Origin of the sequence: Roseburia sp. AF02-12, from assembly GCF_003461765.1 — a bacterium.
In the GTDB taxonomy this organism is placed as follows: domain Bacteria; phylum Bacillota; class Clostridia; order Lachnospirales; family Lachnospiraceae; genus Roseburia_C; species Roseburia_C amylophila.
Genome location: NZ_QTXS01000001.1, coordinates 292,073 through 349,743, shown reverse-complemented (window position 1 = coordinate 349,743; position 57,671 = coordinate 292,073). Strand labels below are relative to the sequence as shown.

Genomic DNA, 57,671 nt, shown 5'->3' with positions numbered 1-57,671 from the left:
AGAAGAAAATGACCGAAGTTACCAACCTTTCCAATGAATCGGGTACCCTTGCCGATGCATTAAAGGGTGCTGATATCTTCGTTGGTGTTTCCGCACCGAATATCGTGACTCAGGAAATGGTTGCATCCATGAATAAAGATGCCATTCTTTTTGCCATGGCAAATCCTACTCCGGAAATCATGCCAGACCTTGCCAAAGCTGCAGGTGCTAAAGTGGTCGGAACCGGAAGAAGTGATTTCCCGAATCAGGTAAACAACGTCGTTGCTTTTCCGGGAATCTTCAAAGGTGCTTTAGAAGGACACGCTTCCCAGATTACAGAAGAAATGAAGCTTGCTGCTGCAAAAGCAATTGCAGGGTTAGTATCTGATGAAGAATTAAATGAAGACTTTATTATGCCGGAAGCATTTGACCCGCGTGTTGCCGAAGTGGTAAGCCAGGCAGTCAAATCACACATCCGCTAATGAAAAACGGCACGATTACACTGTGGGGGGAGAAGCGCTACCACTCTCTGGACTACTATTTAAAAAATACCTACCATGAAAAGGTATACCGGATTGCATTAAATGCCGGACTCAGTTGTCCCAACCGTGACGGACACTTAGATACCAGAGGCTGTATTTTCTGCTCTGCCGGTGGTTCCGGAGATTTTGCCGCCTCCCCCACGCTTTCTATCAAAGAACAGTTAGAATCCGAAAAAAGCATTCTGAAAGCCAAAAGAAATTGCAATAAATTCATTGCATATTTTCAGGCATTCACGAATACTTATGGTTCTGTGGAACACCTGCGGAATCTTTATATGCAGGCAGTAAACGACCCGGATGTGGTTATTATTTCCATTGCCACAAGACCTGACTGTCTGCAGCCTGAGATTCTTTCACTGCTTGCCGAAATCAATGAAAAGAAAACCGTCTGGGTGGAACTTGGTTTACAGACAATCCATGATGACACCAGAGAGTTTACACGAAGCGGCTTTACTTATGAGACTTTTCAAAAAAGTCTCTTCGCCCTTCACGCCCTTTCTATCAAGGTGATTGTTCATCTGATTTTAGGACTGCCCCACGAAACCAGAGAAATGATGTCTGCTTCCGTTCAGGCAATTGCAAATCTCCCGGTCTGGGGAATCAAGCTACAGCTGCTTCATGTATTATCCGGCACCGATTTAGCCGCTTATTATGAAAAGACACATTTTCCGGTATTTTCCATGGATGAATACTGTGAAATGATTATTGACTGTCTGGAGCTTCTGCCTCCGGAAATGGTGATTCACCGGATTACCGGCGATGGTCCGAAGGATTTACTGATTGCGCCGATGTGGAGCACCGGAAAACGGACTGTTTTAAATCAGATTCACCGCCGCTTAAAAGAGCGGAATACTTACCAGGGACGCTTAGCAACTAAGAGGTGATTTTATGGCTGAACCAGCTACTTTATATAAATTAATTATTCTGCACATGCTTGAACATATTGATTTTCCATTGTCCAATGCGCAGATTTCAGATTTCTTTTTAGACAGGGAATATACCGACTACTTTACGATTCAGCAGGTCATTCATGACCTGATGGATTCCGGGCTTGTCCGTACGGAAAACACCCACAACAGTACACGGTATATTATTACTCCTGCAGGAAAAGAAACACTGCATTTTTTCCATGACAAAATATCCCCTTCTATTGAAGAAGATATTGCAGCTTATTTTCAGGCAAATAAGCTTGCCATTAAAACAGAAAATGCATATCTATCCGATTATTACAAAACACCGGAACAGGAATACGGTGTGCGATGCCAGCTCCGGGAAAAAGGCCGTACCCGCCTTGATTTTACTTTAACTGTCCAGACAAAGGAACAGGCGGAAGCCATCTGCACCAACTGGCAGAATCAGGCAGATGATGTATTTGCCTGTCTGATGGATTTACTTTTAAAATAAACGTTATTCAAAAAGCGGAACAACGAGAAGATTTTTCTCTCTGTTCCGCTTTCTATAATTTCTTATATTTTCAGTTATTTTGTCCTTTTTATTTTATTCTTTTTTATTTTGCTCTTTTACTTCGCTTTCTTCTTTCTGCCATTCTTTGAAGGCTTCTGCTTCTTTACGCTGTAACCAAAGCTTCCAAGCTTCTTACCCAGCAGAAAATATTCTCCATGGGAATAAGTCACCAGCCCGCTCTGATTCAGTTCGAATTTACCTTTTTCATTCATATAGGAATCATCAACGGTAACGCCTACTACATCTGCCAGAAACATATCATGGCTTCCAAGATGTAATATCTGGCTTACCTTGCAGGCAATGTTTACCGGACTTTCTGCAATTCCCGGTGCCGATACCTGCGGAAGGTTCAGTGGTGTCAGATGCATGGCATCAAACTTGTCAACGTCACGGCCGGATTTTACGCCACAATAATCCGTGGCACAGACCAGATCCTTCGTCACAAGATTTACAACAAATTCGCCGGTTTCCGCAATTATTCCATGGGAATATCGTTCCGGACGGACAGATATGGAAAGCATTGGCGGATTCGTACATACCGTTCCTGCCCACGCTACCGTAATAATATTCGGTTTTTCTGTCGGTCTCTGGCAGCTTACCATCACTGCTGGAACCGGATATAACATATTACCCGGCTTCCATGTTTCTTTCGCCATTTCAATTCTCCTGTATAAGTTGTTATCTTTTTTCTGTCTCTGATATGGGCATTTAAACCTGCTGTCATCCTGCCGTAAGCATTTACGCTTGCTGCAATCCTGCCATTAATGTCGGAATCATCTGTTTCTTACGGGATACTACTCCCTTTAAGTAAAAGCTGCCTGATTCATCCGGCTCTCCAAAGCACTCCTTTAAAAGGCTGCCTGCCTGTGCTCCGGCATAGATTACTTCCGAATTCTCATCCAGAATGTCCGTCAGCATCACAAATACGGCATCCAGTTTCTGCTCTCCCAATGCAATTTCCAGATATGGCTGCAGCTTCTTCTTCGCCATGCCAAGCTGCACGTCACTCATGGCACTAAGCTGTGCTACACCAAAATCAAATTCATCGGTATGGAAGGTTTTAAAATCCTGATAAAACAGTTCTTCTGTTGTCTTTTTCTTAAAATCACTGCCGGCTTCAAACATCTTCTTGGCCAGCTCTTCAATATCTACTTCTGCAATCTTCGCCAGTGCTTCTGCTGCTGCCCGGTCCATCTGTGTACAGGTCGGTGAACGGAACATCAAGGTATCTGAAATAATTGCTGCCAAAAGAATTCCGGCTGTCTTTTTATCAATGATTGCTCCCTTTTCCTGATACATCTGATAAATAATCGTTGAAGTACAGCCCAATGGCTGGTTCCGGAAAAATACCGGAGCAATCGTCTCAAGGCTGCCCAGTCGGTGATGGTCAATAATTTCTAAGATTTCTGCATCTTCGATTCCATCTACTGCCTGGGATTTTTCATTATGGTCAACAAGGATCACCTGTTTTTTCTGTAAATTTAAAAGATTTCGTCTGGAAAACATACCGACATATTTTCCATTCTCATCCAGTACCGGAAAATCACGATGACGCACTTTAGACATAGTCTCTTTCACATCATCCACATAATCCTCTAATTCGAATGTAATCAGATGCTCCTTTTTCATAATATATTTAATCGGCATACTCTGATTAATCAAACGCGCCACGGTAAATGTGTCATATGGTGTGCTGATAAGCATACAGTCTTTCTCTTCTGCAAGCTGCACAATGGTCTTTGTAATCTTCGCTCCGGAACAGACAATCACACAGCTTGCATTCATTTCCAATGCACAGAACTGTGATTCATAACGGTCTCCTAAGATAACCATATCGTCATCTTCAATATACTGCTCCATCATATCCGGTGTGGTAGCTGCAACAACAACCTTACCTTTTATGAAGTAACCATGCTCATTTCCTGTTACAAGAGTTCCATTTAAAGTTTCAACAATATTCTTATACTGCGTCCGGGCAGTTGCAAGAATCCGGTTGTCCAATACATCCATATAGGATTTTGCAATATCACTGGTAACAATCATTCCCTGCAGATTGTTCTCATTGTCAGTAATCGGCAATGACACGACATCTAAATTCTTCATCAGCTCCCATGCCCGTTTAATGGAAATGTGACTGCTGACACCCTCCGTTCTACGATATTCAATATCCTTAATCTGTGCACCGACATCTGTTACCAGTTCCGGTTCCGGTACATCAAAAAATTTTAGGACATACTTCGTCTCTTCGTTCATATGTCCTGCTCTTTTCGGTATAAAAATACCGTCCTCTGTTTGATTTTTTAAATCTGCATAGGCAATCGCCGCACAAATAGAATCTGTGTCCGGATTCTTATGTCCAATTACCCATGTCTTTCTCTTTCCCTGTGTCATATAATTCCTCGTTTTAACTACTGCTTAAAAATTAAATACTCCAAGAGAATATAGAATAAATGCCACCAATACTACAAAATTGATAACAGAAAACCAGGTTAAGCATTTTGCATAACCTTTTACGGTATTCAAGCTCTTCTCTAAAGTATCATTTTCCTCTAACTTAACGGTAAACTCTTTAATTAAGTCCTGCATATTGCGGTAGCACTTTACATCTTCGGTATGTATTTTCTCAGCCAGTTCCAGTTTCATGCTGTCTAACTGCTGGGAAATTTCCTGTAAAGATGCCTGCATCTGTGCAGTTTGTTCTGCGGTTCTTCCGGTGGAATCACTTACGTCTGCTGCAATCTTTTCAGACAGTGCATTCAATTTTTCTTCTACACGGTTAATCATTTCTTCCATCTGACCGTGTACTCCGGTAAGAAGAACATCTGCTTCTGATTTACGTGCATTTAAAACATGCTGCAGTTCTTTTGCTTTTTCTTCTCTTTCATCTACGATATTCTGTAATTCCTGCACTTTGTCTTCTTTTGTAACAAGCAAAGCCTGAAGCTGTTTTGCTTTCTCACGGAATTCATCAATCTGCTTTAATAAGAAATCTTCCTTATCCATTCCTTTATCCACCTTACTGTTTGTCCTCTCTGACCTGTTATGCTGTTCGTTTTCTTTTAACGAAGGGGCTGCCTTTCTGGTCTCTGTATTTCTTATCTGTACCTTCTGTTGTGTCACCGGCTCTTTTCTGCTCCGGTCCGGCGTCCCATAACTCTTCGCATTTTTACGGTAAAACATCGTTTTCAGCACATCAAAAAAGCTTTTCACTACCGTCTTCCTCCTGCGGAATCTCTTCCATTCCTATTACTGCTAGACACATTCTAGCATTTACCCTGTGATTTGTCCAGCAAATGCTCAACCATTGCTTTCTCCTTTGCTGTCAAATCTGCATCTGCCAGCAAATCCGGTCTTCGTTCCATGGTTCTTTTAATGGATTGTTCTCTCCTCCATGCTTCTACCTTTGCATGGTCTCCGGAAAGTAAAATAGCTGGAACTTTCTTTCCCATCCAGTCTTCCGGTCTGCTATACTGCGGATATTCCAATAAATTTCCTTCAAAGGATTCTGTGGTTCCGGATTCATCATTTGCCAGTACGCCAGGCACCATACGGGATATCGCATCCACCATGACCATTGCCGGAAGTTCTCCTCCTGTCAGCACATAATCTCCAATCGACACATAATCCGTCACAATTTCTTCTAACACACGTTCATCGATGCCCTCATAATGCCCACAAAGCAATACCAGGTCTTCTTCCTTCGCATAATCCTTTGCCATTTCCTGCTGAAACGTATTGCCCTGAGGTGTAAGATATACTGTTCTTGGCTTTCTTCCAATCTTCTGTGCCACTGCCTGCCACGCATCATAAATCGGCTGTGCCTGCATTACCATCCCGGCTCCGCCACCATACGGATAATCATCTACTTTTTTATGACGGTCTAACGTATAATCCCGGATGTTAATTGTTTCTATATTTAAAAGTCCTTTGCCAACTGCTCTTCCGATGATACTGGTATTCAGTCCCCGTTCTACCATATCCGGAAATAATGTTAATATATGAAAATTCATTTTGCTACCTACTTCTTATTAATATCACGAAGCCCATTTAAAAGGTGTACCATAATGGTGCCTTCCTCTATATTGACATTTTTTACACAATCCTTAATTGCCGGAAGTAAAATATCATCTTCCCCATCTTTATGTAATACATAAATGTCATTTGCACCGGTCTGAAGTACATCCTTTACTTCACCTAAATCTTCTCCGTCATCTCCGACTGCCTTTAAGCCAATCAAATCAGCCACGAAATATTCATTCGGAGCCAGCTTTACAGCATTTTCCCTTGTTACATAAAGCCCTCTGCTCTTATACTTCTCTACATCATTTATATTATCAAATTCTTTGAATTTTAATATTACCAGATTTTTAAAGAAGCGCGCCTGTGTAACCTGAAGCTCCATCGGTTCTTTTCCAGTATCCAAAAATACCTGCTTCAGCTTTTTAAAACGCATGACATCATCTGTTGTCGGATATACCTTCACTTCGCCACGCACACCATGTGTATTGGTAAGTACTCCTACCTGCAGCATTTCTTCCTTCCAGTCTTCCTGCACTTTCTTCATATCCTATCCTCTTTCTCTCATACTTCCCATTCTTCAGGCAAGCCTGAATTTAATTATACAAAAGAAGCATAACTGCCGCAAGTAAAAAAGGTAAGATTCTTAAGAATTCTTAGGAATCTTACCTTCTAACGGTCTCTTACTTTTTTATAATCAAAATTGCTCTTATAAATTAAAGTTTTCTACATTTCGCACTTTTGCAGTATCCGTTGCAGTAATCTGCCGGATTCCGCTCTGTTCAATGTTCTCTCCCACAAAGAACTGATACTGCTGCAGTACCTGATCTTTGTGCATATCGGATAATGCCTTCTCAACATCCAGACTATGTATATCACTTTCAGAACCTTTCATCTCGTAGGTACGATCCGGCTGGTACTGTGCTGCATAATCTGCTGCCCCAAAATCCTGTTCTCTTCGTACCGGAGTCTCTAAGGTATCCTTCTGCTGCTGTTCAGATGCACCGGCATCTGCTACCGTCTTAACAACCGGTGTATCTTCTACTGCATTCCGGATATTCTGTATGCTGTTGTAATCGTAAAATCCCGCATTGGGACGAATTCCTGAAATATTCATAACGATCACGTTCCTCACATCATAATTATCTGCTACTAATTTTATCGGATAAATTCAACCAAAATTAACCCTTTTCTCCAAAAAGATTTTCTTTTATTTATCCAGCATTTTCTTTAACTCATTCATAAAGGTATTTACATCCTTAAATTCACGATATACAGATGCAAAACGAACATACGCCACTGCATCTAAATCTTTAATCTTATCCATCAGAATCTCACCAATTACAGTACTTGGGATTTCCTTTTCTTCCCGATTAAAAATCTCTGTCTCCACTTCATCAACCAGTCTGGTTATCTGCTCCACGGATACCGGTCTCTTATGGCAGGCACGAAGTACACCTGCTTCAATCTTGGAACGGTCATACTGCTCTCTGCAGTTATCCTTTTTTATTACAATCAATGGAATTGTCTCAACTTTTTCATAAGTTGTGAAACGTTTTCCACAATCGTCACATAATCTTCTCCGGCGAATGGAGTTATTGTCATCTGCCGGTCTCGAATCAATTACTCTGGTATTTTCACTGCTGCAAAATGGGCACTTCATCTTTTTTCTCCTATTCTAAAAGCTACGCAAAACACGCTTTGTGAATTTTGCATAAATAATACCGTTTTTCCATCACCAAACGTTCATAAAGAACTGCTGATATCAGCTTTTACAAATATTGGTCGTACTATTTTTAGTATAACTTTCTCTTATTCTTATGTCAACTAACTTTTCACATCTTCTACACAGACATCTACCAGAATAATATCCGGTCCAATCCGCACAACACGTTTCCATGGAATAATATATTCGCATGCCGGACAAAAAATACAGAAAAATTTTCCCGGCGCAGCTACAACCAGTGCACAGATTCTTCCATTGCACTCATCCAGTTCCAAATCCACCACATTTCCCAGGCAGCAACAGTCTGCAATATTAATCACCTGCTTTTCACACAATTCACAATAGCGTATCATGTGCCTGCCCCACTGTGCCTTTTCTTCTATTTATACTATGCCGGATTTTTCAAAAGGTTCCTTATACGTTGAAACGGAATAAAATAATATCGCCATCCTGAACAACGTAATCTTTTCCTTCCAGTCTTACCAGTCCCTTTTCTTTTGCTGCTGTCATGCTTCCACACTCAATCAGATGGTCATAGGACACCACCTCTGCACGGATAAACCCACGTTCGAAGTCTGTATGAATCTTTCCTGCTGCCTGCGGTGCCTTGGTTCCTTTGGTAATAGTCCATGCTCTTGTCTCATCTTCTCCTGATGTAAGGTAGCTGATAAGTCCTAACAATTTATAACTTGCTGCAATCAGTTTCTCAAGACCGGATTCTTTTAATCCAAGATCCTCTAAGAACATCGCTTTTTCATCATCATCTAATTCTGCAATTTCCTGTTCAATCTGTGCGCAGATAACAAATACTTCACTGTTTTCTGCGGCTGCCTGTTCTCTTACTCTTGCAACATGTGGATTGTCTGCGCCATCATCTGCAAGGTCATCCTCACTTACATTCGCTGCATAGATAACCGGTTTTGCAGTTAATAAATTATAAGATGCAAACCATGCCTGTTCGTCCTCATCATCACTCAACGGATAAGTCTTTGCCATCTTTCCTTCTTCCAGATGTGCCTTTAAGGATTTCAAAAGTGCCTCTTCTTTTGCAAGTGTCTTGTCCATTCTTGCCTGTTTGGTAACTTTAGCAATTCTTCTTTCCAAGATTTCAATATCAGAAAAGATAAGCTCTAAATTAATGGTCTCAATATCACGAACCGGGTCAATGCTTCCGTCTACATGGACTACGTTGGTATCTTCAAAACAACGTACAACATGAACGATGGCATCTACTTCACGAATGTTTGCAAGGAACTGGTTTCCAAGTCCCTCTCCTTTGCTGGCTCCTTTTACAAGTCCTGCAATATCTACAAATTCAATGACTGCCGGTGTTACTTTCTTGGAATGATACATCTCGCCTAACACCTTCAGACGGTTATCCGGTACGGTTACGATTCCCACATTCGGGTCAATGGTACAAAACGGATAATTGGCTGATTCTGCGCCTGCTTTGGTCAGCGAATTAAATAATGTACTTTTTCCTACGTTTGGTAAACCTACGATTCCTAATTTCATGATTTATATTTCTCCTTTGAAAAGTATTGTTTTTGCTGTATTAAAAACTTTCATACAATAACATATAGTGTACCACACGAAAGAAAAAATGTACATTTCTAATTTCTTATACCAGTTTGCCACCAGGCAGCATGATTAAAAACAGCACCTGTCATATTTCAATGGATGTTTCCATAACTAGAGCAATCATAACAGCATCCTTACACCGACAATAATTAAAATTATAACTGACACTATAATCAGGATTTTTCTCTCTGTCCAAAAATTGTCTGTTTTTCTAGTACTTTCAAATGTCACATTTTCTCTTCTATTTACGGGCATATTAGAATTTATCTGTTGTTGCAATAATTGATGTTTCACGGATAGCGAATCTTTTGCATCCATAATCTGTTGGTAAAACCATCTAAGCCACACTATATCTGCATCATCATATTCCACATTTCCTTCATGAACCAACTGATTTCTTTTCCATCTAAGTTCCTTGAGTTTTTTATATGTACTTGTCCATAGATGAATTTTCGCCTGAATCACCCTGTTTGTTTGTTCCATATCCTCGATATACCTTGATATACCATGATTTGTTGCATAAATCTCATTGCATAATTTTTCCAAATGAATATACTCATCTAAAAATTGATTATCCACTTCGTCTCTCTCCTATTCCCTGATTGCCTGCACCACTTTCTGCCATTCTTCCATGGTCTTTGAATAAAATACTTCTATCTTCTGCATATCTCTTTCTTTTCCTGCACATTCCAACTGATAGAAATAATCCCCCAGCTGTTTTGCACCGATTCCCCAGGCCTCTCCCTTTAATCCATGGGATATGGTAACAAAGGATTTCCATAATTCCGCAGTTTCTGTGATATCTTCTGTTCCAGGATCAGATGCAGTTTCCGTTTTCTGAAGGGATTCTGCTGTTTCATTGAGAAGCTGCAGCTTCTTTTCTTTTTCGTCTGCAAAGATGCCTAACAATGTCCTATAGAACTGTTCGTCTCCATCTGCATAAGACAGTCCTTCCTCTACTGAAATGCCGCATTTTTCCAGCTGGTGAAATATAATATCCGTCTGAAGAGAAGCTGTCTTTTCTTCTCCGCTTAAGTAAAGATTCTGTTCCGGGATACTGTCTTTTAAATATTTTTGTAAGATGCTTTCTAAAGTTTTGGATTTTACCGGTTTGGTAATATACTCTGCAAATCCTTCGTTTTTGTACAGTTCTTTTGCACCAGCTGTTGCATTAGCGGTAAATGCCACTGCCTGCGTATAATGATTTCGTCCTTTCTCATCTGCACGGATGAGGTGCAGCGTCTCTATGCCATCCGGCTTTGGCATCATATGGTCTAAAAGAAGTAAATCATATGTTTTCTCTTCACATTTTTGAACGGCAATATTTCCATCCATCACGGTTTCCATTTTAACCTTTGTCTTATGTAAAAGATGTTCTAATACCATCAAATTCTGCTCATTATCATCTACCGCAAGAATGGTAAAGCTGCTGTAATCCGCATTCATACTTTTCTCACTCTGCTTTATAAAATGATGTTTTTCCGATACTTCTACCCACGGAATCCGAACCGTAAAGGTACTTCCCTTTGTCACTTCACTACTCAGGCTGAGACTTCCACCCATAGCCTCTGCCAGTTGTCTTGCAATATCCAGTCCGAGCCCGATTCCGTCTTTCCTGCTGTTTCTGGCATTATTGCCCCGTTCAAAGCTTTCAAAGATTTTATCCTGATCTTCTTTTCCTATTCCAATTCCACTGTCAGTTACAGTTATCTTTAAAAAGGTATCTCCATTTTCCGCCGCCTTTTCTACACCCAGCTCCACAAAGCCTTCATCTGTGTATTTCACCGCATTTTCCAGAAGATTTATGATAATCTGACGGATATGTGCCTTGTCTCCATAGAAATGTTTTCCCGGTTTTAATAATGGTTCCTCCATCCGCTGCCGGAAGTTTAAAGATTTCTTCTCTGCCTGTGGTCTCATCTGGGCTGCTGCGTCATTGATAACCTCTTCTAAAGCAAATGCATCCTTCTTTATCTGAAGCGTACCACTTTCTAACCGTGAAGCATCTAACACTTCTTCTATCAGTGCAACCATACTGTCACCGGCAGATGCAATTTCTCTGGTATAACTACGGATTTTCTCTTCTGATGTTTCTTCGGAAATCACTTCATTCATACCAAGTATCGTATGCATCGGAGTCCGCAGCTCATGGCTCACTTTCATTAAAAATCTGGTCTTCGCTTCATCCGCACTACGGAGTCTCTGCATCATTTCCAAGTTTTCTGTCTGGTCGATAAACCAGAGCATGCAGCCATCCTTCTCACCATTTTCCACAATATCTTCCATACGAAGTTCATAGATGCGGTCATTTTTATGCAACAGCCTTTCCCGGTTTGTCAGTGCCTGCAGGATTTCTTTTTGCCTGCTTGCGGCACTTCCTACCTTTATTTCCGGGAAAAGTTCCTTCATACGCTGATTGACGGAAATAATTTTATTTTCTGCATCCAGGATAATCAAGCCTTCTTTTCCATGATTAAATGCATTATCCACCGCAGCCTGCAGAGAGCCAAAATATCCATAACGAATCATTGCCATCATCATGCAGAACATCATAATTGTCATGGCAATGACTACCGGATTATAACTGCCAAATACACCCAGACCCTTTAAGATTAATTCCAGTGCAAAAGTTCCCACACCTGCTATCATATAAATAATCCGCTTTTTATGAATCGGTGAACTCTCCCCGTAACGCATGATACACAAAATAAATACCGCAAGTATTACCGTTCCCAGATGTATATAATGCAGTTTCCAGATGATTCCGGGTATAACTTCAATCCGGTGATATATGCCATCTTTCAATATCCGCATTGTTTTATAAAAATATGGATGATATTCTGCCGTAAATACTCCTGTCAAAACAATTATATTAATTACTGCCTGAATAAAATAAATAAACTTTGGAATTTTTAATCTGCCAAATTCGGATGCAAACCATAAAAATGCCATCAGAAAGCCTGCCTGTCCCACATACTGGATGCACAGCCCGGCAAGTGCCTCACCAACGGTATCCGAATGCACCAGTTCCAGATGAACTCCCACCACAAACAGCATGGTAAAAATATCATAAATAATAAATGCAAGCTGTGCTTTGGAGAGCTTTTTATGAAGGCAGACTGCCAACATAAAAAGCATCAGGATAAGCGCTATAATATTTACCGACACAAGAAAATAGAACATACTTCTTTTCCTTTCGTAAAAGTCTTTTTGACTCTTTTACCATATTATAGCGGAATGCCTGATGCTTTTCCACTGATTTTATTTTGCAAACAAAGGAGTAGATAAATAACGGTCTCCGGAATCCGGAAGCAATACCACAATGTTCTTTCCTTTATTTTCTTTTCTTTTTGCCAGCTCAACAGCTGCCTTTAATGCAGCTCCTGCACTGATTCCCACAAGAATTCCCTCGCTGCGGGCAAATGCCCTTCCTTCTTCAAAGGCATCATCATTTTTGATTGGAATAATCTCGTCGTAAACAGAAGTATCCAGTGTGTCCGGAATAAATCCGGCACCGATTCCCTGAATTTTATGTGGTCCGACTTTTCCCTGGGAAAGTACCGGGCTGGTTGCAGGTTCTACTGCAACAATGTGTACGGACTTCTTCTGTTTTTTCAGATATTTTCCAACTCCGGTTATGGTTCCACCGGTTCCGACTCCTGCCACAAAAATATCAACGCTGCCTTCTGTCTGTTCCCAGATCTCCGGTCCTGTGGTTTCTTCATGGGCTTTTGGATTTGCCGGATTTTCAAACTGTCCTAAAATAATTGAACCTGGAATCTCTTTATGAAGTTCTTCTGCTTTTTCGATTGCACCCTTCATTCCCTTATACCCGGAGGTCAGTACAATCTGTGCTCCATACGCCTGCAGAAGATTCCGACGCTCTACCGTCATGGTTTCCGGCAATGTTAAAATTGCATGATACCCTTTTGCAGCCGCCACAGAAGCAAGTCCGATTCCGGTATTACCGGAAGTTGGCTCGATAATCGTAGCTCCCGGCTTTAATTTTCCCTTTCTCTCTGCATCTTCAATCATGGCAAGTGCCACGCGGTCTTTTACCGAACCTGCCGGATTAAAATACTCCAGCTTGGCAATGATTGCCGCATCCTCTACACCTGCCTCTTTCATATAATTATGAAGATAGAGCATCGGCGTCTTTCCAATCAGTTCCGAAGCACTGTCCACTATTCCTTTCACACACGTTTCCTTCTTTCTATTCCATTCCTTTGATATATCCGGTTGCAGACTGAATTGCCACTGCACCATCTGCAACTGCTGTGACTACCTGACGCAGGCTTTTCGTCCGCACATCTCCTGCCACGAACAGTCCCGCAAGACTGCTGCTGCAGTCTTCTCCTGCAATCACATAGCCTTTCTCATCGAGAACGTCAAGGTTCTTTAATAATTCCGTATTTGGAATCATTCCAACCGCTTCAAAAACACCATCTACAGCTATTGTCCCACCGTTATCTAAAATAATACCATCTACTTTATCTTCCCCGGTGATTTCCTGTACTCTCGTATTGGTAAGTATCGTTACATTGGAAAGCTCTTCTAATTTCTTTTTTGTCTTCTCTGCTCCACGGAATTCTGCTCTCCGGTGAATGAGATATACCTGTTCGCAGATATCGGATAAATACAATGCATCATCCAATGCGGTATCTCCACCACCGATGACTGCGGCTTTCTTTCCCTTATAAAAGGCACCGTCACAGACTGCACAAAAAGAAACTCCTTTTGCCAGCAGCTTTTCTTCTCCCGGCACCCCTAATCTGCGGTTCTGACAGCCTGCCGCATAGACTACGGTTTTCGCTTCTATGTTCTTTCCATCTTCACAGGAAATGACAAAACTTTGCTCTTTTTTTGTAATGGCTGTAACCTCTGCCTCTTCAATGGTTACTCCAAGTCCTTCGGCATGCTCTAAGAATGCCTCTCCTAAAGAATAACCATCTTTGCCCGGCAGTCCCGGATAATTATCTACCCGGCTGCTGTATGCAATCTGTCCGGTTCCAAGATATTCTTTTTCCAGTACAACCGCATCGAGGTTTGCCCGCTTAGCATAGATTGCCGCACTTAAACCTGCCGGCCCACTTCCAATGATAACTACATCTAACATATTACCAGATCTTCCTTTGTTGATTCGTCGCCTTCAATATGAAATGAATTGAGTACCGGCTGTTCCGGTTCCATCAGAGAAAGAATCATATAGCTTGCTTTACTGTCATATGCAAGACGCTTATCTTCTTCGGATGGTCTTGAAGGAGATTCCGGATGGGAGTGCCAGTTGCCTAAAGGCATGAGACCATTGGCACGCATATCCTTTACGGCTGCTAACTGCTCTTTCGGATCCAGTGTAAAATGCTCATTGGAATGGTCGATATTGGTCAACAGATATACCTTTTCTACCACCTTATCCTCTCCGTCTTTGGTTCCTGCAATCAGTCCGCAAGCCTCTTCTGGTACACAGCTTTTGGCATGTGCCAGTATTTTTTCATAATCTGCTTTTTTTAATGAAATCATGCTATCCTCTTTCTATGTTTCATGGGTTATGTATCTGATAACATTTATTTACTGATACATTTATTTATCTGTACATTCTGCCTGTTCATAATCAATCAGCTCTGTTATGGTCGGATGTTCTCCACAAACGGCACATCCCTTGCCATTCCAAGGAAGCTTAATCTTGTGGAATTCCTGCTTAATTGCATCATAGGTCAATAACTGACCGGTCAGCAGATCTCCTACTCCAAGGATGTATTTGATTGCTTCCATTGCCTGAAGGCTTCCGATGACACCACCCATTGCGCCGATAACACCAGCCTGCTTACAGGTCGGTACGGCATCCTTTGGTGGTGGATTCTTAAATACACAACGGTAACATGGTCCCTCTCCCGGAACATAGGTCATTAACTGACCTTTGAAACGGATGATTCCTGCATGGGAAAATGGTTTCTTTGCCATAACACAGGCATCGTTAATTAAGAATTTTGCCGGGAAGTTATCGGTTCCGTCAATGATAAAATCATAATCTGCAATGATGTCCATGATATTTTCACTGGTAATGAATTCACGATATGTACGGACTTCTACATCCGGGTTCATTGCATTAATGGTCTCTTTTGCAGACTGCACTTTTGCTTTGCCAACATCTGCTGTCTGATGAATAATCTGTCTCTGAAGGTTACTTAAATCTACTTCATCTGCATCTGCAATTCCGATGGTACCTACACCTGCTGCTCCAAGATACATTGCTGCCGGTGCTCCAAGTCCGCCTGCTCCGATGATTAAAACTTTTGCATTTAAAAGTTTTTTCTGACCCTTAGCGCCAACTTCTTTTAAAATGATATGTCTGGAATAACGTTCAATCTGCTCATCCGTTAATGCCATAGCTTCCACCTCCCATGAAGTAAAGGAATTCTACATTATCACCATCCTTAAGAACGGTTGTTGCCTTTGCTTCTGTTTCTATAAATTCATCGTTAATGGATACGGTTACATATTCCGGTGTCTCTACATTTTCCTGCTCAATTAATTCCGGAAGTGTTAATCCGTCTTTTACTTCTTTCTTTTCGCCTGCTACTGTAATCTGCATAATTTCCTTCCTCTCACTTTTCTTTATTTTTATTTGTCAAGGGACTGGGTAATCCACTCCTCAAGTACCGCTTTTTTCTCTGCACCACTCTTACGGGCAATTTCTTCGCCATCCTTGAAGAGTACAATGGTTGGTACAGACATTACACTGTATTTTTCTGCCAGTTCTGAATCAAAGTTGGTATTTACTTTATAGACATTTAATTTTTCTGTCTGTTCGTCTGCGATAGCACCAATGACCGGTGACATTTTCTTGCACGGAACACAACTGTCTGAGTAAAAATCAATCAGCACCGGGAGGCTGCTCTTCAATACTTTTTCTTCAAAAGTGTCTTTTGTTACGCGTTCTGCCATTTCTTTCTCCCTTCCAGATGTTTAGTCCTCAACCTTCTTTACAATGAGGTTATAGGTTCCATCTTCGTTATTAACCAGTTTTAAAATCTGATGTCCTTCTTCTTTAATACTGCGTGGTACATTCTGTACCGGCTCGCCGTCATTCATACGGATTGCAATGACTTCGCCATCCTCTAACTCATCAATTGCAACCTTTGCCTTTACAAAAGTAAGCGGGCACACTTTATCGGTAATATCTACTGTATCATCAATCTTGATTCCTTCGATTTCCATCTTATTTCTCCTCATATAATAATTTTTATTTTGAATTTCCATTCCGATTTTTTCTTTTTCTGCTGCTTCCGGCAACTCTATTTTTCTTCAAATGCATTGCGGATTACTTTGCGGAATTCATCTTCTCCTACGCGCTGTAAAAGTAAACGGAAACGCTCACCCGGATTTGCATGCTCTTCAAAGAATCCAATGGCTGCATCAGTCACACGGAATAATGTCTCTTCATCGGTAATCAGCGGAAGTAACTGTTCTCCTTTGTAAATATGATTTCCAAATAATCCACCAAAGGATACAATATATCCGCTCTTTCCTTCCCATGCATCTGTCGGGCAGGATTTTACACAACGGCCGCAGTTGGTACATTTATCATAATCAATGGTAACTTCTGTTCCGGTACATTTGATAGCATCTTCACGGCACGCCTTTTCACAGACACCACAATTGATACATTTATCTGCTACCCAGCTTACTTCCATACCACCTTTTACACCGATATCATTTTCTTCTGCCTTAAGACAGTTGTTCTGACATCCGGTAACACCAAATTTGAATTTGTGTGGAAGCTCTCTTCCGAAGTAATGCTCATCTAATTTCTTTGCCAGGCTATAGGTATCGATACATCCGCTCGGGCAGATTTCAGAGCCCTGACATGCGGTAACGGTACGGACTCTCGGTCCACATACACCAGGTTTTACACCACCGTCTGCTAACTTTGCACGAACCTCTTCTATATCTTCAAAGTTAATAAATGGAATCTCAATGCCCTGTCTGGAAGTCATATGAACATAGCCTTTTCCATATTTTTCTGCCACATCTGCTACTGCTTTAATATTTTCTGCTGTCAGGTTTCCTCCAACTACCTGAATTCTTAAAGAAAAGAATCCTTTCTGTTTCTGGCGCATAAATCCGCCTTTTTTCAATGCCGCATAATCAATTTTTGCCATTGTCTGCTTCCTCCATTTACTCTTTGCTTTTCTCTGGTCTGCTCTGATCCATTGCCTGTCTGAAGTCTTCGATTAAATCTTCGATATCTTCAATTCCGACACTGATGCGGATCAAATCATCAAATACTCCGGCGTCTCTTTTTTCTTCCGGGGTACTGTGTACATTTAATGTAGATTCCGGATGAATCACTAATGTTTTCGTATCTCCGATATTGGAAATAATCAGCGGAAGCTTTAATGCATTGATTATTTCAAATGCCCGTTTCTTGCTTCCGGTCCGTATGGTTAAGATTCCACCAAAACGGTCCTTAAACTGTTTCTTTGCGATTTCATGCCATGGACTGCTCTCCAATCCCGGATAATTGACTGTTACATCCGGATATTCTCTTACAAAAAACCTTGCCAGTTCTGCTGCATTGTCACAGATACGCTCCATCCGGATTCCCAGTGTCTCTAACCCGATGCAGTTATAAAATGCATTCTGCGGAGACAGACAGGCTCCTGTGTTGCGGAACAGTCCATTCCGAAGCTTGGCAGTATAGGCAAATGGTCCAAACTTCTTAAAGTCTGCCATGCCCGGATATTTTTCCACATCCCACTTAAATCTGCCGCTGTCCGTAATAATTCCGCTGATGGAATTGCTGTGACCATTGATGTATTTAGAGGAAGAATTCATTACAATATCCGCTCCTAGGGAAAGCGGCTTCACTAAGAATGCAGTAGCAACCGTATTATCTATAATGAGCGGTACCTGATGCTCATGTGCCAGATTTGCAAGTGCCGTAATATCTGTCACATCAAGTCTTGGATTACCAATGGTCTCTGCAAAGTAAAGACGGGTATGTTCATTGGTCTTTGCTTCAAATGCAGCCAGGTCATTGTTTTCCACATAATGTGTTGTGATACCAAATGCCTCTAAGTCACGGAATAAATCAATGCTGCCGCCATAGAGACTGGCACTGGATACGATTTCATCGCCGGAACGAAGGATATTACAAAATGCATTGTAGAGTGCTGCCATTCCTGATGCACAGGCAACGCTTGCTACGCCACCCTCTAACGCCGTTACTCTTTTTTCAAATGCATCTACCGTAGGATTACTGATTCTCGTATAGGAATATCCCGGTGCCTGGTTATGAAAAATCTTTTCTAGCTTCTCTGCCGACTCATGTGCAAATGCACTGGATTGATAAATCGGAGTTGTTGTTGCACCTGTATTCGGTTCTCCTTGAAAATCTCCATGTAATAATGCGGTATTAAACTTCATCTTACGCTCCAATTCCTGCACGTCTTATCGTGCACTAAATACTTTGAACTGCCTTAGGAAATCTATTTACGATTATTCCTATTGGTTTTGTATGAATTATATTTTACTATATTTTTCTAATTTGTCAATACTAATTTATCAGAGCATTGTTATTTCTCTCCGAATATGTTATTTTATTCACGCAAGCGACCGCCGCAGGCGCGAGAATGTGCCAAGACTCATTCTTTGTTCCAACAATACTTTTCAGGAAACACAATACATATTTCTGGAATAACGGAAAGGATTTCCTATGTACACGAGAAAAAAAATCATTTTATCTTTTGCCGGAATGTTTTTCCTGCTGCTTCTTATGATGTTGGCAAGTCTTTTTTTCGGCAGTGTTTTATTAAATCCGAAGGAGATTTTATCCTGCCTGATTCAAAATGACCGGACTTCTGTCACAGGTCTGTTACTTTTTCATATCAGAATTCCACGGATGTTTGGTGCCATTGCTGCCGGCATGGGTTTATCCTGCGCCGGAGTTATCTTACAGACTGTTATGAATAATTCCCTTGCCAGTCCGAATACCATCGGTGTCAATTCCGGAGCCGGATTTGCCGTTATGATTGGGCTTGCCCTCTTCCAGGGCCGTGCAGCCCATAATGCCATCTTTGCATTTGCAGGTGCCTTTCTGACAACACTTCTTATTTTTGCACTGGCGTATATGGCAGACAGCAAACGTACTACTATTATTCTTGCCGGAATTACCGTTTCTTCTTTTTTAAGTGCCGGAATCAATACGGTAAAATTATTAAGTGATGATATCACCTTAAACCTCACTACCTTTATGATTGGTTCTCTTTCTGATGTCACCACCAAAACGCTGTTGGCTCCCGGCATTGCCATTGTCATTGCGGTTATTCTCTCCTGCTTTTTTGGAAGCCACATGAATGTTCTGAGTCTTGGAGAAGATGTTGCCCGCTCCCTTGGCATTCCGGTATCGCTGCTCCGTTTCCTGTTATTGATGCTTTCCAGTATACTGGCAGGCTGTGTGGTAAGCTATGCAGGACTTTTAAGCTTCGTCGGGCTGATTGTTCCTCATATTGCAAGACGGCTCTTTGGCAATGATCTGCGGCTTTTAGTTCCCCTTTGTGCTCTCTTAGGTGCAAGTTTCGTCCTCTTCTGTGACACCCTTGGACGTGTTATTGCCGCACCATATGAACTTCCTGCCGGCATTATTCTTTCTTTTGTTGGCGGACCGTTTTTCTTATATCTTTTATTAGGAAAGAAAGGAGGCCGCAGAGTCCATGCTTAAATTTGATTCCGTTTCCATTGGCTACCACAAGGTGCCTCTGATTAAAAATCTGTCCGTTGAAATTCCTACCGGCAGCATCACAACCATCGTAGGGCCAAATGGCTGTGGCAAAACAACACTGATTTCCGTATTAAATAAATCCAGCCAGCTTTTTAACGGCTCTATCACATTAGATGGCGAAGATATTTATCATATGAATGGACACCTTCGTGCCCAGAAAATTGCATTTTTACCGCAGATTCGTGAAGTGATTCCTGCTCTTCCGGTTCATACCTTAGTGGAGCATGGACGTTTTCCATATCTTGGCTTCTCCAGACGCCTCACCAAAGAAGACCGCAAACTGGTGGAAGATGCCATGGAATTTACCCATATTACGGATTACCGCAACGTTGCAACTGACACTCTTTCCGGTGGGATAAGACAGCGTGTCTTCTTTGCCATGACTTTAGCCCAGAACTGCGATACGATTATTTTGGATGAACCGACTACCTTCTTAGACTTGGAAAGCCAGAATAATTTCTACCGGATGCTTCCAATCTTAAAAGCACAGGGAAAAACAATTCTTTTGGTGCTGCACGACCTTGCCAAGGCACTTACTATTTCAGACAAACTTATCGTCATGGAATCCGGTGCCATCTGCTTTCAGGGCACTCCGGATGAATGCGTACAAAAAAACGTCTTAAATAAAGTATTTCATACTTCACTTAAGACGTTCTCTGATGCGGAAGGAACTTACTACTTCTTTGAGTAAGTTCCTTACTTTTCCAATGTTTCATTCATACTTCCCATCCGGTAACCGCAAAGGTCTAAGGTTACATAGGTAAATCCATATTCCCGGAAAGCTTTTGCAATTCTCTCCCGATTCTCCTTTTCCATCAGCTTCGAAAATTCTTCCGGCTCAATCTCAATTCTTGCCATCATTCCATGAATTCTTACCCTCACCTGATGAAAACCTAAATCCAATAATAATTGTTCCGCTTTATCCACCATTGTAAGTTTCTCTTCGGATATGGTCTCTCCATAGACAAACCGGGATGACAGACAGGCAAAGGACTGCTTTTCCCAGGTTGGAAGATTCAATGCCTTCGAAAGAACACGAATATCCTGCTTGGTAAAACCACAGTCTCTGAGCGGACTTTTTATTCCAAGCTCTGCCACTGCTTTTAATCCCGGACGATAATCTCCGTTATCATCAAGGTTAGAGCCTTCCGCCACATAAGCTATTTTCTTTTCTTCTGCAATCTTTAATATCTTTTCAAATAATTCATGCTTGCAAAGATAACAGCGGTTCTTAGGATTCTGTGCAAATCCTTCGATTTCAAGTTCTTCCGATTCTGTAATAAAATGTCTTATATTTTCTTTCCGGCAAAATGCTTCTGCTTCCCCTAACTCTCTCTTTGGAAATGAACAGGAGGACGCAGTTACTGCAATTGCCCGCTCTCCCAATACATCATGCGCCACTTTCAAAAGATAGGTGGAATCCACACCACTTGAGAATGCAACTGCCACGCTGCCTAATTTTTCAAAATATTGTTTTAACGCTTCCTGCTTTTTTAACTGTTCCGGAGTTGGCGCTGCTATTTTATCCATTTCTTATGCCTCTACTTCACTTCTTCTCTGAGTTCTTTTACCGTAGCAAGCTCCAGTCCGACCTTTTCTGCAATTACTTCATCTGTCAGAAGGTCTAAAAGGTTTCTTGCAACACTGATTTTTTCTCTGGCTTCGCCTATTTTAATGCCCTGCGCTTCGCCAATTTCTATTCCTTTATTGGTCATCTCTTCTGCAAATGTACACATTGTAATCACCTCTCCTGCTTTCGCACGTTCTGCTACTGTTTTCTCTATTTTGACATAGGTTTCATCATTTGTAAACACCTGAAGCAGATTCAAAACCGCTTCCACATGGCAGATTGCCTCCGGATGTTCCTTGGGATTGTATCTTCCAAGACGTTTCTCCGCAAAAAAATCTGCTACAATTTTAAAATCACTTTTAAACGCTTTTCGTATTTTCTCCGGCAAAAATGCAATATTAAAAACAAATATTTTATAATCATTTACATAAGGTCTTAGTTCCGGAGAAACATCTAAAATGTCAAATAGCGCATTCGGACTTTTCCATTCTGTATCACTGAAATTTAAAACAATCGTAATTGCCGGATATTTTCGTTCTTCCCCACGGTCAATCTGCGCCCGATACACAGCATAATCATACCCCATAATCCGGATGGGCATATTTTTGTCTATCAGACTCTCATTTTCAATCCCAAAAGATGCCACTTTGTATAACCCATTCTTATATAATTTCACAGTATCCCGAAACTGATTCCGAAGATTGTTTTCTTCCACCTTATAGATGCTTTCTGTTGGTCCCTCTTCCAATCCTTCTTCCAAAAGAATCTCCTTTCGAAAAAGTAATACATTATATATGTCAGCAAAAACATCCGAAAATGATTCCAGATATTTTTCTGCCAAATCCTTATCTGCCAAGTATTTTCCCCCTGTTAAATAAATATTTTGGATAAAAAAGATTCTGAAAATATGAATATAAGATTATCACGAATGCAGACAGTTCAACACGCCTGCATAATAGATGAATAACGAATATTATTATGAACTGATTTTACTTAAGATATAATATCAAAAATATTCCGAAGAGTGCAAGTACTCTACGGAATATTTTAATCTAATTTAATAGAATTTATATAATCTTTACAAAGATAAAACATTTTTCTGTTTTTGTAACTATTTTCTTCTCATTTTTATCATTTTCCATGTAAACGTTTGCGCACATGTACTTTAACTGCATCACTTTAGATGTAGTACTCCAGACGATTGGTATTTTCCACCGAAGTACAGCTTTCTTATTTTTATAACCAGATTTCGTCTTTGAAAATAATCTTACGATAAGTCTCAAAATGTAACCACTTATTGAAGAAGTCGCTGGATGGTTTTTCACCTGCTACAGCCAAATCGTCTAAGAATGCCTGTGCATCCTGTGCAGATGTAATGGCAACAGCAAATCCTCTTCCGTTGATAACCGGAACATTGTTGTACTGGTATTCTGCCAGCGGTGCAATCTTTTCTACCTTGCGTCCACGAACCTGTACAAAGATTCTTTCTCTTAAGATGACAATATCGAAGTCATCCGGATACTGATAGCTTTCTCCGCTTACCGGGATTTCATCTCCAATGGTATAGGTCTTCTGAACCGGACGTACCTTGGCAATCGTCATGCTCTCAAGGTTATAATAGAACTCTTCGAAAATGTCTCCATTTCCCTTAAGACTTCCATATACGAAAGCTGCTTTTAAATCCTTGCTCTCATCTACGGTAGCATCTTCTACTACACCGCAGGCAGAAGTCATATTGGAAATACGGTCAATCAGAATCAGCTCTCCTAAAGTCTTATGCTTTTTGAATTCATCGATGACAACCGGCTCCTGCAAATCAAGGTCACAGACTGCAATCTCATTTTTCTTAAGCTGTCCTGCCGGAATAAATTCACCGGTATTTACATCAATCTTATACTGAATGTTCTTTAAGATACCAGGAATCTGCTTGGTTCCAAGTTTTACCAGATAATCGGTTCCCGGTGTCAGCTCCTCATCATCCATCCAGAGAATGGTTGCTGTAAAGGATTTGCTGATTGGCAGGTTATTGCCGGATGCAATGACACAGCCTCTGGATACGTCTACTTCTTTATCAAGCTGCAGTGTAACCGGCTGTCCCATAAAGGCACTATGGCTGTCTTTATCTCCTACTAAAATGCTCTTGATATGCGCACGCTCATTGCTTGGCAGGGTAACGATTTCGTCTCCGACTTTTACTTCACCGGATTCAATCTGCCCCTGGAATCCACGGAAAGTATGGTCCGGACGGCACACTCTCTGTACCGGCATATAGAAGCCCTCTTCCTGCTTCTTCTCTGTTACATCTACTTTTTCAAGGTATGGAAGCAATGCCTCTCCCTTGTACCAGCTAATCTTATCAGACTTGGTTGTTACATTATCACCTTCTGTTGCAGAAACCGGAATAATGTAAATGCTCTCTAACTTCAGTTCGTCTGCTAATTCTTTAATCTGTGCTTCGATTTCTTTGAAACGCTCTTCGCTGTAGTCTACCAGATCCATTTTGTTTACTGCAAATACAAAGAACTTGATTCCCATTAATGCACAGATTCTGGCATGTCTTCTGGTCTGTACCAGTACCCCTTGTTTTGCATCAATTAAGATAACTGCAAGGTCTGCAAAGGATGCACCAACCGCCATGTTTCTGGTGTACTCTTCATGACCCGGTGTATCTGCTACGATAAAGCTTCTGTTGTCTGTTGTAAAATAACGGTATGCTACGTCAATGGTAATACCCTGTTCACGTTCTGCCATCAGTCCGTCTAATAACAGAGAATAATCAATGGCTCCGCCACGGCTTCCTACTTTTGAATCTAATTCCAGTGCTTTTTCCTGGTCTGTATACAAAAGCTTTGCATCATAAAGAATGTGTCCAATCAAAGTGGACTTTCCGTCATCCACACTACCGCATGTAATAAATTTTAATAATCCACTCATCTTAGAAATACCCCTCTCTCTTTCTTCTTTCCATACTGCCTGCTGCTTCGTTATCAATGACACGGGTGGTTCTCTCGGAAGATACTGCACTTAAAGTCTCATCGATAATTTCATCCAATGTAGTTGCTGTTGACTCTGTTCCTCCGGTCAGAGGATAGCATCCTAAGGTACGGAAACGTACACTCTTGTACTGGATTTCCTCTCCCGGAAGCAGACGCATACGGTCATCATCCACCATGATAATATTTCCATCACGATATACGACCGGACGTACTGCTGCAAAATATAATGGTACAATGTCAATTTTCTCACGTTTGATATACTGCCAGATATCAGTCTCTGTCCAGTTGGAAATCGGGAATACCCGAATGCTTTCGCCTTTATTGATTTTAGCGTTGTAAAGCTTCCACATTTCCGGTCTCTGGTTCTTCGGGTCCCAGGCATGATTTTCATTACGGAATGAGAAAATTCTTTCCTTTGCACGGGATTTTTCCTCGTCTCGTCTGCCGCCACCAAATGCTGCAGTAAATCCATATTTATTTAGTGCCTGTTTCAGTGCCTGTGTTTTCATGATGTCGGTATATGCAGAGCCATGGTCGAATGGGTTAATGCCCTTCTTTACACCATCTTCATTGATATACTCTAACATTTCAATGCCAAGCTTCTTTGCTGTCTCATCACGGAATTGAATCATTTCCTTGAATTTCCATGTGGTATTTACATGCAGGAATGGAAATGGCGGCTTCTCCGGATAAAATGCTTTCATGGCAAGATGCAGCATTACGGAGCTGTCTTTTCCAATGGAGTAAAGCATAACCGGCTTCTCGCACTCTGCGGCTACCTCTCTTATGATGTAAATTGCTTCTGCTTCCAGTTCATCCAAATGTGATAATTCACCCATACTTACCTCTTTCTGCCACCATGTGGCGATTTATTAATATTGATTCGATTGCTTTCTGTCAATAACGATGGTTTCTACGCTGCCATCCCGTTTCTCTATCTTCCAGTCCAGATATTGTTCCCGGCTTGCTACACTCATCTTACTTCCCATGCCGCCCATATCTGCACCCAAGTAAAGTGCTATGGCATCTACCTTACATTCCTTAATACAGGAGCAACAGCCCCAGCAGTCCTTCGGATACAGCATACATGCCTTTCCGTCAGAATCCATTCCAATCAGTGTTCCCGGACAGACCTGACTGCATCTGCCACATCCCACACATCTGCTTTGATTAATAGCTATGCTCATAGGTCTCACCTCGCTTTACTAATTCCCGGAAGAGCACATGGATTTTACCATTTTCTTTTCTGGTATTCACATATTTTAACCACTCATCACTCTTATCCGGATAATCTAAGTTTTCTGCAAAACTGTGCCATCGGGTTTCCTTTCTGGCTCTCAGATGATAAATCAGTGTCTCACAGACCGTCAGCCTGTTCTTAAGCTCATAGACAAACATCAGTTCATGCATATTGGAGGCTCCAAGCTCCTTCGAAAGTTCCTTTAACTTTTCGATTTTCTCTTCTGCCAGATTCAGCTGGTTTTCATTAAACTGATAATGATTGCTGATTCCGCCTGCATAGGTATCCATTACCTTCTGCATGGCTTCTTCTAACTGTTCCGTATCATATAAACCGGACTGATTTGTTAAAATCTTATCATACTCTTTTATCTTTTCTTCAAATCTGCTATCACAGAATGCTTTCTCTTCTCCGGTCATTTCATAGCTTGCAGCATTTTCTTTTGCAAGGTCTTCTACCATTGCCTTTGCTGCAATCTCGCCCTCGACCATGGCTCCTGTTACATATTTCTGTGGACAGCCTCCTGCCACATCTCCGGCTGCATACAGTCCGTGAATCGTAGATTCTCTTCTGGTGTCAACCCAATAACCACTGGCGGTATGTCCACCTACCACATACGGCTCGGTTCCTTCGATTTCCACATTCTGCTCACTTGGGTTCTTTCCCTGCTCAATCCATTTTAAGGTCTGGCTCGGTGCCATGTTAAGATAAGCCTTCTTTAAGGAATCATCCTGCTCTGCACTGATTCCTTCTGTCCGAAGATAGCATGGACCATGTCCTAATAAATTCTCTTTTACGGTTCCATACACACGCTGTGAAGTGGTAAGTCCGTATTTTGTCTCATATACTTCGCCAAGGGCATTTATCTGCTTTGCTCCCACACCCTGTGCAATGGTTCCGGTCGGTGCGATGGTATCTTTGCAACGCAGTGCAATAAAACGCATTTCAAAGGTGGTCATCTCTGCTCCCGACTCAATTCCCATGGCATAACCGGCTCCGGTATTAAATGGTGGATACCACATCTTATGTCTGGAGAATCCCGGATTGTTCGGCCGGTAAAGACCGGATGCTCCACCGGTTGCACAAAGCACTTTCTTCGCCCGGATTTCTACTGCTGTCTCATTTTCAATGGAAAATCCCACTGCACCATAAATCCTGTTCTCCTTTACCAGATAATCGGTAATTGCCACCCGGTTTAAAATCGTAACATTTGGCAGTACCTCTACTGCAGAAGCAAGTAACGGCTTGATATTCTCACCGTTGATTTTGATATTCCGGTTTCCTCTTGCCACATATCTGCCATTTTCATCTTTTAAAATGACAAGACCAAGCTTCTCCATTTTCTCTGTTACACGGTTTAAGCCCTCCGACATGGTAAGAAGTAAATCTTCTCTTACGATGCCGTCTGCATCCTTTTTGGCATAATCCACATAATCTTCCGGCTTTCTGCCCTCTACGATATATGCATTAATGGCATTTACTCCGGCTGCAAGACAGCCGCTTCTTTTGATGTTGGCTTTCTCTGCAATGATAACTTTCGCATCGGACTGTTCTGCAATGGTCAGTGCTGCATAACAGCCTGCGGTTCCACCGCCAATAATTAAAATGTCTGTATCCAATATTTTCCTGTTCTTAATTTTCATAGCACCTTAGATGTAGAATACATCATCCTCCTGCATTTCTTTATTTTCACAGAGATACGTCCGCTCTTTATCCAGCACATATAACCGGTAAATCAAAAGGCTTACCTTCTCTCCGATTTCAAGACTTTCTTTTTCCAATGGCCATTCACAGATTATCTCTATGCCGCCTACGTCTACCGTAACATCCAGACGGTTTCCACGGAATACGATATCCTTTACAATGCCATCCTGGGATGCACTCATATAGCGGTCAATTTTGCCAAATTTATGTATCTTTACAAATTCCGGTCGGATGACTGCTTTCGCTGCGCCCTCGATTTTATCAAATCCATGCAGCTCTTCGTAATGTTCCACCAGGGAAGAACGTCCGATGAACTGTGCTACAAACGGAGTATCCGGTGTATTATAAATCTCTGCCGGTGTTCCAATCTGTTCGATGGTTCCGTGATTGGTAATGATAATCTCATCTGCCACCTCAACGGCTTCATCCTGGTCATGGGTTACGAAAATGCTGGTGATTCCAAGCTTTGTAACCACACTGCGAAGCCAGAGTCTTAATTCCGAACGAACCTTGGCATCAATTGCTGCAAACGGTTCATCCAAAAGCAGTACCTGTGGTCTTGGTGCCAGTGCCCTTGCAAAAGCAACTCTCTGCCGCTGTCCGCCGGACAACTGGTTCGGATACCTCTTCTCCATACCGGAAAGTCCGGTAATCTCCAAAAGCTCCATTACCCGCTTCTTAATCTCTTTCTTTGGCACCTTCTGAAGCTCCAGTCCAAATGCCACATTGTCATATACGGTCATATAGCGGAACAATGCGTAATTCTGAAAAACAAATCCAATACCTCGTTTGGAAGCCGGTACATCATTGACCCGCTTTCCATCGATGTAAATATCTCCGGAATTTGGCTTTTCCAGTCCTGCAATCATACGAAGCAGTGTTGTCTTTCCACTGCCGGATGGTCCAAGCAGTGCCACCAGTTTTCCTTTTTCAATGCCAAAGCTGACATGATCAGAAGCTTTAAAACTGCCATATTGTTTGCATATATCTTTCATTTCAACATACATATCAGCGGCTCTCCCTTCTTGTTTTTGCCCGATATTCCAGAATATTTCGAAGGAATAATATAATAACTGCCAGAATAACCAAAAGCGAGGATACTGCAAATGCTGCAGTAACGGACTGCTCTGTACCCGACATATATAATGCATCGATTTCCAGTGGAAGTGTAAAGGTCTCTCCTCTTGTCTTTGACAGAGCATTGACCGCACCGAACTCTCCCAACGCTCTCGAGGTACAAAGGATGACTCCATAGAGCAATGCCCATTTCATCTGTGGAAATGTAATCTTAAAAAAGATTTTCAGTCCGCCGGCTCCCATCAGGGCTGCTGCTTCCTCTTCGTCCTTGCCCTGGGCATTTAAAACCGGAATCACTTCCCTTGATACATAAGGGAATGTTACAAATACCGTTGCTAAAATAACGCCCGGAATTGCAAAAGCGATTCTGATATTCGTTCCAAAGAACTGGTTGATTGCCCGGATAAATGGATATGTCCAGCCCAGTCTTCCAAATGTCATCAAAAATGCCAGTCCCACGATAACCGGTGAAATGGAAAACGGAATATCAATCAAGGTTGCCAGAACCTGTTTTCCTCGGAAGGAAAACTTGGTTAGAAGCCAGGAAACACATAATCCAAAGAATGTGTTAATCACCACCGCTGCCACTGTCGCAATCAGAGTTACCTTTAAAGCACTCTTTACATAATCTGTCCGGATGGACTGTATGTAAAAGGCAAATCCTTCTTTTAAGGAACTTGCAATGATGCAGAGCAGTGGAAGAACCAGCATCAGGAACAGGAACAGTACACTGACTGTAATCAGAATATGACGCGTACGTTTTTTTCTTTTTTCCAGTTTTTCAAGCTCATTCATACTTTTCTCCTTCTATAACTGATTCGTGCGTTGCGCCTGCTTCATCTGAATGATATTTACTGCAAATAAAATAAGGAATGATATGATTAACATAACCAGTGCAATTGCTGTTGCAGAGGCATAATCGATATAATTTAATTTCTGCATAATAACATAGGAAATTACCTGTGTATGCTCCTTGGCACTGTTGCCGGATATATAGATAACGCTTCCATACTCTCCTACTCCTCTGGCAAATGCCAGACCAAATCCAGTTAAAATTGCCGGTTTCATCTCTGATAAGATTACCTTGAAAAATGTTTTCGACGGTGTCGCTCCAAGGATATAAGCTGCTTCTTCATACTGTCCATCCAATTTTTCCAATACAGGCTGAACGGAACGCACAACAAATGGAATTCCCACAAATACCAGTGCAATGACCAGTCCCACATGGGTATAGGCTGCTTTTATTCCAAGGACTGCTAACGGCTTTCCGATGACTCCGGTGTCAGAATACATCTTTGATAAGGTAATACCTGCAACTGCAGTAGGCAGTGCAAATGGAAGTTCAATAAATCCATCTAAAATCCGTTTTCCCGGAAAATCATACCGGGTCAGCGTCCAGGCTAATATCACACCAAATACCACATTGATACATGCTGCTAAGAAAGAACATCCGATGCTGGTGGCAAATGCATATAATACATTTGACTTGGTCAGAAGTCCGAAAAATTCTGACGGAGATAACTTTAAGGAATATACCATTACGGATGCCAGTGGAATCAGTACAATCAGTGAAAGCATTGTAACTGTAATTCCAAGCGTTAAATGAAATCCCGGTATGACTCTGATTTTTTTATTTTTACGGAATCGTCTTTTCATACTTGCCTCTTCTTCTAGTAGTTATATATCTCATCGAACCAGGCATCATCATCAAAATAATCTTTGTATGCCTGATCCCAGCCACCAAAATCATCAATGCTCCAAAGTGTCATCGTCAGATCAAAGGTATCTTCATATTCCTTTAAAATTTCCTGATTGGATGGACGGTAACCATTCTCTGCGGCGAGCCGCTGCGCATCATCTTCATATAAATAAGATAAATATGCTTCTGCCACATCTCTTGCTCCATTGAAATCTACATTATCATCTACCACTGCCACACTGGGCTGTGCTAAGATACTGACCGTTGGAGAAATCAGTTCATATTCTCCCGGATAATTCTTAAGTACTGTCATGGCTTCATTTTCCCATGCAATCAGAACATCGCCTTTTCTATTTTCCACAAAGGTGGTTGTGGAACCTCTTGCTCCGGAATCCATCACGGAAACGTTGGCATAAAGTTCTTTTAAAAATTTCTTTTGTTCTGCTTCACTGTAACCCTTTTCCTTTGCATAGCTTAATGCTGCCAGAAAGTTCCAGCATGCACCGCCGCTGCTCTTCGGGTCCGGCGTGATTACTTCAACACCCGGTTGAATCAAATCATCCCAGTCTTTGATATTTCTCTCATTTCCCTTTCGTACCAGAAAGACAATGGTTGAAGTATATGGTGCGGATTCATCCGGGAACTGATCCATCCAGCCCTCATTAATCAATCCGGTATCCTCTATCAACGAAATGTCATGTGCCAGTGCCAGTGTCACCACATCCGCATTACAACCTTCCACTACGGAACGTGCCTGCATGCCGGAGCCTCCATGAGACTGGATGACTTCCACTTTTTTTCCGGTTTCTGCTTCATAATGCTGTACGAACATTTTATTATATGCTTCATAAAACTCTCTGGTAGGGTCATAGGAAACATTGGTTATGGTAATGACATCACTCTTTTGTCTGCCACATCCACTGAACAGCAACATCATGACTGCAAGTAAAAGTGCAGTCATGCGGTAACGATATGTAATTTTCTTTCCCTGCTGTTTTCTGCTCTTCTGCATGTCACCCAACATTTCCTTTCTATCTCTTTTCATTGATTTTATAATTCGAATAAAGAGGTGGATAAATACCGCTCTCCGCTGTCCGGCATTAAGATAACAATATTTTTATCTTTATTCTCCGGTCTGCCTGCCAGTTCTTCTGCTGCATGTAAGACTGCACCGGACGAGATTCCAATCAGGAGTCCATCCGTCTTTGCCACTTCTCTTGTGGTATCAAATGCCACATCATTATCTACCGGAATAATCTCATCAACCAGTGACAAATCCATAACCTTTGGAATAAATCCTGCGCCAATTCCCTGTATCTTATGTGGTCCCGGTTCTTTTCCGGAAAGAACGGCGGAAGTTGCAGGTTCTACTGCCGCAATCTTAATGTCTGCTTTCTTTGCCTTTAAGCCTCTTGCTGTTCCGGTCAGTGTTCCACCGGTTCCTACAGAAGCTACAAAGATGTCTATCCTGCCATCCGTATCCCGCCAGATTTCCTCTGCGGTAGTAAGCTCATGGATTTTTGGATTGACCGGATTTTCAAACTGTTGCGGAATAAATGCATTTCCATATTCTTCTTTTAACTGGGCTGCCTTCTCAATTGCGCCCCACATGCCAAGCCGTCCCTGGGTCAGTACCACTTCTGCTCCCAGTGCTGTTACAATCTTTCTTCGCTCAACACTCATGGTATCCGGCATGGTTAAAATCAGATGCAGCTTCTTTGCCGCACATACAAATGCCAGCCCGATTCCGGTATTGCCACTGGTCGGCTCTATAATAACGGTCTTGTCATTAATCAGCCCATCTTTTATTCCCTGTTCTATCATTGCTTCTGCCACACGGTCTTTTACGCTGCCCAATGGATTAAAATACTCAAGCTTTGCTAAAAGGTGTGCCGGAAGATGCTTTGCTTCTTCGTAATTTTTCAGTTCCAGTATTGGTGTATTACCAACTAATTCTGTCAGAGATTGTGCTATTTTCGCCATTTCCTTTTTTCTCCTTTCCTGTAACTATTTACCATAATACCCTATAATTCATATATGGTCAATAGGAAATGTAAGAAATTTTTTTTCAGGACCTCGTTTTTCCGAAAAGTCCTGAATTTTTTTCTTTTTCTTACTCCGGTAAACGGACGGTATCTCCTACCACAATCACTGCCGGCATTGGAATCTGTTTCTCCTGCACTTCTTTTTCGATGGTAAGAAGTGTTCCATAGGCTGCCCGGCTGCTTCCATCAGAAGTTCCATAAATTACTGCTACCGGTGTCTCTGCCTCTGCACCGCCGTTTTGTAATTCTCTTACAATCTCCGCAAGTCTTGTGTATCCCATCAGAAAGACACAGGTTCCATCCATGGCAGCCATTTTGTGAATCTCATCTTTTAATGATTCCTCATCTCCGGCAAAATGCCCGGTCATTACATGAAAGCTCCGGCTGACCTTCCGCTCCGTCACCGGAATTCCGGCAAGCTCCGGCACTGCAATGCAGGAGGAAATGCCGGGAATTACTTCTGTTTCAATGCCTTCCTCCGTCAGTGCGTCTACTTCTTCATTTCCTCTGCCAAAGACAAATGGGTCACCGCCTTTTAACCTTACAACATGCACACCTTCTTTTGCCTTCTCTATCAGCAGCATATTAATCTCTTCCTGCTTCATGCTGTGTCTGCCACTGCGTTTTCCTACACAGATTTTTTCACAGTTTTCAATGGTAAAATCAAGAAGCCTTGTATCAATTAACGCATCATAAATCAGCACCTGTGCTTTTCTGATTTCCTGCATGCCGCGCAGTGTTATGTATTCATAGGACAGACAACCGGCTCCCACCAGAACCACCTTTCCTGGGGATACTTTCCTGACCGGACAAGCTTCTTTTCCGGATTGTGCCTCCTTACCCGAAAGTGCTTCTTTATCTGCAAATGCTTCTTTTAGGGTTTTGCTTTGATAATTTTCCAGTAAAATTTCACATTCAGTTTCTGTCAGGGGACGTCCTTTTTCCATACACACATCCGCTAAATCCATCAGAAAAGCAGCTCTCTTTTTGTCATCTTCGATTGCCATTTTTGCAAAAGGACGAATCTTTTCAAGATAATCCAGGATTTCTTCCATCCGCTCCGGGATGTCTGCGCTTAACCGGGCACGGAACGTGGTTGCTACTCTTGGACTTGCTCCTTCGGTAGAAATGCCGATACTGAGTTTTCCTTCCCGAATCAGCGACGGGAACAGGAATCCACATTTTTCCTTATCATCTACAACATTTACCAGAATATTCCTCTCTTCACAAAGCTTTGCTATCCTTGCATTCAATGCTTCATCCGAGGTTGCCGCAATAACAAAATCCATTTTTTCCAGATCTGTAGTTTCAAAATCCCGCTCGGATAAAATAAGTTCCGACGTATCTTCGTTCTTTTTTCTTTTCTCTTTTATTTCTTCGGAAAGTTTCCAGATTTCATCATCAATCTTTGGTGCAACAACCAGAAGTTCCGGTTCATAAGGCAGCAGCTTTCTTACCTTGCGTTCTGCTACAATACCGCCACCGACAATCAGTCCTCTTTTTCCTTTTAGTTCCACAAAAAATGGAAAATATCCCATCCCGCTTCTCCTTTATTGCCTATACTCTGTCACTTAAGTTTCTGCGTCTTAGTTTTCCTGATATAAAATGTCTGCCAGTTCTTTATACGCTTCTCCCCAGCGGGCATTTGGTTTCAGGTTGTAAAGCCGTTTATCCAGTACATAATAGTGATTCTCTTTCACTGCAGTAAGACTGCTCCATACCGGACTGTTAATTAATGTTTCCTGCACATTTTCCAGTGCCGCATCTGTATCGGTTCCCTGTGTAGTCACGAAAATATAATCCGGATCTGCGGTTACGATTGCTTCAAGGCTCAGATTATCCAATAATCCGCTGTCGCTGTCTGCAATATTCACACATCCCAAATCCTTTAACAGCTCACCACCTACGCTGCCTTCACTTCCTTTGGCTTTTACACCACTTGCTGCTGCACGTAAAAATAATACGCTTGGATGGGAATCATCTACCCTTGCCTTGATTTCTTCAATCTGTTTCTGAACCTCAAGTCCGTTTTTCTCATATAAATCTTTTCTTCCGGTAATATCTGTGCAAATGTCTAACATCTGAAGATATGCGTCAAAATCAGATACATCAAAATATGCTACTGTAACGCCTGCTTCTGTCAGCATATTTTCCATCTCCACATTAGAAGTAGTATTGGTGCTTGCAATTACAAGATCCGGCTGTGTGGCAAGTAATGCTTCTGTATTTGGCTCCTGAATACTTCCAAGATTTACCACATCATCTCCTAAGTCAAGGTCTAATGACTCCCAGGAATCATTGGCTGTTGCCACCAGTTCACCACCGGATAATAACCAGACATCTGCAAAGCTTCCAATCATGGCTGCCACACGGTCATGGGAAGTTACGGTTACATCTCTTCCCAGTGCATCCGTAAAAGTAACCGGATTCTCTTCACTGGCTCCCTCTGTCACATCATTTCCTGCTTCTGTCACATTTTCTGTACTCTCAATTACCTCTGTCACAGACTGCTGCTCCGTGCTTAAGGTCTCCTTTGTATCCTTATTTCCACATCCTGTCAGTGCTGTAAACATTAATGTTACGCAAAGACCAAGTGCTGTTATTTTTGTTCTTACACTTCTGTTCATTTTTTCTTTTCATCCTTTTCCTATTTATTTACTATGAATTGTATTGTACTATATTTTTTTGATTTGTCAAGCAAAAAGATATAGAAAATACCTTTCTTTGCATTTAATAAAATAGCAGCACAATCTGTCCACCACCAATACAGGTATAAAGCCTGCCGGAGCACTAAGAATTTCTATAGCATCTTTCATCAGTTCCGGCAACCGGCGTATATTCACATCCATGTTCAAATGCGCCTCGCTGGCACTTCCCTGTGCCAGCGTTGCCTGTTGTCGGACGAAATTCCAAGTGCTCCTAGCAGACTTTATAATGTATTGGTGGCGGACAGACTGTGCCACTATTCTACTAAACAAAAAAAGTTATTTACTCCTTCGTTCTCATGCCTGAAGAAGCTTAATAACAAAAAAGAGACCTCCTTCCGTCTTACAGAATTCAGTCTCTTAAGAATCAGTCTCTTGATTCAATCATAATCAATATTCCGTTTTTTAAATCTATCACCGCTTCATCCGCTGCAATTTCATTACTGACACCCAGTGTATTATCGCTGGTAAATGCTGCATCCTGCAGAGGATATTTCATTCCGGTCAATGTTACTCCGGTTACTTCTGTTGTAAGAGGAAGTAAGGATACATACTTTCCGAACTGCTGACTCTTTTGAAGAACCGCGCGCTCTTTCAACAGACGAATCCGGTTATGGGAATCTATGAGAAAACACGGAATATCTTTTGCCAGCGGCTGCATCAGAAGCTGTATATTGCCTAACACATGGTCAAGCCTTGTACCGGTGCCACCTAATATATGGATTTCGCTGCTGTTTCGCTCCATAGCTTTTCCGATGGCAATTTCAGAATCGGTATAATCCTTCTCCGGCTGATACTGGTGCCACTCAATGCCGCTTTGCCGTCGAAATGCTTCCAATATGGTTTTGTCTGCCGAATCATAATCTCCTAATATGACATCCGGTTTTATCTGATTGCGGTAACAGAATTCCATGCCACGGTCTGCTGCTAAGATACAATCCGGTTTTACCCGCTCTATATAACTTAATGCAAATGCATCCTCTATGGTTCCGCCATTGATAATCAATGTTTTCATCTTATTTACCACCATTAATGAGATTTAAGAAACATCTGGTGTTCTCTTCCGCATCTCCGCCAAAAACTGCGCTTCCGGCAACAATAATATTTGCTCCTGCATCCATCAATGTTTCAACATTGGAAAGGTTTACGCCGCCATCTACTTCAATATCAATCTTTAACTGACGCTCCTGCACCATTTTCTTTAACTGACGCACTTTATCGATAGTATAAGGAATCAGCTTCTGTCCGCCAAAGCCCGGATTTACTGTCATGATTAATACCATATCCACTTTTTCTAAAATATGTTCAATGGCAGTTAATGGTGTAGCAGGATTTAATGCTACTCCTGCAATGATGCCACGTTCCTTAATAGCTTCAATGGTCCGGTCTAAATGCTTACAGCTTTCTGCATGCACCGTAATCAAATCGGCTCCACAGTCTACCAGCTCATCAATATAACGGATTGGCTCATCAATCATCAGATGAACATCAAATATTTTATCGGTGCATTTTCGAATGGAGCGGATTACCGGCATTCCAAAAGAAATGCTTGGCACAAAGCTTCCATCCATTACATCGATATGAATGTACTGCGCCCCGGCTTCATCTACCGTCTTAATCTCTTCTCCTAATTTACTAAAATCTGCTGATAAAATAGATGGGGATAAACAATTCATCGTCTGATTCCTTTCTGTATCTGATATTTCTTTCGTATCTTATTTGGCTGTACTTTATTTTCGATATCCTATTTTCTATCTCTTTCGATACTCTAATTATTTAATACTTCTTTCTGTCCTTTAATTCTCCATAAAGCTGGCAGTAATTCTCATAACGCACCGGATGAATCTTTCCTTCTGATAAAGCTTCTTTGACTCCGCAGTCCGGCTCACTGATATGGGAACAGCCCTGAAATCTGCAATACGGTTCAAAGGCTGCAAACTCCGGATAACAATCCTGCAATTCTTCCTTCTCCATTTCCGGAAGATAAAGAGAACTAAATCCCGGTGTATCCATGATATAACCATCGCCCTTAAGCTGAATCAGTTCTGCATGTCTTGTGGTATGCCGGCCGCGCTCTATCTTCTTACTGATTTCACCGGTTTCCATACAGGCTTCCGGTGCTAAAAGATTAATAAGTGAAGATTTTCCCACTCCGGAAGGTCCTGCTACCGTTGTAGTCTTTCCTTCTAATATTTTCTGAAGTTCTTTCAGTCCCAGTTCCTTTTTTGCACTGACAAAGAGTATCTTGCAGCCGCTTGCTTCATAAATAGATGCAATCTCCTGTTTTTGTTCTTCAGTAATCAAATCACACTTATTAAAACAAAGGATTACCGGAACATCCTGCCGTCCCATCATCACCAGAAAGCGGTCTAAAAGATTAAAATTCGGATTGGGACTTGCCGCCGCAAAAATCAAAAGAGCCTGGTCTACATTGGCAACTGCCGGACGAATCAGTGCATTTTTTCTAGGAAGAATTGCTGCGACATTTCCGGTCTTCTTTTCTTCTGAAATAATATCAATCTCTACATCATCTCCCACCAGCGGTTTCATCTTCTGCTGGCGGAATATTCCTTTTGCCTTACATTCATAAATTCCGGATTCCACTACATGAACGTAGTAGAATCCGGAAATTCCTTTGACTATTTTTCCCTGCATGTGCATCCTTATTTTTCAGTAAAGTTTACAGAGGTCGATACCACATTGGTTCCTGTTGTACCATCTTCGTTGGTATATGTCCAGTCAACCTCAAGGGTACCGCTGCTCATATTTTTAATATTATCTACATTCACAGAACCAGGTGTTGTTCCCTCGAAGGTTGTTGTCCAGAGGGTACTTCCATCAGAACCTTTCAGTGTAACGGTTCCGCCGGTATAATTCTTGCCATCCTGCGGTACTGCTAATGTATCACTCTTATAAGAATAGTATGTGGTCTTCTTGCCTAAACTGATGGTCAGGGTAACGGTTGTTCCACGGTCAACAAATTTGCCATTTACCGGATCCTGACTGATAACAAGGCCTTCTGCCACATCATCACTGTAATCGGTCTTGGTTGTAACATTTAAGCCTGCACCGGTTAATTCATTTTTCGCATCAGTTTCTGAGTGTCCTCTGACATCCGGTACCTGTACGCTTTCAATACCACGGCTCAAAATCAGGGTAATGGTATCACCCTTCTTCGCATTGGTTCCGATATCCGGTGTAGTCTTGATAACATAATCCTGCTGTACGGTATCGCTGTAATCATAATCCGTGCTTACCTTAAAGCCCATATCCTCTAATTTTTTCTGTGCTTCCGAAGACTTATAACCGGCTACGTCAGGAATCGGAACATCTCCTGCTCCGCTGCTGATACGGACAGTAACGGTATCGCCAGCCTTTACAGATTCACCCTTCTTCACACTCTGCTCGGCAATCTGTCCTTCCTCATAATCATCAGAGGAAATCTCCTCGCCTTCTTCTAACTTGATATCAAGCTTCTTATCTTTGATTTCATTCTGTGCTTCTTCAAAAGTAAGACCACGCAAATCAATCATTTCGATTTTATCTTCGGTGTCTGTTTCGGTTTCTGTTGCAATCTCTGTCTCGGTATCATTTTTCTTGTTGCCGCCAAATCGGAAAATTCCAAGGATATTACCAACCAGGCAAATGACGATTCCTACGATGATAACTGCAGCGACAATTCCCATAATAGTAACTGCTTTTTCCATCTTCGGATTGAGAATTCCATTCTCCTTCTCCTCATCCTCTGTTAATTCATCCTCATCCGGTTCTTCTTCCTCTCCTGCTTCTTCCTCTTCATCATAGGAAACTTTTCCGGAGCCTTCCCGGATCTGCTCTAATTCATCCTGTCCGATGACTCTTGTCTTATCATTGCTGCCAAGTGGAACCATGGTAACAAAATCTTCATTCGGACTAATCAGACATTTCTTTAAATCAATCAACAGTTCGCCCATATTCTCATAACGGCGGTCCGGGTTCTTCTGTGTACATTTTAAAATAATCTTCTCCAAGCTGATTGGAAGGTCCGGTGTATACGCGGTTGGTGGAACCATTTCTTCCTGTAAATGCTGGATTGCTACTGCAACGGTAGTATCTCCATCAAAAGGAACTCTTCCGGTTACCATTTCATACATGACAATTCCAAGAGAATAAATATCACTCTTGCCATCTACGAAACCGTTTCTTGCCTGCTCCGGAGAAGAATAATGTACGGAACCCATAACATCAGAATTAATGGTGTTGGAAGTTGCTGCACGGGCAATTCCAAAATCGGTTACCTTTACTTTTCCTTCTGTGGAAATAATAATATTCTGCGGCTTGATATCACGGTGCACGATATTCTTATTGTGTGCAGCCTCAATACCTCTGCCTACCTGAATGGCAATGCTGACTGCTTCTTTGTAAGTCAGTTTGCCTTTCTTCTCAATATATGTCTTTAATGTGATTCCATCCACATACTCCATGACAATATAATGCATGCCGTTTTCGCTTCCGACATCATAGATATTTACGATGTTTGGATGCTCTAATCCTGCTGCTGACTGTGCCTCTGTACGGAACTTTGTCACAAAATTAACATCTTCACTGAATTCCTGCTTTAAAACCTTAATTGCCACAAAACGTCCTAAGACATGATCCTTTGCCTTATAAACATCAGACATTCCGCCTGCGCCTATTTTCCCAATAATTTCATAACGTTCTGCGATAAACATTCCCTCTGTTAACATATCTTCACCTCATCCGAAAATGGTTTTATTACAATTACTGTAATGTTATCTTTACCGCCATTTTCATTGGCAGTCTTTACCAGTCTTTCTGCTTGTTCTGCAATATCACGCTGACTGAGCATGATATTTCTGATATCTGCATCCTCTACCATGTTGGTTAATCCATCGGTACACATAAGTATTTCATCTTCCGGATCCAGATTAATCTCAAAGAAATCCACATCCACTTCCGGGACTGCTCCAATTGCCCTTGTAATAATATTCTTATCACGGTGATTCCGGGCCGTTTCTTTGTCCATCTCACCCATCCGCACCATTTCTTCCACTAGCGAATGGTCTTTTGTAATCTGCCTGATTTCCTGATTTACTACATATAGTCTGCTGTCTCCCACATTGGCAACCGTAAGCACGTTGTCATGAATGGTACAAATTACCAGAGTAGTTCCCATTCCCTTCATTTCCTCATGGTGATTCGCTTCCTCTAACAGCATGGTATTTGCCTGCTTTACTGCAGACTCAATAATTGCAGCCGGCTCTGACAATGTCGACTCACGAATCAGCTTCTCCAATGTCTCTACCGTATATCTGGAAGCATAATCTCCCGCTTTATGTCCTCCCATTCCATCTGCAACAATGAAAAGATTTGGCAGATTACCAATCGGCTGCTCAGAGGAAAAGACATAGTCCTGATTGGAGCTGCGCTTTTGTCCGATATCTGTAATTGAAAAAGTCTTCATGATAGTCCACCTACCTTTCTAAAAATTTCTTTCTTAACTGTCCACAGGCACCATCAATATCTCTGCCCATTTCCCTTCTAATAGTAACATTAATTCCGTTTTTTTCAAGTTTATTTTTAAATTTGAGGATTTCCTCATGGTCTGACTGCACATAATCCCGCTCTTTAATGGGATTTACCGGAATCAGATTAATGTGGCAGTTCATGCCGGAAACCAGCTTAACCAGCCGCTCTGCATCCTCATCCGTATCATTGACGCCGCCCACCAGACTGTACTCGAAAGTGATTCTTCGTCCGGTCTTGTCAAAATAATATCTGCAGGCATCTAAGACCTCGGAAAGCTCATAACTGTTGGCAACCGGCATCAGCTCTCTCCTCTTTTCCTGTGAGGATGCATGCAGGGAAAGTGCCAGTGTAATCTGAAGCTTCAAATCAGCGAGTTGCTTCATCCGTGGCACCAGTCCACAGGTCGATACCGTAAGATTTCTCTGGCTGATATGAAGTCCATGTTCATCCGTCAGAAGCTCAATGAATTTTACAATATTATCATAATTATCCATAGGTTCTCCGCTTCCCATGACTACCACATTGGAAATACGTTCTCCGATGCTCTCCTGAATCCGGTATATCTGCTCTAAGATTTCCGATGGTGTCAGATTACGCACCAGTCCGTCCAGTGTTGATGCACAGAACCGGCAGCCCATACGGCAGCCCACCTGGGAAGAAACACATACGGAATTGCCATGCTTATATTTCATCAGCACACTTTCTATCATATTCCCATCTGCCAATGCAAATAAGTACTTTCTCGTTCCGTCAATCTTCGAAATCTGTACCAGTTCTTCTTCTAATACCACAAGGTCTGCTTTTTCTTTTAATGTCTCCCTTAAATTCTTCGAAAGATTTGTCATTTCATCAAAGGAGGTGACATGATGGATGTGCATCCATTCATATATCTGCTTTGCCCGGAATTTCTTCTCTCCCAGAGACAAAAGAAATTCTTCTAATTCTTTTAAATTCAAGGATTTTACATCAACTTTTTCTATCATACATTCTGTTTCCTTAATCTGGCAATGAAAAATCCGTCACTGCCTAATTCATCCGGCAGAATCTGTTCCATGCTTTCTACTTCAAATTCTTTATGATTTGCCATAAACCACGCAACATTTTCTTCATTCTCTCCCGCATCAATGGTGCAGGTACTGTAAATCATTCTGCCACCCGGCTTCACATACTGATGAACCGTGGATAAAATCTCTCGCTGTAATACGATCAGTGACTTGATATCTTCCGGCTGCATCCGGTATTTGATATCCGGTTTCTTCCGGAGCACACCCAGTCCGGAACATGGTAAATCGGCAATAACTACATCTGCTTTGCCGATACTGCCTTTATCTGATACACGGGCATCCCACTGCTCGGCTGTCATATTGGTCACCTGATGACGTCTGATATTCTCTTCTATCAAAGAGACCTTATACTCACTAACATCCCTGGTGATGACCCTTCCACTGCCGGAAAGCAGCTGTGCAATATGTATACTCTTTCCACCGGGTGCTCCACACACATCAATGACGGTATCATTTTCTTTTACCTCTGCCGCCTCAGCCACCTTCATGGAGCTTAAATCCTGCACATAAAAAAGTCCTTCCGCAAATTCCGGAATGCTGCCAAGATAATCCACACCTCTTACATGCAATGCATAAGGAAGTTTTTCATCTATGTTCACTTCCATACCACGATTTTTTAAACGCTTCATCAAGCTTTCTGGTGTAATCTTCGTAAGATTACATCTTATGGTCAGTGGTTCTTCTTTCAAAAATGCTTCTGCTATCTTTTCAATCCGTTCCAGAGAATAATTTTTCTCCCAGAGCGTAATCATCCATTCCGGGATGGAACAGGTTACGGATAAATACTGTTTATAAGCTTTTTTCTTATCCGGGTATGCAATCTTATCAAGATTTCTTCCGATATTCCGAAGCACTCCATTGACAAATCCGGAAAGCTTTCCAAAGCCTTTTTTCTTTGCAAGCTTTACTGCTTCGTTGCAGGAAGCCGATACCGGAACACTGTCCATATATTTCATTTCATAGACGGCACTCCGGATAATACAACGGATTACCGGCTTCATTTTATTCACCTTCACACTGGAAAACTGATTGATAATATAATCAAGTTCCAGCATGCGCTCCAATGTGCCCTCGCTGACTCTGGTAATAAAGCTGCGCTCCTGTTTCTCAAGATACTGATATTTGGTCAGTACATCAGAAATCGCCACATGACTGTATATGCCATCCTTTGTTACCGCCAGCAAAATTGCAAGCACCAGTTCCCGGCTGTTCACCGAATCAGTCATCCCGTCGTCCTCCAAATAATAAAATCAGACGCAGTAACTGAAGAATCGCTGAAGCTGCTCCCGCTACATAAGTTAACGCTGCAGCTCCTAAAACTTTTCTCGTATAGCCCAGTTCCTGTTCTCCTAAGATTCCTGTCTCTCCAAGGATTCTTACTGCTCTTCTCGATGCATTAAATTCTACCGGAAGTGTTACAATCTGAAATAATACTGCCAGTGAAAAGCAGATGATTCCTGCTGTAATCAATGCCTGACCACTGCGGCTGCTGATAAATAATCCAATCAGAATCAGCGGCCATGCCAGCGTAGAACCGATATTGGCTACCGGAACAATGGCACCACGAATGGTAAGCGGTACATAATTCTTCTGATGCTGGATAGCATGTCCACACTCATGGGCTGCTACACCAACCGCTGCAACAGATGTCGAACCATAGACACTGTCTGAAAGACTTAAGGTCTTATTTCTCGGGTCATAATGGTCGGTAAGGTTTCCGGAAATATGGCGGATTTCCACATCATAAATGCCTGCTGCATTTAAGATTCTCTGTGCCGCCTGTGCCCCTGTCATTCCGGACATACTGCTGTATTTTGAATATTTTTTAAACGTATTGTTTACATGGGCAGATGCCAGAAGACAGATTACTGCACCAATAATTACCAAGAAATAAGTCGGGTCCCACCAATAATAATATGGCATATGAATTCCTCCTTTTTATTGCTGTTTTGTTCCAAGCACCGTTCCGTTTCCGATTGTAAATCCACGTAAGAAATCAGCAACCGGCATACGTTTTTTTCCTTCTAACTGCACTTCTTCCAGCGAAAGGCGGTCAACGCCTGTCTGTATGACAAGGCTCTGTTTATCTGCCTTTACCACTGTTCCCGGTGCAGCATCCGTATTGCCCGGATGTACCGTTGCCTTCCAGATTTTCAATGTCTTGCCGGAAAGGTAAGTATAGGCACTCGGCCATGGATTCAGTCCACGAATCAGCCTCTCAATCTGCACTGCAGATAAAGACCAGTTAATCTTTCCCAATGACTTCTGAATCATTTTGGTATGCGTTGCAATCTCATTATCCTGTGGTGTATACACTGCTGTACCATCTTCAATGGATTTCATGGTTTCTACACATAATCGTGCCCCGGCATCCTGCAATTTATCAAAAAGGCTGCCACCGGTCTCCTGTGCATCCAGTTCCACAGCCACAGATGCTATCATATCTCCGGTATCCAGGCCTTCATCCATACGCATAATCGTTACGCCGGAAGCCTTCTCTCCATTGATTACTGCCCACTGGATTGGTGCAGCCCCACGGTATTTTGGAAGCAGGGATGCATGGACATTGATACAGCCATATTTTGGCATCTCTAAAATTTCTTTTGGAAGTATCTGTCCAAAGGCTGCTACCACAATGATGTCCGGCTGATATTTTGCCAGATATTCTATGCATTCTGAACGGCGTACCCGCTCCGGCTGATACACTTCAATTCCATAGGCGATTGCAGCTTCCTTTACCGGCGGATACTGCATGCTCTTTCCTCTTCCCTTGGGTTTATCCGGCTGTGTTACCGCAAGCACTACTTCATGACCTGCTGCCACAATTGCCTCTAATGTACCCACCGCAAAATCCGGTGTTCCCATAAATATTACTTTCATTTCTAACCCTCCTCATAGACTACATCATGAAGCTCGCCCTCTACTTTTTCCATATACATATGTCCATCCAGATGGTCTAATTCATGACAGATTGCTCTTGCTAAAAGCTCTGTTCCCTCAATCTCATATTCATCACCATCTTCATTAAATGCACGGGCTTTTACATAATTGGGTCTTGTAACCGTTCCTGCCTTACCCGGAAGACTTAAGCAGCCTTCATCCCCTGTCTGGGTTCCGGAGGTCTCAATAATCTCAGGATTAATCATAAGAATCGGGCCATCTCCGATATCAATAACTACCATTCTCTTTAAGATTCCAACCTGCGGTGCGGCAAGTCCCACACCATTGGCTTCATACATGGTTTCTAACATATCATCTGCCAGTTCTAAAATCTTTGGTGTTATCTCTTTAATTTCTTTACAGGTCTTTGTCAATACCGGATCTCCTACTGTCCGAATCTGTCTTAATGCCATTTTTACTTCCTCCTTAAATTTCTTTCTCTAAAAGCCATTTACCGGGTCAAAATCAAATTGCACCGATACGTTTCTTACTCCCTGTTTTTCTTCCATAAGCTGTTCTACTTTATCTTTTATCTGAATCAACACACCATAATCCGGGTGTTTGAAATAAAGTACTTTTTTATAAATGTCATTTACCTTGGCTACTGCTGCATCTGCTGGTCCAATCATCTGAAGCTTTTTATCAGCCTGCACTTTTTCCATGGTATCTGCAAGCTCTTTTGCACATGCATAGGCTTCTGCTTCTTCTTTTGATGCACAAAGCACAACCAGCATATGCCATACCGGCGGATAACGCATTGCCTGCCGGTAGAAAATTTCCTCTTCATAGAACTGGTTATAATCCTGATTCTTTGCACAGATGACGCTGTAGTGCTCCGGATTATAAGTCTGGATAATAACCTCTCCCGGTTTCTCACCTCGTCCTGCCCTTCCGGCTGCCTGGGTCAGAAGCTGAAAAGTTCTCTCTGCGGCATGATAATCGGATACATACAGCGACAAATCTGCCGCCAGCACTCCTACCAATGTTACATTTGGAAAATCATGTCCTTTTACAATCATCTGGGTTCCAATCAGGATATCTGCTTCCTGATTGGCAAATGCGGAGAGAATTTTCTCGTAGCTGTCTTTGCTTCTTGTGGTATCAAAATCCATCCGAAGAATCCTTGCCTCAGGAAATTCTTTTTTTACCAGTTCCTCTATTTTCTGGGTTCCGGCTTTAAAACCACTGATATATTTTGAACCACAGCTCGGACATATCTTAACATGATTTTGCTCATAACCACAATAGTGACATATCAGTTTTCCATTATTATGTGCATGCAATGACACATCACAGTGGGGACATTTCATTACATGACCACAGGCACGGCAGGATACAAAGCCTGCCATTCCCCTGCGGTTAATAAATAGCATAACCTGTTCTTTCCGCAATAACCGCTGCTCTATTTTTTTATGAAGGCTTCTGCTTAAAATCGAAAAGTTTCTTGCCTTTAATTCTTCTCTTAAGTCCACAATTTCACATTCCGGCAGTGGCTTTTCCTTCACCCGCTTATCCATGGAAAGGAGTAAATAGTCACCCTTTTTCGCATGATAAAAGCTTTCTATGGAAGGGGTCGCCGAGCCTAAAATCACGGTGGCACCGGACATTCTCGCCCGCTCTATTGCGGTTTCCCTTGCATGATACCTTGGTATCGTCTCACTTTTATAAGTGCCCTCATGCTCTTCATCTATTATAATATACCCAAGATTTGAAAAAGGTGTGAACAAAGCAGAACGAGGGCCAATCATAACATCAATTTCACCTTTTTTTGCCCGCTCAAACTGGTCGGAACGCTCTCCCGGTGACAGTTTCGAATTCATAATGGAAACCCGGTCGCCAAACCTATGGTAAAACCGCATCACCGTCTGATAGGTCAGTGCAATCTCCGGAATTAATACGATGGACTGCTTTCCCCTGCCGGCAGCTTCTGCAATCAGTTCCATGTAGACTTCTGTCTTACCGCTTCCGGTCACTCCGTGAATGAGGCACGGCTTCTTTTCTGTTCTGGCATTTTCTATCACTGCATCCACCACTTTTTGCTGCATTGCATTTAAGGTCAGGGTATAGGCTCCCATCTCCTGTGTACGGACAGGATTACGGTAAGTCCGCACTTCTTCTACCGTTATAACTCCCTGCTGCACCATTGCTTTGATGACATCTGCCGTAATATGAAGCTTTTTGGTTATTACATCATAACTTAAGACAGTTTCTTCTAACAGTGCTTCTAACAGTCTTGCCCGGGCAGTTCTATGCTTTCTTTTCAGTTCTTCCAAAAGGCTTGCCGCCTCGTTAAAAGGAAGTACAAGACGCACCAGACGGCTCTTTTTTTCCTTTGCTTTCTCTTTAATCGGAATCACTGTCTTTAATGCCTGGTTCATGGTTCCGCCATAATTTTTACGCATCCACGCTGCCAGGGCAATGAACTGTGATTCAATCTGCATGGCATTGTTATCAACGGCTTTAATGTCCTTTAATTTTGCCGTGTCAAATTCTGCTTTATCTGTCAGTTCTAACACATAGCCCTTTATCGTCCGGTTTCCAAAGGGAACAATGACCTGCATTCCTTCCGTTATCTCATCCTTCATTTCCGGGGGAATCCGATACTGAAAGGTTTTATCTAATTTTTCATGAGAAATATCAATTATGATATTGGCATATTTTGCCATAGATTCACCTCATCTACTGTTCTCTATCATTTCCCGTTCGTTCATCGGATAAAAATGTCCTTCTATCTCCTGATACTCTTCATGACCTTTTCCTGCCACTACAATCAAATCGCCCTCCTGTGCCTGGGAAACAGCATAAGAAATGGCTTCTCTTCTATCCGGGATAATTTTATACTTTCCTTTCGTTCTCTTCATTCCCTGTTCGATGTCAGAAAGGATTGCCTCCGGCTTTTCATATCTTGGATTATCCGATGTCAATATCGTGACATCCGAAAGTCTTCCTGCTGTCTCCCCCATCTGAAACCTCCGCAGCGGAGAACGGTTTCCACCGCAGCCAAACAATAATACCAGACGCTTGGGCTGATACTGCCGCAATGTCTTTATCAGTGATTCCAGACTTGCCGCATTATGGGCATAATCAATGACTACATCAAATTTATCTGAAATTCTTACTTCTTCAATTCTTCCTTTTACTGAAACATTTCTTAAGGTTTTCCTTATCGTCTCCGGGGAAATTCCAAGGAGATGTGCTGCTTCCATGGCAGCAAGGGAATTATATACATTGGCAGTTCCGGGCATTTTTAATACGATTTCATCCTTTATCCACCCGGTTGTCTGATATGTGACATTTAATCCACGACTGCTTCTTTCATATAGGATATGCTCTGCTCTTATATCACAGGGTTGTTCGATTCCATAAGTATAAACCGGAGCCGAAAGATCCGCTGTCATAAAACCATGATATTTATCATCTGCATTGATACAAATCATCCGGCTACGCTCAAAAAGCCGTTTTTTACAGCAGGCATACTCCCGGAAACTCCGATGCTCCCCCGGTCCGATATGGTCCATGGACAGATTAGTATAAATTCCAATGGCAAAGGTGATTCCTTCCACCCGGTAATGCTTCAGTCCCTGGGAGGATACTTCCATCACACAACAACTGCATCCGGCATCCGCCATTTCCCGCAGTTCCTTCTGTAATACCAGGGCATCCGGTGTCGTATTGCTGCCTGGCTTTTTTAATCCATCGCTTCTTCGTACGCCAAGAGTTCCGATCAGTCCGCATTTTACCCCGGCTTCCTTTAACATCTGATACAGCATACAGGCAGTCGTGGTCTTTCCTTTTGTTCCGGTAATTCCTATCATCTGCATGGCTTCTGCCGGTGCACCATAATAATTTCTGGCTATCCATGCCATGGCTTCACTGGTATTGCGTACCCGGATGACTGTCACATCACCTTCCACCCAGACATGCTTTGATACTACACAAACCGCTGCACCTTTACGAATTGCCTGAGCAAGATAATCGTGCCCGTCTTCTCTGCTTCCCGCAAGGCAGATAAACATGCTTCCTCTGACCACCTGTCTGGAATCATGGCAGATATGTGTCACCTTACAATCCATCGTTCCCCGTGTACAAATATATGTAACCTGCTTTAGTAAATCCTTAAGATATGCCATAGACGTATCCTTAAAAATACACTTTTATCATTATATGCTACCAGGTGGGTTTTTACAAGTTTTCCACTTTTTATTTATGAAAGATTTCATAATTTCTTACAGATATTTTATGAAATTACGAAACAGGGGGATGCTGCAAATGTATTTATTGTGTAACCGAAATAACCGGATGTTCACGAAATCTGAATGTAACATAATGACCTGCAAGAAGCACTAAGAATTCTGATATTGTTATGATTTGTTCCGGCAACCAGCGCAAATTCACATCCATGTTCATATGCGCTTCGCTGCCACATCCATGTGTCAGCGTTGCCTGTTTTTATACAGAATTCCAAGTGCTTCTAACAGGTCTTATCATACATTCGTCCTTTCGTGAACACCCAGTTATTTTACACACAAAAATTACCAGCCGCATTCCATCCCTGTTTCATAATTTCATAGTATTTTTCTAAATTCAAAGGAGATACTTTTCTTATGATGAAGAATAATTTTATGATATGCGGACTCACGGGCTGGTGCATGGAAATTATCTTCACCTCCCTTGATTCTATCCGCAATAACAATTTTAAACTGACGGGACATACTTCTATCTGGATGTTCCCGATTTATGGTATGGCGGCGGTTATTCCGCCGGTTTATAAACGCATTCGAAAGCTGCCTGCCATCTTCCGGGGTTCCATTTACTCTGCCGGTATCTTTGTCTGTGAGTATCTGACCGGAACCTTCTTAAAGAAAAAGGGCATCTGTCCATGGGATTACAGCAATGCCAAAACCAATATCAACGGTGTCATCCGCTTAGACTATGCGCCTCTCTGGATGATGGCAGGTCTCCTATTTGAACGTGTTACCACTGTTCCCCTGAGAAAATCTTAAATCCCCTTTCCTGCATAAAACAGCATCGCACGGAACTTCTTATTTAAGTCCGTGCGATGCCTGAATCCTGCAATGTCCTGTTACGCTTATGAGTCTAAATCATCAATATCTGCGCCAGCTCCAATATCTAACGTATTTAAAGTACGGCGTTTCATTCTTGCAATTTCGGATGCTTTTAAGATGTAATTTTTTACTTCCCTGGAATGTTTGATATGTGTCAGCCGAAGCTCCGGTGTAGTAACATCTCCGGTATAACAGATTACAGTTCCAAGTCCGAACATCCGCTCCAGCAAAGTTGCCGTTAATTTTACATCCTGTACCTTATACATATAGCAGTCATTTTCTTCAATTTTGAATAAGCCTGCATCTACTGTAATTACACTTGGTTTGATGATATATTTGGTAAAGGTCCATGGCAGACCGAAAAAGAGTATTCTCTTGCGTTCTGTGTACTGGGCATCCTCATCAAAGTCCATCTGCATATCGTTTCTTTCCTCAATCATTTTTGCTCTCCTTCTCTTTGCATCACCTTATGATACCCTACTTTATCATATACTGAAAAATTTTTCAAATTTCAGAATATTGCGTCTTTATATTTTGCCTTGAATTTTATATTTTATTATTATATGATAGTAAAAATGCCTAGATGACATTACTAAAAACATCATACAGGAGGAATCTTATGCGACACTTAATGAGTCCCCTCGATTTATCCGTAGAGGAGCTGGATCAACTGCTGGATTTAGCAGGTGATATTGAAAAAAATCCACAAAAATATGCACATGCCTGTGATGGCATGAAACTTGCAACCTGTTTCTATGAACCAAGTACCCGTACCCGTCTTAGTTTTGAAGCTGCCATGTTAAACCTTGGTGGTTCTGTTCTTGGTTTTGCCAGTGCAGACAGTTCATCCGCAGCAAAAGGCGAAAGTGTTTCCGATACTATCCGAATCATTTCCTGTTACGCAGATATATGTGCCATGCGTCATCCAAAGGAAGGTGCGCCTCTCGTAGCTTCCCAGAAATCTTCTATTCCAGTAATCAACGCCGGTGATGGCGGTCATCAACATCCAACCCAGACATTAACTGATTTATTAACCATTCGTTCTTTAAAAGGGAAATTAGACAATATGACAATCGGTTTATGCGGTGATTTAAAATTCGGCCGGACCGTGCACTCTCTGATTAATGCACTGATTCGTTATCCCGGAATCCGCTTCGTTCTTATTTCTCCGGAAGAACTTAAAATTCCGGACTATATCCGCGAAGACGTTCTGGTAAAAAATAATATTCCGTTTGAAGAAGTAACAAGACTGGATGATGCAATGCCAAAACTTGATATTCTTTATATGACCAGAGTGCAGAAGGAACGTTTCTTCAATGAAGAAGATTATGTCCGTCTGAAAAACTATTACATATTAGACAAGGAAAAAATGAAGCTTGCCAAGGACGATATGTATGTTCTTCATCCACTTCCTCGTGTCAATGAAATATCCGTAGAAGTAGATGATGACCCAAGAGCTGCTTATTTCCGTCAGGCACAGTACGGTGTCTATGTGCGAATGGCTCTAATTCTTACACTATTAAAATGGAGGTAATCAATATGTTAAATATCAGTGGAATTCATGAAGGTTTCGTTCTCGACCATATCAAAGCCGGTATGAGCCTTTCTATCTATCACAATTTAAAGCTGGACAAGTTAGACTGTACCGTTGCCATTATCAAGAATGCCAAAAGCAATAAAATGGGAAAAAAAGACATCATCAAAGTCGAATGCCCGATTGATGCCTTAGACTTAGATATCTTAGGTTTTATCGACCACAATATTACCGTAAATATTATCAAAGGCGATAAAATCGTTGAGAAAAAGGAACTGCATCTTCCAAAGCAGGTAAAAAATGTAATCCGTTGCAAGAACCCACGCTGCATTACTTCCATCGAACAGGAATTAGACCAGATTTTCCTGCTCACAGATGAAAAAGAAGAAACCTATCGCTGCAAATACTGCGAAGAAATGTATACCGACTACGGTTTTCGTGCATGAGTAAAATTGTTAAAAAGTGCACAGGAACGAATTCCTGTGCACTTTTTATGAAACTATATAACTGCTTTTCTTTTCCCCTAGAAAAAAACTTACAGTTTTATCTTTTTATCTTGTCAATTGTCCACAGATTTTCTCTACATCATAGTCTGGTGCCATATCTCTTGCCAGTTCATATATATTTTGAATTTTTTCTGGAGTTTCTTCTAGCATATCCGCAATTTCTTCTACAGATTTTCCTTTTTTCATTTTCTTTATTACAAGTGAAACTAAACTCTGCTCTATTCCATGCTCGACTCCTGCCTCAAATTCTGCTTTCCTTAATTTCTTTTCCTCTTCCTCTTTGTCATATTCAAATATACTCATAGCAATTACCTCCGCCTGATTTTTCCTAAGGAAATCTGCCAGAATATTTTCATGGATGCATTCTGCAACTGCTTTTTGTACAGCAGCATCTACTGGCATCTGTTCCGTAAAAACACGCACTTTTGCGACATAAATGGAATATTCCCTCAATATCTGGCACCGGGACATTAACTCCGTGTTGTGCCCCACATTCACATTAAATGTGGTAACAACAAGCTCCAAAGATGGATTGTCTGTTGCATGATAAAACGCATCTGACAGCCGTCTGGTACAACAATCCTCTATCGGCATGCTTCCGTTATAAAATACAATAAAATGGGGATTGGGAATTTTCTGTAATGCAGAAGAATATAGGGATTTCTTATCTACAAGCCTCTGGTATTCTGCTGCAATATAAAATAAATCCCGAAGCGGAATGTTCGGATTTATTGTGGATTGATGTTCATATAGATAAAGATTCATATCCAGAATAAAAGCCAGGTCATTCTTCATTCCCATATAAATAGCATTTTCTAAAGTTACAATTTCCAGTGCATCTGCATCCGTATAATTACTGCTATTAACCGCATTATAAAGTGACAGCAAAGCTTCCTTTTCCGAAAATAGCATGCGAAAAATAGTGTCCTTGAATTTACGGTTTGCTACCGGTGTGTTTTCATTTGTTTCTCTTGTCATAGGCAAGTCCTCCTTGTATGTGGCAGGAGAACCATTGCTACAAAATCCACTGCTGTACCTCTCCTGCTTTTTTGATTAATTAGTGAATAAAAGCATAGATAGATACAGAAATGTCATGTTCAAAATGAAACAAGATTTGAATAATAGAATTTGCTATTTCGATTGTATTAATGTATGCTTTTTTGTATTTTAACATATGTCGCACAATGGGACAAGATGGAAAAGTGCACAGGAACGAATTCCTGCATATAGATAAAAAGAAGCAGCAGATTACTCTGCTGCTTCCTTTTATGTCATCGATATTATTACATAATATCAACGATTACTTTTTTGTTTTCTTTTGAGGCTGCTGCTTTCACAACAGAACGGATTGCCTTTGCAATACGTCCCTGCTTTCCGATTACCTTTCCCATGTCGGACTGAGCTACGCGCAGTTCCAATACGATGGCTTTCTCGTTCTCTGTCTCTGTGACATTGACCTCATCCGGGTAATCTACAAGTGATTTTGCAATTACTTCTACTAATTCCTTCATAGGTACACCTCACTATTTTACGATACCGGTTGCTTTGAAGATACGGTTTACGGTTTCTGTTGGCTGTGCGCCGTTTGCTAACCATTTCTTAGCCAGTTCTTCATTTACATGGTACTCACTAGGATCCTTAGTTGGGTCATAAGTTCCGATCTCTTCGATGCATTTTCCATCTCTTGGGGAACGGGAATCTGCAACTACGATTCTATAGAAAGGAGCCTTTTTCTGTCCTAATCTTCTTAATCTGATCTTTACTGCCATTACTGTTTCACCTCCTTGAATTATGCTGTCTTAAGCAAATGCTTATATGTTAAAAAGGAAATTTAAATTTTCCCATTTTACCACCGCGTCCACGTCCGCCCATCAGTCCGGGCATCTGTTTCATCATTTTCTTCGCCTGTTCAAACTGCTTTACCAGACGGTTTACTTCACTGATATCTACCCCTGCACCTTTTGCAATCCGGTGCTTACGGCTCGGATTCAAAAGTGAAGGATTACTTCTTTCCTTCTTTGTCATGGAATAGATGATGGCTGTTGTACGTGCCATATTTTTCTCAGCTTCACCTTCATCAATATCCGGCATCTTTCCGCCGCCAAGTCCCGGCAGCATACCAAGAATATTTCCAAGGCCGCCCATTTTCTTCATCTGTTCCATGGAAAGCAGATAATCATCAAAGGTAAAGTCAGCTTTCTTCAGACGCTGCTGCATGTCTTTGGCTTTCTCTTCATCTATATCAATCTCGTTCTGTGCTTTTTCAATCAATGTAAGCACATCGCCCATGCCAAGAATTCTACTTGCCATACGATCCGGATAGAACTGTTCCAAATCAGAAAGTTTCTCTCCCATACCAACATAAAGAATCGGTTTACCGGTTACTGCACGGATGGATAATGCCGCTCCACCTCTGGTATCACCGTCTAACTTTGTCAGTACAACTCCATCAATTCCAATCTTCTCATCGAACGTTCCCGCCACATTTACGGCATCCTGTCCGGTCATGGCATCTACAACCAAAATGGTCTGTGCCACATCCACATTTTCTTTTATCTCAATCAACTCATCCATCATATCTTCATCTACATGAAGACGTCCGGCGGTATCTAAGATGACTACCTGATTGCCATTCTTTACTGCATGCTCTACTGCTGCTTTTGCAATATTTACCGGCTTATTCTTATCGCCCATGGAGAATACTTCAACTTCCTGCTTCTCTCCATTGATTTTCAACTGCTCAATCGCAGCCGGTCGGTATACATCGCAGGCTACTAACAACGGCTTCTTGCCCTTCTGTTTTAATTTACCTGCAATCTTAGCGGTCGTCGTTGTCTTACCAGCTCCCTGAAGACCCACCATCATAATAATGGTAATCTGCTGTCCCGGACGAAGTGCTATCTCCGTCGTCTCGGAGCCCATGAGCCTGACCATCTCTTCATTTACAATCTTAATTACCATCTGTCCAGGATTCAGTCCGTTCATTACATCAGAACCAATTGCACGCTCCTGCACTGCTTTGATAAACTGTTTTACTACTTTAAAGTTAACATCTGCCTCAAGCAGAGCCATCTTTACTTCTTTCAGTGCTGCCTTCACATCATCTTCTGTAAGACGTCCCTTACTGCGAAGATTTTTAAACACATTTTGAAGTTTCTGTGAAAGACTGTCAAATGCCATATTACAGCTCCTCCAATATCTCTCCTGAAATTCTCTCTATCTTATCAATTACTGTATCTGCGCGTTCTGCCCTGAAGCTTTCCGCTAATTTGTTAATCTCTTCTACCTTCTGCTTCGTCTCTAGGAATTTCTTTACCAGATGAAGCTTCTCTTCATAGCCTTCCAGCATCTTATTGCACCGCTTAATCAGATCATGTACACCCTGGCGGCTGATGCCCTCGCAGGAAGCTATCTCGCCTAAAGATAAATCATTGAACACGAAATCTTCGTAGATTCTTCTCTGATGTTCATTGAGCAGCTCTCCATAAAAATCATATAAATAAGCCTGTTCTACTTTCTCTTCCATGCTCTCACTCCTTGCGACCTTAGCTATCATACTATAAAGAAAACAGGGTGTCAAGTATTTTTTCTTGACACCCTGCTTTTTCTTCTATTACACTCGCTTTTCATTTTTCCGAATATTTGTTATACGCTCCTTTTTACAATTCATCAAGAAATTTCAGAGTTGCAAAGTCTGCCACCGGCAGCTTCTTACAGATACTTTACAATAGAACAAAGAATGTGCCTTAGTGCATCCTCGCGGAACGTTTTTAACTTTACAGGAAAGCAATTTCCTGCAAAGTTAAAAAAAAACCTTGATATCATCAAGGCTTTTTCATGCAGGAGATGGGACTTGAACCCACACGATATTGCTACCACAGGCACCTGAAGCCTGCGCGTCTGCCAATTCCGCCACTCCTGCGAACAAATGATATTTTACCGTTTCAACGGTAATAAGTCAACCCCTATTTTTAATTTTTTCCCTTTTTTTGAAAAAATATATAAAATTGGCAAAAATCGAAAAAAGTTAAAAATAAGCATTGACAATTGCCCCGGAATTTGTTACTATTTACAAGTCGTCATGAGACGTAAGTTCATACGGTATGCGGAAGTGTCGGAACTGGCAGACGAGCAAGACTAAGGATCTTGTAAGCATTGCGCTTGTGTGGGTTCAAGTCCCATCTTCCGCATTATTTAATGGAGCGGGAAGCCTGATAAATCAAGGCTTCCTGTTTTTTTGCTTATAACCAGATTTTAGTTACAGCATGTATCTACGCTTTAAAAATATTATGTAAAAAGCTTCTTTCGCCAGCCAAATACAACTCTGGAAAAAGAAGCTTTTACATTCTTTTCTACTCTTTTATTTTTGCATACACAACCTTCAACAGCTTATTGTGTGGATTCTCAATCGGGTTTAATTCAATGCTCCTAAACTTCTTTAAGAAGGTAGAAAGTTTACTGCACTGATAATTTCGTGGGTCAAAGCCCGGAATACGTTTGCTCAGATTGATTCCAAGCTCAGAAATATTAATCCAGCCATTTTCCTCTGCATTGCTCCGGATAATGGAGATTACCTCCTTTTCAATATCCGAAAGCTTCGGAAGGTTGTCATTGTCCCCGGCATCCTTTTCCGAAGATGCATTCGTATTTCTTCTTGTGGTAGCTGTGCGCTGTTTTTCCTCTGCTTCTTCTTTATTATAAAGTAAATCAAGATACTTGAAATTCTCGCAGGCATTTACAAAGGACTTCGGTGTCTTCTCCTCTCCCATTCCGATTACCATCATACCGGCTTCCTTTAAGCGCATGGCAAGTTTGGTAAAATCACTGTCTGACGACACCAGACAGAAACCGCTGACTTTGCCGGAATAAAGAATATCCATGGCATCTATAATCAATGCCGAATCAGAAGCACTTTTTCCTGCAGTATAATTACACTGCAATTCCGGTGTCAGAGCATACTCCTGCATATTTTTCATCCATGCAGATACGCTCGGATTCGAATAATCTCCATAAACCCGCTTATAAGTAGCCACCCCGTAATTGCTGACCTCATCCATAATTAGTTTCACATATTTATTGGATACATTTTCTGCATCAATCAGCACTGCTAATTTCGGTTGTTCATTCATACCATCTACGCTCCTATTTCTTTAAGTGTCCCGTCACTACTACACGAATCAGATTGGTGGTACCGGAAATACCCAATGGAATTCCAGCTGTAATAACCGCCAGATCTCCATGCTGTACATATCCATGCTGTTCTGCGGATTCCATTGCATTATTAAACAATGCTTCTGTATCCGTCTCTTCCTGTATCATAAGTGGTGTTACGCCCCAGGAAAGATTCATCTGATAATAACTCTTTTCCGATGGGGTACAGCCGATAATTGCACATTTCGGACGATATCTTGAAATCATGCGGGCAGTCTTGCCGGATTTGGTTACCGTAACAATTGCTGCCGCATTGATGTCAATGGCAGTCATACAGGTTGCATGGGAAATGGCATCTGTTACATCCGGATTATCAATCTTCTCCAGCTGGCGGAAACGTTTCTCATAATCAATATCATTTTCTGTATATTCCGCAATCTCTGTCATGGTTTTTAATGCCTCCACCGGATATTTCCCGGCAGCAGTCTCACCAGACAGCATAATTGCACTGGTTCCATCATAAATAGCATTGGCAACATCTGTTGCTTCTGCTCTGGTCGGGCGTGGATTCTTCATCATGGAATCCAGCATCTGGGTTGCCGTAATAACAACCTTTTCTGCATGGTAAACCTTTTTTATAATTTTCTTCTGAATTGCCGGAACTTCACGAATCGGAATCTCCACTCCCATGTCTCCTCTGGCAACCATAATGCCATCTGACACTGCCAGAATCTCATCAATATTATCTACACC

Annotated in this window: 60 protein-coding genes, 2 tRNA genes and 1 pseudogene (2 of these 63 running past the window's edge); 9 read left to right on the top strand and 54 right to left on the bottom strand. The window is 41.7% G+C overall.

Translation table 11 applies throughout. The features are described 5' to 3' along the window. The 3 genes in view from DV740_RS01655 to DV740_RS01645 are tightly spaced (at most 4 nt apart) and all read left to right on the top strand, a layout consistent with a single transcriptional unit that may run on beyond the window. Window positions 1-461 carry the 3' portion of an NAD(P)-dependent malic enzyme gene (locus DV740_RS01655; protein WP_022243131.1) on the top strand. Its footprint begins 691 nt before the window's first position, so the window shows 461 of its 1,152 coding nt (coding positions 692-1,152); its start codon lies beyond the left edge, outside the window; the stop codon is at window positions 459-461. Continuing rightward, on the top strand, window positions 461-1,405 hold the full coding sequence (locus tag DV740_RS01650; protein ID WP_118087356.1) for a TIGR01212 family radical SAM protein: 945 nt from the start codon (window positions 461-463) through the stop codon (window positions 1,403-1,405). The genes DV740_RS01655 and DV740_RS01650 overlap by 1 nt, the downstream gene beginning before the upstream one ends. A gap of 4 nt (window positions 1,406-1,409) precedes the next feature. Next, entirely contained in the window at window positions 1,410-1,925 is a 516-nt protein-coding gene (locus DV740_RS01645) for a DUF4364 family protein (RefSeq protein WP_022243133.1), read from the top strand. A 116-nt stretch (window positions 1,926-2,041) separates the two neighbouring features. Here DV740_RS01645 and DV740_RS01640 read toward each other — a convergent pair whose 3' ends face one another. The 20 genes from DV740_RS01640 to DV740_RS01545 form a co-directional block, all read right to left on the bottom strand. Next, on the bottom strand, window positions 2,042-2,641 hold the full coding sequence (locus tag DV740_RS01640; protein WP_117699012.1) for a flavin reductase family protein: 600 nt from the start codon (window positions 2,639-2,641) through the stop codon (window positions 2,042-2,044). 82 nt (window positions 2,642-2,723) lie between these two features. Beyond that, entirely contained in the window at window positions 2,724-4,376 is a 1,653-nt protein-coding gene (locus DV740_RS01635) for a putative manganese-dependent inorganic diphosphatase (RefSeq protein ID WP_118087355.1), read from the bottom strand. Between the two features lie 24 nt (window positions 4,377-4,400). After that, window positions 4,401-5,195: a hypothetical protein gene (locus DV740_RS01630; RefSeq protein ID WP_118087354.1), complete on the bottom strand. Its 795-nt coding sequence runs from the start codon at window positions 5,193-5,195 to the stop codon at window positions 4,401-4,403. Window positions 5,196-5,248: 53 nt separating this feature from the next. Then, a complete protein-coding gene (gene trmD / locus DV740_RS01625) occupies window positions 5,249-5,995 on the bottom strand; it encodes a tRNA (guanosine(37)-N1)-methyltransferase TrmD (protein ID WP_118056818.1) in 747 nt (248 codons plus the stop codon). An 8-nt stretch (window positions 5,996-6,003) separates the two neighbouring features. Then, window positions 6,004-6,549 (bottom strand): ribosome maturation factor RimM, encoded by a 546-nt coding sequence (rimM, locus tag DV740_RS01620; protein ID WP_117699014.1) that lies wholly within the window; start codon window positions 6,547-6,549, stop codon window positions 6,004-6,006. Window positions 6,550-6,711: 162 nt separating this feature from the next. Then, window positions 6,712-7,119, bottom strand: coding sequence for a hypothetical protein (locus tag DV740_RS01615; protein ID WP_118087353.1), 408 nt, complete (start codon window positions 7,117-7,119; stop codon window positions 6,712-6,714). A gap of 93 nt (window positions 7,120-7,212) precedes the next feature. Beyond that, on the bottom strand, window positions 7,213-7,665 hold the full coding sequence (gene nrdR, locus DV740_RS01610) for a transcriptional regulator NrdR (protein WP_022243140.1): 453 nt from the start codon (window positions 7,663-7,665) through the stop codon (window positions 7,213-7,215). 164 nt (window positions 7,666-7,829) lie between these two features. Further along, window positions 7,830-8,081, bottom strand: coding sequence for a YlmC/YmxH family sporulation protein (locus DV740_RS01605; RefSeq protein WP_022243141.1), 252 nt, complete (start codon window positions 8,079-8,081; stop codon window positions 7,830-7,832). Between the two features lie 61 nt (window positions 8,082-8,142). Further along, the gene (gene ychF, locus DV740_RS01600) at window positions 8,143-9,243 is read right to left on the bottom strand and encodes a redox-regulated ATPase YchF (protein WP_117840897.1); all 1,101 of its coding nucleotides are present in this window, start codon (window positions 9,241-9,243) and stop codon (window positions 8,143-8,145) included. A gap of 186 nt (window positions 9,244-9,429) precedes the next feature. Continuing rightward, the gene (locus DV740_RS01595; protein WP_118087352.1) at window positions 9,430-9,888 is read right to left on the bottom strand and encodes a DUF6548 family protein; all 459 of its coding nucleotides are present in this window, start codon (window positions 9,886-9,888) and stop codon (window positions 9,430-9,432) included. 12 nt (window positions 9,889-9,900) lie between these two features. Next, window positions 9,901-12,492 carry an ATP-binding protein gene (locus DV740_RS01590; protein WP_118087351.1) on the bottom strand — a complete coding sequence of 864 codons (2,592 nt, stop codon included), beginning with the start codon at window positions 12,490-12,492 and terminating at the stop codon, window positions 9,901-9,903. A gap of 78 nt (window positions 12,493-12,570) precedes the next feature. After that, complete coding sequence (cysK, locus tag DV740_RS01585) at window positions 12,571-13,506, bottom strand: cysteine synthase A (RefSeq protein WP_022243144.1); 936 nt, start codon at window positions 13,504-13,506, stop codon at window positions 12,571-12,573. A 16-nt stretch (window positions 13,507-13,522) separates the two neighbouring features. Then, complete coding sequence (locus DV740_RS01580) at window positions 13,523-14,425, bottom strand: NAD(P)/FAD-dependent oxidoreductase (RefSeq protein WP_022243145.1); 903 nt, start codon at window positions 14,423-14,425, stop codon at window positions 13,523-13,525. Next, window positions 14,419-14,829 (bottom strand): M67 family metallopeptidase, encoded by a 411-nt coding sequence (locus DV740_RS01575; protein ID WP_118056821.1) that lies wholly within the window; start codon window positions 14,827-14,829, stop codon window positions 14,419-14,421. The genes DV740_RS01580 and DV740_RS01575 overlap by 7 nt, the downstream gene beginning before the upstream one ends. 60 nt (window positions 14,830-14,889) lie before the next feature. Then, the gene (locus tag DV740_RS01570; RefSeq protein WP_117699072.1) at window positions 14,890-15,696 is read right to left on the bottom strand and encodes a HesA/MoeB/ThiF family protein; all 807 of its coding nucleotides are present in this window, start codon (window positions 15,694-15,696) and stop codon (window positions 14,890-14,892) included. Continuing rightward, window positions 15,680-15,901: a sulfur carrier protein ThiS gene (thiS, locus tag DV740_RS01565; protein WP_022243148.1), complete on the bottom strand. Its 222-nt coding sequence runs from the start codon at window positions 15,899-15,901 to the stop codon at window positions 15,680-15,682. Before thiS ends, DV740_RS01570 begins: the two co-directional genes overlap by 17 nt. Before the next feature lie 29 nt (window positions 15,902-15,930). Then, window positions 15,931-16,254: a thioredoxin gene (gene trxA, locus DV740_RS01560; protein WP_022243149.1), complete on the bottom strand. Its 324-nt coding sequence runs from the start codon at window positions 16,252-16,254 to the stop codon at window positions 15,931-15,933. A gap of 21 nt (window positions 16,255-16,275) precedes the next feature. Next, window positions 16,276-16,527, bottom strand: a complete 252-nt coding sequence (locus DV740_RS01555) for a sulfurtransferase TusA family protein (protein ID WP_242988730.1) — start codon at window positions 16,525-16,527, stop codon at window positions 16,276-16,278. 77 nt (window positions 16,528-16,604) lie between these two features. Next, entirely contained in the window at window positions 16,605-17,471 is an 867-nt protein-coding gene (locus DV740_RS01550) for a 4Fe-4S binding protein (protein ID WP_022243151.1), read from the bottom strand. Window positions 17,472-17,487: 16 nt separating this feature from the next. Next, complete coding sequence (locus tag DV740_RS01545; RefSeq protein WP_118056822.1) at window positions 17,488-18,738, bottom strand: O-acetylhomoserine aminocarboxypropyltransferase/cysteine synthase family protein; 1,251 nt, start codon at window positions 18,736-18,738, stop codon at window positions 17,488-17,490. 289 nt (window positions 18,739-19,027) lie between these two features. On the opposite strand from DV740_RS01545, the gene DV740_RS01540 reads away from it, so the two are divergent. Together DV740_RS01540 and DV740_RS01535 are read left to right on the top strand one after the other, a co-directional pair. After that, window positions 19,028-20,032, top strand: coding sequence for a FecCD family ABC transporter permease (locus tag DV740_RS01540; protein ID WP_197420870.1), 1,005 nt, complete (start codon window positions 19,028-19,030; stop codon window positions 20,030-20,032). Then, window positions 20,025-20,783, top strand: coding sequence for an ABC transporter ATP-binding protein (locus DV740_RS01535; RefSeq protein WP_117947607.1), 759 nt, complete (start codon window positions 20,025-20,027; stop codon window positions 20,781-20,783). The genes DV740_RS01540 and DV740_RS01535 overlap by 8 nt, the downstream gene beginning before the upstream one ends. A 5-nt stretch (window positions 20,784-20,788) precedes the next feature. On the opposite strand, the gene larE is transcribed toward DV740_RS01535, so the two are convergent. From larE to DV740_RS01405, 25 genes are all read right to left on the bottom strand, one after another. Then, window positions 20,789-21,622, bottom strand: coding sequence for an ATP-dependent sacrificial sulfur transferase LarE (larE, locus tag DV740_RS01530; protein ID WP_118056823.1), 834 nt, complete (start codon window positions 21,620-21,622; stop codon window positions 20,789-20,791). Between the two features lie 11 nt (window positions 21,623-21,633). Then, window positions 21,634-22,518: an Rpn family recombination-promoting nuclease/putative transposase gene (locus DV740_RS01525; RefSeq protein WP_118087350.1), complete on the bottom strand. Its 885-nt coding sequence runs from the start codon at window positions 22,516-22,518 to the stop codon at window positions 21,634-21,636. 380 nt (window positions 22,519-22,898) lie between these two features. Further along, on the bottom strand, window positions 22,899-24,596 hold the full coding sequence (locus tag DV740_RS01520) for a sulfate adenylyltransferase subunit 1 (protein WP_118087349.1): 1,698 nt from the start codon (window positions 24,594-24,596) through the stop codon (window positions 22,899-22,901). A 1-nt stretch (window position 24,597) separates the two neighbouring features. Next, window positions 24,598-25,497 carry a sulfate adenylyltransferase subunit CysD gene (gene cysD, locus DV740_RS01515; protein WP_022243158.1) on the bottom strand — a complete coding sequence of 300 codons (900 nt, stop codon included), beginning with the start codon at window positions 25,495-25,497 and terminating at the stop codon, window positions 24,598-24,600. 33 nt (window positions 25,498-25,530) lie between these two features. Continuing rightward, window positions 25,531-25,845: a 4Fe-4S dicluster domain-containing protein gene (locus DV740_RS01510; RefSeq protein ID WP_118087348.1), complete on the bottom strand. Its 315-nt coding sequence runs from the start codon at window positions 25,843-25,845 to the stop codon at window positions 25,531-25,533. After that, window positions 25,829-27,541 (bottom strand): adenylyl-sulfate reductase subunit alpha, encoded by a 1,713-nt coding sequence (locus DV740_RS01505; RefSeq protein WP_118087347.1) that lies wholly within the window; start codon window positions 27,539-27,541, stop codon window positions 25,829-25,831. The genes DV740_RS01510 and DV740_RS01505 overlap by 17 nt, the downstream gene beginning before the upstream one ends. Window positions 27,542-27,547: 6 nt before the next feature. Then, a complete protein-coding gene (locus DV740_RS01500; protein ID WP_118087346.1) occupies window positions 27,548-28,609 on the bottom strand; it encodes an ABC transporter ATP-binding protein in 1,062 nt (353 codons plus the stop codon). 1 nt (window position 28,610) lies between these two features. Further along, a complete protein-coding gene (locus DV740_RS01495; RefSeq protein WP_118087345.1) occupies window positions 28,611-29,474 on the bottom strand; it encodes a sulfate ABC transporter permease in 864 nt (287 codons plus the stop codon). Window positions 29,475-29,486: 12 nt separating this feature from the next. After that, window positions 29,487-30,335 carry a sulfate ABC transporter permease subunit CysT gene (gene cysT / locus DV740_RS01490; RefSeq protein WP_118087344.1) on the bottom strand — a complete coding sequence of 283 codons (849 nt, stop codon included), beginning with the start codon at window positions 30,333-30,335 and terminating at the stop codon, window positions 29,487-29,489. Between the two features lie 14 nt (window positions 30,336-30,349). Then, complete coding sequence (locus DV740_RS01485; protein WP_242994262.1) at window positions 30,350-31,339, bottom strand: sulfate ABC transporter substrate-binding protein; 990 nt, start codon at window positions 31,337-31,339, stop codon at window positions 30,350-30,352. An 89-nt stretch (window positions 31,340-31,428) separates the two neighbouring features. Continuing rightward, window positions 31,429-32,361, bottom strand: coding sequence for a cysteine synthase A (cysK, locus tag DV740_RS01480; protein WP_118087343.1), 933 nt, complete (start codon window positions 32,359-32,361; stop codon window positions 31,429-31,431). 130 nt (window positions 32,362-32,491) lie between these two features. After that, complete coding sequence (gene cobA, locus DV740_RS01475; protein ID WP_118087342.1) at window positions 32,492-33,961, bottom strand: uroporphyrinogen-III C-methyltransferase; 1,470 nt, start codon at window positions 33,959-33,961, stop codon at window positions 32,492-32,494. 48 nt (window positions 33,962-34,009) lie between these two features. Next, window positions 34,010-35,050: an ABC transporter substrate-binding protein gene (locus DV740_RS01470; protein WP_118087341.1), complete on the bottom strand. Its 1,041-nt coding sequence runs from the start codon at window positions 35,048-35,050 to the stop codon at window positions 34,010-34,012. Window positions 35,051-35,495: 445 nt separating this feature from the next. Continuing rightward, window positions 35,496-36,143 (bottom strand): thiamine diphosphokinase, encoded by a 648-nt coding sequence (locus DV740_RS01460; RefSeq protein WP_118087943.1) that lies wholly within the window; start codon window positions 36,141-36,143, stop codon window positions 35,496-35,498. A 1-nt stretch (window position 36,144) separates the two neighbouring features. Next, window positions 36,145-36,804 (bottom strand): ribulose-phosphate 3-epimerase, encoded by a 660-nt coding sequence (gene rpe / locus DV740_RS01455; protein ID WP_117698493.1) that lies wholly within the window; start codon window positions 36,802-36,804, stop codon window positions 36,145-36,147. A gap of 100 nt (window positions 36,805-36,904) precedes the next feature. Further along, entirely contained in the window at window positions 36,905-37,783 is an 879-nt protein-coding gene (gene rsgA / locus DV740_RS01450) for a ribosome small subunit-dependent GTPase A (RefSeq protein ID WP_118087339.1), read from the bottom strand. A gap of 8 nt (window positions 37,784-37,791) precedes the next feature. Then, on the bottom strand, window positions 37,792-39,855 hold the full coding sequence (gene pknB, locus DV740_RS01445; RefSeq protein ID WP_117698491.1) for a Stk1 family PASTA domain-containing Ser/Thr kinase: 2,064 nt from the start codon (window positions 39,853-39,855) through the stop codon (window positions 37,792-37,794). Beyond that, window positions 39,849-40,592, bottom strand: a complete 744-nt coding sequence (locus tag DV740_RS01440; protein WP_118087338.1) for a Stp1/IreP family PP2C-type Ser/Thr phosphatase — start codon at window positions 40,590-40,592, stop codon at window positions 39,849-39,851. Before DV740_RS01440 ends, pknB begins: the two co-directional genes overlap by 7 nt. A gap of 10 nt (window positions 40,593-40,602) precedes the next feature. Then, complete coding sequence (gene rlmN / locus DV740_RS01435; protein WP_118087337.1) at window positions 40,603-41,640, bottom strand: 23S rRNA (adenine(2503)-C(2))-methyltransferase RlmN; 1,038 nt, start codon at window positions 41,638-41,640, stop codon at window positions 40,603-40,605. Beyond that, on the bottom strand, window positions 41,637-42,947 hold the full coding sequence (gene rsmB, locus DV740_RS01430) for a 16S rRNA (cytosine(967)-C(5))-methyltransferase RsmB (protein ID WP_118087336.1): 1,311 nt from the start codon (window positions 42,945-42,947) through the stop codon (window positions 41,637-41,639). Before rsmB ends, rlmN begins: the two co-directional genes overlap by 4 nt. After that, window positions 42,940-43,644: a zinc metallopeptidase gene (locus tag DV740_RS01425; protein ID WP_118087335.1), complete on the bottom strand. Its 705-nt coding sequence runs from the start codon at window positions 43,642-43,644 to the stop codon at window positions 42,940-42,942. The genes rsmB and DV740_RS01425 overlap by 8 nt, the downstream gene beginning before the upstream one ends. 15 nt (window positions 43,645-43,659) lie before the next feature. Further along, the gene (gene fmt, locus DV740_RS01420) at window positions 43,660-44,601 is read right to left on the bottom strand and encodes a methionyl-tRNA formyltransferase (RefSeq protein ID WP_118087334.1); all 942 of its coding nucleotides are present in this window, start codon (window positions 44,599-44,601) and stop codon (window positions 43,660-43,662) included. 2 nt (window positions 44,602-44,603) lie between these two features. Then, window positions 44,604-45,074 carry a peptide deformylase gene (def, locus tag DV740_RS01415; protein ID WP_117698487.1) on the bottom strand — a complete coding sequence of 157 codons (471 nt, stop codon included), beginning with the start codon at window positions 45,072-45,074 and terminating at the stop codon, window positions 44,604-44,606. A 27-nt stretch (window positions 45,075-45,101) separates the two neighbouring features. Then, complete coding sequence (gene priA, locus DV740_RS01410) at window positions 45,102-47,327, bottom strand: replication restart helicase PriA (protein ID WP_118087333.1); 2,226 nt, start codon at window positions 47,325-47,327, stop codon at window positions 45,102-45,104. 9 nt (window positions 47,328-47,336) lie between these two features. Then, on the bottom strand, window positions 47,337-48,791 hold the full coding sequence (locus DV740_RS01405; RefSeq protein ID WP_118087332.1) for a UDP-N-acetylmuramoyl-L-alanyl-D-glutamate--2,6-diaminopimelate ligase: 1,455 nt from the start codon (window positions 48,789-48,791) through the stop codon (window positions 47,337-47,339). A 474-nt stretch (window positions 48,792-49,265) separates the two neighbouring features. Between DV740_RS01405 and DV740_RS01400 the strand changes: the two genes are divergently transcribed. Continuing rightward, complete coding sequence (locus DV740_RS01400) at window positions 49,266-49,664, top strand: putative ABC transporter permease (RefSeq protein WP_117698485.1); 399 nt, start codon at window positions 49,266-49,268, stop codon at window positions 49,662-49,664. Between the two features lie 86 nt (window positions 49,665-49,750). On the opposite strand, the gene DV740_RS01395 is transcribed toward DV740_RS01400, so the two are convergent. Beyond that, window positions 49,751-50,167 (bottom strand): PH domain-containing protein, encoded by a 417-nt coding sequence (locus DV740_RS01395; protein WP_117698484.1) that lies wholly within the window; start codon window positions 50,165-50,167, stop codon window positions 49,751-49,753. A gap of 179 nt (window positions 50,168-50,346) precedes the next feature. On the opposite strand from DV740_RS01395, the gene pyrB reads away from it, so the two are divergent. Beyond that, the gene (pyrB, locus tag DV740_RS01390; protein WP_022243183.1) at window positions 50,347-51,261 is read left to right on the top strand and encodes an aspartate carbamoyltransferase; all 915 of its coding nucleotides are present in this window, start codon (window positions 50,347-50,349) and stop codon (window positions 51,259-51,261) included. A 5-nt stretch (window positions 51,262-51,266) separates the two neighbouring features. Further along, window positions 51,267-51,707, top strand: coding sequence for an aspartate carbamoyltransferase regulatory subunit (locus tag DV740_RS01385; RefSeq protein ID WP_022243184.1), 441 nt, complete (start codon window positions 51,267-51,269; stop codon window positions 51,705-51,707). A gap of 105 nt (window positions 51,708-51,812) precedes the next feature. Here the strand turns inward: DV740_RS01385 and DV740_RS01380 are convergent, their stop codons facing one another. The 6 genes from DV740_RS01380 to DV740_RS01355 all read right to left on the bottom strand — a co-directional run bounded on the left by DV740_RS01380 (window position 51,813) and on the right by DV740_RS01355 (window position 55,689). Further along, window positions 51,813-52,745 (bottom strand): hypothetical protein, encoded by a 933-nt coding sequence (locus DV740_RS01380; protein WP_118087331.1) that lies wholly within the window; start codon window positions 52,743-52,745, stop codon window positions 51,813-51,815. Between the two features lie 305 nt (window positions 52,746-53,050). Then, window positions 53,051-53,278, bottom strand: coding sequence for a KH domain-containing protein (locus DV740_RS01375; protein WP_022243186.1), 228 nt, complete (start codon window positions 53,276-53,278; stop codon window positions 53,051-53,053). Between the two features lie 12 nt (window positions 53,279-53,290). After that, window positions 53,291-53,536: a 30S ribosomal protein S16 gene (rpsP, locus tag DV740_RS01370; RefSeq protein WP_022243187.1), complete on the bottom strand. Its 246-nt coding sequence runs from the start codon at window positions 53,534-53,536 to the stop codon at window positions 53,291-53,293. A gap of 49 nt (window positions 53,537-53,585) precedes the next feature. Next, window positions 53,586-54,947, bottom strand: a complete 1,362-nt coding sequence (gene ffh / locus DV740_RS01365) for a signal recognition particle protein (RefSeq protein ID WP_118087330.1) — start codon at window positions 54,945-54,947, stop codon at window positions 53,586-53,588. Between the two features lies 1 nt (window position 54,948). Further along, a complete protein-coding gene (ylxM, locus tag DV740_RS01360; protein ID WP_117840863.1) occupies window positions 54,949-55,293 on the bottom strand; it encodes a YlxM family DNA-binding protein in 345 nt (114 codons plus the stop codon). Between the two features lie 312 nt (window positions 55,294-55,605). Then, window positions 55,606-55,689: transfer RNA gene (locus DV740_RS01355), tRNA-Leu, on the bottom strand. Between the two features lie 183 nt (window positions 55,690-55,872). On the opposite strand from DV740_RS01355, the gene DV740_RS01350 reads away from it, so the two are divergent. After that, window positions 55,873-55,957: transfer RNA gene (locus DV740_RS01350), tRNA-Leu, on the top strand. A 162-nt stretch (window positions 55,958-56,119) separates the two neighbouring features. On the opposite strand, the gene DV740_RS01345 is transcribed toward DV740_RS01350, so the two are convergent. Together DV740_RS01345 and pyk are read right to left on the bottom strand one after the other, a co-directional pair. Continuing rightward, window positions 56,120-56,896 carry an NYN domain-containing protein gene (locus DV740_RS01345; protein WP_022243191.1) on the bottom strand — a complete coding sequence of 259 codons (777 nt, stop codon included), beginning with the start codon at window positions 56,894-56,896 and terminating at the stop codon, window positions 56,120-56,122. Between the two features lie 22 nt (window positions 56,897-56,918). After that, a pseudogene (pyk, locus tag DV740_RS01340) lies at window positions 56,919-57,671 on the bottom strand (pyruvate kinase) (its annotated part continues 669 nt past the right edge of the window); the annotation flags it as partial.

Excerpts from the sequence above, each read along its gene's own strand:
- DV740_RS01650 (WP_118087356.1), top strand. The coding sequence starts at position 461 with ATGAAAAACGGCACGATTACACTGTGGGGGGAGAAGCGCTACCACTCT.
- DV740_RS01645 (WP_022243133.1), top strand. The coding sequence starts at position 1,410 with ATGGCTGAACCAGCTACTTTATATAAATTAATTATTCTGCACATGCTT.
- DV740_RS01640 (WP_117699012.1), bottom strand. The coding sequence starts at position 2,641 with ATGGCGAAAGAAACATGGAAGCCGGGTAATATGTTATATCCGGTTCCA.
- DV740_RS01635 (WP_118087355.1), bottom strand. The coding sequence starts at position 4,376 with ATGACACAGGGAAAGAGAAAGACATGGGTAATTGGACATAAGAATCCG.
- trmD (WP_118056818.1), bottom strand. The coding sequence starts at position 5,995 with ATGAATTTTCATATATTAACATTATTTCCGGATATGGTAGAACGGGGA.
- rimM (WP_117699014.1), bottom strand. The coding sequence starts at position 6,549 with ATGAAGAAAGTGCAGGAAGACTGGAAGGAAGAAATGCTGCAGGTAGGA.
- DV740_RS01615 (WP_118087353.1), bottom strand. The coding sequence starts at position 7,119 with ATGAATATTTCAGGAATTCGTCCCAATGCGGGATTTTACGATTACAAC.
- nrdR (WP_022243140.1), bottom strand. The coding sequence starts at position 7,665 with ATGAAGTGCCCATTTTGCAGCAGTGAAAATACCAGAGTAATTGATTCG.
- DV740_RS01605 (WP_022243141.1), bottom strand. The coding sequence starts at position 8,081 with ATGATACGCTATTGTGAATTGTGTGAAAAGCAGGTGATTAATATTGCA.
- ychF (WP_117840897.1), bottom strand. The coding sequence starts at position 9,243 with ATGAAATTAGGAATCGTAGGTTTACCAAACGTAGGAAAAAGTACATTA.
- DV740_RS01590 (WP_118087351.1), bottom strand. The coding sequence starts at position 12,492 with ATGTTCTATTTTCTTGTGTCGGTAAATATTATAGCGCTTATCCTGATG.
- DV740_RS01580 (WP_022243145.1), bottom strand. The coding sequence starts at position 14,425 with ATGTTAGATGTAGTTATCATTGGAAGTGGGCCGGCAGGTTTAAGTGCG.
- DV740_RS01575 (WP_118056821.1), bottom strand. The coding sequence starts at position 14,829 with ATGATTTCATTAAAAAAAGCAGATTATGAAAAAATACTGGCACATGCC.
- DV740_RS01570 (WP_117699072.1), bottom strand. The coding sequence starts at position 15,696 with ATGGCATTAACGGATGAGCAGATTGAACGTTATTCCAGACATATCATT.
- thiS (WP_022243148.1), bottom strand. The coding sequence starts at position 15,901 with ATGCAGATTACAGTAGCAGGCGAAAAGAAAGAAGTAAAAGACGGATTA.
- trxA (WP_022243149.1), bottom strand. The coding sequence starts at position 16,254 with ATGGCAGAACGCGTAACAAAAGACACTTTTGAAGAAAAAGTATTGAAG.
- DV740_RS01555 (WP_242988730.1), bottom strand. The coding sequence starts at position 16,527 with ATGGAAATCGAAGGAATCAAGATTGATGATACAGTAGATATTACCGAT.
- DV740_RS01550 (WP_022243151.1), bottom strand. The coding sequence starts at position 17,471 with ATGGCAAAAATTGATTATGCGGCATTGAAAAAAGGCGGATTTATGCGC.
- DV740_RS01545 (WP_118056822.1), bottom strand. The coding sequence starts at position 18,738 with ATGAAGTTTAATACCGCATTATTACATGGAGATTTTCAAGGAGAACCG.
- DV740_RS01540 (WP_197420870.1), top strand. The coding sequence starts at position 19,028 with ATGTACACGAGAAAAAAAATCATTTTATCTTTTGCCGGAATGTTTTTC.
- DV740_RS01535 (WP_117947607.1), top strand. The coding sequence starts at position 20,025 with ATGCTTAAATTTGATTCCGTTTCCATTGGCTACCACAAGGTGCCTCTG.
- larE (WP_118056823.1), bottom strand. The coding sequence starts at position 21,622 with ATGGATAAAATAGCAGCGCCAACTCCGGAACAGTTAAAAAAGCAGGAA.
- DV740_RS01520 (WP_118087349.1), bottom strand. The coding sequence starts at position 24,596 with ATGAGTGGATTATTAAAATTTATTACATGCGGTAGTGTGGATGACGGA.
- cysD (WP_022243158.1), bottom strand. The coding sequence starts at position 25,497 with ATGGGTGAATTATCACATTTGGATGAACTGGAAGCAGAAGCAATTTAC.
- DV740_RS01510 (WP_118087348.1), bottom strand. The coding sequence starts at position 25,845 with ATGAGCATAGCTATTAATCAAAGCAGATGTGTGGGATGTGGCAGATGC.
- DV740_RS01505 (WP_118087347.1), bottom strand. The coding sequence starts at position 27,541 with ATGAAAATTAAGAACAGGAAAATATTGGATACAGACATTTTAATTATT.
- DV740_RS01500 (WP_118087346.1), bottom strand. The coding sequence starts at position 28,609 with ATGTATGTTGAAATGAAAGATATATGCAAACAATATGGCAGTTTTAAA.
- DV740_RS01495 (WP_118087345.1), bottom strand. The coding sequence starts at position 29,474 with ATGAATGAGCTTGAAAAACTGGAAAAAAGAAAAAAACGTACGCGTCAT.
- cysT (WP_118087344.1), bottom strand. The coding sequence starts at position 30,335 with ATGAAAAGACGATTCCGTAAAAATAAAAAAATCAGAGTCATACCGGGA.
- DV740_RS01485 (WP_242994262.1), bottom strand. The coding sequence starts at position 31,339 with ATGACTGCACTTTTACTTGCAGTCATGATGTTGCTGTTCAGTGGATGT.
- cysK (WP_118087343.1), bottom strand. The coding sequence starts at position 32,361 with ATGGCGAAAATAGCACAATCTCTGACAGAATTAGTTGGTAATACACCA.
- cobA (WP_118087342.1), bottom strand. The coding sequence starts at position 33,961 with ATGGGATATTTTCCATTTTTTGTGGAACTAAAAGGAAAAAGAGGACTG.
- DV740_RS01470 (WP_118087341.1), bottom strand. The coding sequence starts at position 35,050 with ATGAACAGAAGTGTAAGAACAAAAATAACAGCACTTGGTCTTTGCGTA.
- DV740_RS01460 (WP_118087943.1), bottom strand. The coding sequence starts at position 36,143 with ATGAAAACATTGATTATCAATGGCGGAACCATAGAGGATGCATTTGCA.
- rpe (WP_117698493.1), bottom strand. The coding sequence starts at position 36,804 with ATGAATTGTTTATCCCCATCTATTTTATCAGCAGATTTTAGTAAATTA.
- rsgA (WP_118087339.1), bottom strand. The coding sequence starts at position 37,783 with ATGCAGGGAAAAATAGTCAAAGGAATTTCCGGATTCTACTACGTTCAT.
- pknB (WP_117698491.1), bottom strand. The coding sequence starts at position 39,855 with ATGTTAACAGAGGGAATGTTTATCGCAGAACGTTATGAAATTATTGGG.
- DV740_RS01440 (WP_118087338.1), bottom strand. The coding sequence starts at position 40,592 with ATGAAGACTTTTTCAATTACAGATATCGGACAAAAGCGCAGCTCCAAT.
- rlmN (WP_118087337.1), bottom strand. The coding sequence starts at position 41,640 with ATGATAGAAAAAGTTGATGTAAAATCCTTGAATTTAAAAGAATTAGAA.
- rsmB (WP_118087336.1), bottom strand. The coding sequence starts at position 42,947 with ATGACTGATTCGGTGAACAGCCGGGAACTGGTGCTTGCAATTTTGCTG.
- DV740_RS01425 (WP_118087335.1), bottom strand. The coding sequence starts at position 43,644 with ATGCCATATTATTATTGGTGGGACCCGACTTATTTCTTGGTAATTATT.
- fmt (WP_118087334.1), bottom strand. The coding sequence starts at position 44,601 with ATGAAAGTAATATTTATGGGAACACCGGATTTTGCGGTGGGTACATTA.
- def (WP_117698487.1), bottom strand. The coding sequence starts at position 45,074 with ATGGCATTAAGACAGATTCGGACAGTAGGAGATCCGGTATTGACAAAG.
- priA (WP_118087333.1), bottom strand. The coding sequence starts at position 47,327 with ATGGCAAAATATGCCAATATCATAATTGATATTTCTCATGAAAAATTA.
- DV740_RS01405 (WP_118087332.1), bottom strand. The coding sequence starts at position 48,791 with ATGGCATATCTTAAGGATTTACTAAAGCAGGTTACATATATTTGTACA.
- DV740_RS01400 (WP_117698485.1), top strand. The coding sequence starts at position 49,266 with ATGATGAAGAATAATTTTATGATATGCGGACTCACGGGCTGGTGCATG.
- DV740_RS01395 (WP_117698484.1), bottom strand. The coding sequence starts at position 50,167 with ATGATTGAGGAAAGAAACGATATGCAGATGGACTTTGATGAGGATGCC.
- pyrB (WP_022243183.1), top strand. The coding sequence starts at position 50,347 with ATGCGACACTTAATGAGTCCCCTCGATTTATCCGTAGAGGAGCTGGAT.
- DV740_RS01385 (WP_022243184.1), top strand. The coding sequence starts at position 51,267 with ATGTTAAATATCAGTGGAATTCATGAAGGTTTCGTTCTCGACCATATC.
- DV740_RS01380 (WP_118087331.1), bottom strand. The coding sequence starts at position 52,745 with ATGACAAGAGAAACAAATGAAAACACACCGGTAGCAAACCGTAAATTC.
- DV740_RS01375 (WP_022243186.1), bottom strand. The coding sequence starts at position 53,278 with ATGAAGGAATTAGTAGAAGTAATTGCAAAATCACTTGTAGATTACCCG.
- rpsP (WP_022243187.1), bottom strand. The coding sequence starts at position 53,536 with ATGGCAGTAAAGATCAGATTAAGAAGATTAGGACAGAAAAAGGCTCCT.
- ffh (WP_118087330.1), bottom strand. The coding sequence starts at position 54,947 with ATGGCATTTGACAGTCTTTCACAGAAACTTCAAAATGTGTTTAAAAAT.
- ylxM (WP_117840863.1), bottom strand. The coding sequence starts at position 55,293 with ATGGAAGAGAAAGTAGAACAGGCTTATTTATATGATTTTTATGGAGAG.
- DV740_RS01345 (WP_022243191.1), bottom strand. The coding sequence starts at position 56,896 with ATGAATGAACAACCGAAATTAGCAGTGCTGATTGATGCAGAAAATGTA.